The 57,671-nt window shown below is 69.9% G+C and carries 52 protein-coding genes and 2 pseudogenes (1 of these 54 running past the window's edge); 33 read left to right on the top strand and 21 right to left on the bottom strand.

The genetic code is table 11. The features are described from left to right. The first annotated feature begins 128 nt into the window (after positions 1–128). Positions 129–752, top strand: coding sequence for a transposase (locus AB0I51_RS28490; RefSeq protein WP_362979880.1), 624 nt, complete (start codon positions 129–131; stop codon positions 750–752). A gap of 14 nt (positions 753–766) precedes the next feature. On the opposite strand, the gene AB0I51_RS28495 is transcribed toward AB0I51_RS28490, so the two are convergent. Both AB0I51_RS28495 and AB0I51_RS28500 read right to left on the bottom strand, forming a co-directional pair. Continuing rightward, positions 767–2,428 (bottom strand): alkaline phosphatase D family protein, encoded by a 1,662-nt coding sequence (locus AB0I51_RS28495; RefSeq protein WP_362979882.1) that lies wholly within the window; start codon positions 2,426–2,428, stop codon positions 767–769. A 156-nt stretch (positions 2,429–2,584) separates the two neighbouring features. Further along, positions 2,585–3,022: a hypothetical protein gene (locus AB0I51_RS28500; RefSeq protein ID WP_362979884.1), complete on the bottom strand. Its 438-nt coding sequence runs from the start codon at positions 3,020–3,022 to the stop codon at positions 2,585–2,587. A gap of 774 nt (positions 3,023–3,796) precedes the next feature. Between AB0I51_RS28500 and murJ the strand changes: the two genes are divergently transcribed. The 3 genes and pseudogenes from murJ (at position 3,797) to AB0I51_RS28515 (ending at position 7,555) form a co-directional block, all read left to right on the top strand. After that, the gene (murJ, locus tag AB0I51_RS28505; RefSeq protein ID WP_362979886.1) at positions 3,797–5,920 is read left to right on the top strand and encodes a murein biosynthesis integral membrane protein MurJ; all 2,124 of its coding nucleotides are present in this window, start codon (positions 3,797–3,799) and stop codon (positions 5,918–5,920) included. A gap of 960 nt (positions 5,921–6,880) precedes the next feature. After that, positions 6,881–7,081, top strand: a pseudogene (locus AB0I51_RS28510) (helix-turn-helix transcriptional regulator); the annotation flags it as partial. A gap of 96 nt (positions 7,082–7,177) precedes the next feature. After that, a complete protein-coding gene (locus AB0I51_RS28515) occupies positions 7,178–7,555 on the top strand; it encodes a hypothetical protein (protein ID WP_362980144.1) in 378 nt (125 codons plus the stop codon). A 137-nt stretch (positions 7,556–7,692) separates the two neighbouring features. On the opposite strand, the gene AB0I51_RS28520 is transcribed toward AB0I51_RS28515, so the two are convergent. Further along, positions 7,693–7,875 carry a hypothetical protein gene (locus AB0I51_RS28520; RefSeq protein ID WP_362979888.1) on the bottom strand — a complete coding sequence of 61 codons (183 nt, stop codon included), beginning with the start codon at positions 7,873–7,875 and terminating at the stop codon, positions 7,693–7,695. 266 nt (positions 7,876–8,141) lie between these two features. Here AB0I51_RS28520 and AB0I51_RS28525 point away from each other — a divergent pair, with 266 nt between their 5' ends. After that, complete coding sequence (locus tag AB0I51_RS28525) at positions 8,142–8,363, top strand: 4a-hydroxytetrahydrobiopterin dehydratase (protein ID WP_362980130.1); 222 nt, start codon at positions 8,142–8,144, stop codon at positions 8,361–8,363. A gap of 72 nt (positions 8,364–8,435) precedes the next feature. On the opposite strand, the pseudogene AB0I51_RS28530 reads toward AB0I51_RS28525, so the two are convergent. The 4 genes and pseudogenes from AB0I51_RS28530 to AB0I51_RS28545 all read right to left on the bottom strand — a co-directional run. After that, positions 8,436–9,617: pseudogene (locus AB0I51_RS28530) on the bottom strand (IS256 family transposase); the annotation flags it as partial. Between the two features lie 396 nt (positions 9,618–10,013). Continuing rightward, positions 10,014–10,130, bottom strand: coding sequence for a winged helix-turn-helix domain-containing protein (locus AB0I51_RS28535; protein ID WP_362979890.1), 117 nt, complete (start codon positions 10,128–10,130; stop codon positions 10,014–10,016). 27 nt (positions 10,131–10,157) lie between these two features. Beyond that, positions 10,158–11,006: a thioredoxin domain-containing protein gene (locus AB0I51_RS28540; protein WP_362979892.1), complete on the bottom strand. Its 849-nt coding sequence runs from the start codon at positions 11,004–11,006 to the stop codon at positions 10,158–10,160. A 115-nt stretch (positions 11,007–11,121) separates the two neighbouring features. Then, positions 11,122–11,808 carry a hypothetical protein gene (locus tag AB0I51_RS28545; RefSeq protein WP_362979894.1) on the bottom strand — a complete coding sequence of 229 codons (687 nt, stop codon included), beginning with the start codon at positions 11,806–11,808 and terminating at the stop codon, positions 11,122–11,124. A 390-nt stretch (positions 11,809–12,198) separates the two neighbouring features. On the opposite strand from AB0I51_RS28545, the gene AB0I51_RS28550 reads away from it, so the two are divergent. Beyond that, complete coding sequence (locus tag AB0I51_RS28550) at positions 12,199–13,443, top strand: RNA-guided endonuclease TnpB family protein (RefSeq protein WP_362980132.1); 1,245 nt, start codon at positions 12,199–12,201, stop codon at positions 13,441–13,443. 13 nt (positions 13,444–13,456) lie between these two features. Here AB0I51_RS28550 and AB0I51_RS28555 read toward each other — a convergent pair whose 3' ends face one another. Next, on the bottom strand, positions 13,457–14,782 hold the full coding sequence (locus tag AB0I51_RS28555) for a DUF2252 domain-containing protein (protein WP_019067733.1): 1,326 nt from the start codon (positions 14,780–14,782) through the stop codon (positions 13,457–13,459). 178 nt (positions 14,783–14,960) lie between these two features. Between AB0I51_RS28555 and dnaE the strand changes: the two genes are divergently transcribed. After that, positions 14,961–18,500 (top strand): DNA polymerase III subunit alpha, encoded by a 3,540-nt coding sequence (dnaE, locus tag AB0I51_RS28560; RefSeq protein WP_362979896.1) that lies wholly within the window; start codon positions 14,961–14,963, stop codon positions 18,498–18,500. 83 nt (positions 18,501–18,583) lie between these two features. On the opposite strand, the gene AB0I51_RS28565 is transcribed toward dnaE, so the two are convergent. Further along, a complete protein-coding gene (locus AB0I51_RS28565) occupies positions 18,584–18,751 on the bottom strand; it encodes a hypothetical protein (protein ID WP_362979898.1) in 168 nt (55 codons plus the stop codon). 224 nt (positions 18,752–18,975) lie between these two features. On the opposite strand from AB0I51_RS28565, the gene AB0I51_RS28570 reads away from it, so the two are divergent. The 4 genes from AB0I51_RS28570 (at position 18,976) to AB0I51_RS28585 (ending at position 22,910) form a co-directional block, all read left to right on the top strand. Then, positions 18,976–20,199, top strand: coding sequence for an NYN domain-containing protein (locus AB0I51_RS28570; RefSeq protein WP_362979900.1), 1,224 nt, complete (start codon positions 18,976–18,978; stop codon positions 20,197–20,199). 123 nt (positions 20,200–20,322) lie between these two features. Continuing rightward, complete coding sequence (locus AB0I51_RS28575) at positions 20,323–21,294, top strand: ABC transporter ATP-binding protein (RefSeq protein ID WP_362980134.1); 972 nt, start codon at positions 20,323–20,325, stop codon at positions 21,292–21,294. A gap of 64 nt (positions 21,295–21,358) precedes the next feature. Then, entirely contained in the window at positions 21,359–22,186 is an 828-nt protein-coding gene (locus tag AB0I51_RS28580; RefSeq protein ID WP_362979902.1) for an ABC transporter permease, read from the top strand. Positions 22,187–22,220: 34 nt separating this feature from the next. Next, positions 22,221–22,910, top strand: a complete 690-nt coding sequence (locus AB0I51_RS28585; RefSeq protein ID WP_362979904.1) for a DUF2567 domain-containing protein — start codon at positions 22,221–22,223, stop codon at positions 22,908–22,910. Positions 22,911–23,144: 234 nt separating this feature from the next. Here AB0I51_RS28585 and ybaK read toward each other — a convergent pair whose 3' ends face one another. The 4 genes from ybaK to AB0I51_RS28605 all read right to left on the bottom strand — a co-directional run bounded on the left by ybaK (position 23,145) and on the right by AB0I51_RS28605 (position 27,254). Next, positions 23,145–23,651 (bottom strand): Cys-tRNA(Pro) deacylase, encoded by a 507-nt coding sequence (ybaK, locus tag AB0I51_RS28590; RefSeq protein WP_362979906.1) that lies wholly within the window; start codon positions 23,649–23,651, stop codon positions 23,145–23,147. Between the two features lie 8 nt (positions 23,652–23,659). Next, positions 23,660–24,403, bottom strand: coding sequence for an LON peptidase substrate-binding domain-containing protein (locus AB0I51_RS28595; RefSeq protein WP_362979908.1), 744 nt, complete (start codon positions 24,401–24,403; stop codon positions 23,660–23,662). Between the two features lie 11 nt (positions 24,404–24,414). Then, a complete protein-coding gene (locus AB0I51_RS28600) occupies positions 24,415–25,536 on the bottom strand; it encodes a hypothetical protein (protein ID WP_362979910.1) in 1,122 nt (373 codons plus the stop codon). A 140-nt stretch (positions 25,537–25,676) separates the two neighbouring features. After that, positions 25,677–27,254 carry an oxidoreductase gene (locus AB0I51_RS28605; RefSeq protein WP_362979912.1) on the bottom strand — a complete coding sequence of 526 codons (1,578 nt, stop codon included), beginning with the start codon at positions 27,252–27,254 and terminating at the stop codon, positions 25,677–25,679. Between the two features lie 170 nt (positions 27,255–27,424). Here AB0I51_RS28605 and hisD point away from each other — a divergent pair, with 170 nt between their 5' ends. From hisD to AB0I51_RS28655, 10 genes are all read left to right on the top strand, one after another. Then, entirely contained in the window at positions 27,425–28,747 is a 1,323-nt protein-coding gene (gene hisD / locus AB0I51_RS28610; protein ID WP_362979914.1) for a histidinol dehydrogenase, read from the top strand. Next, entirely contained in the window at positions 28,744–29,853 is a 1,110-nt protein-coding gene (locus AB0I51_RS28615) for a histidinol-phosphate transaminase (protein WP_362979916.1), read from the top strand. Before hisD ends, AB0I51_RS28615 begins: the two co-directional genes overlap by 4 nt. After that, entirely contained in the window at positions 29,850–30,443 is a 594-nt protein-coding gene (hisB, locus tag AB0I51_RS28620) for an imidazoleglycerol-phosphate dehydratase HisB (protein ID WP_043675308.1), read from the top strand. Before AB0I51_RS28615 ends, hisB begins: the two co-directional genes overlap by 4 nt. After that, complete coding sequence (locus tag AB0I51_RS28625) at positions 30,440–30,604, top strand: hypothetical protein (RefSeq protein ID WP_200811998.1); 165 nt, start codon at positions 30,440–30,442, stop codon at positions 30,602–30,604. Before hisB ends, AB0I51_RS28625 begins: the two co-directional genes overlap by 4 nt. Continuing rightward, entirely contained in the window at positions 30,595–31,242 is a 648-nt protein-coding gene (gene hisH, locus AB0I51_RS28630; protein ID WP_362979919.1) for an imidazole glycerol phosphate synthase subunit HisH, read from the top strand. Before AB0I51_RS28625 ends, hisH begins: the two co-directional genes overlap by 10 nt. Positions 31,243–31,245: 3 nt before the next feature. Then, a complete protein-coding gene (priA, locus tag AB0I51_RS28635) occupies positions 31,246–31,971 on the top strand; it encodes a bifunctional 1-(5-phosphoribosyl)-5-((5-phosphoribosylamino)methylideneamino)imidazole-4-carboxamide isomerase/phosphoribosylanthranilate isomerase PriA (protein WP_362979921.1) in 726 nt (241 codons plus the stop codon). Beyond that, positions 31,968–32,366: a RidA family protein gene (locus AB0I51_RS28640; RefSeq protein ID WP_362979923.1), complete on the top strand. Its 399-nt coding sequence runs from the start codon at positions 31,968–31,970 to the stop codon at positions 32,364–32,366. Before priA ends, AB0I51_RS28640 begins: the two co-directional genes overlap by 4 nt. Further along, positions 32,363–33,118, top strand: coding sequence for an imidazole glycerol phosphate synthase subunit HisF (hisF, locus tag AB0I51_RS28645; RefSeq protein WP_362979925.1), 756 nt, complete (start codon positions 32,363–32,365; stop codon positions 33,116–33,118). Before AB0I51_RS28640 ends, hisF begins: the two co-directional genes overlap by 4 nt. 125 nt (positions 33,119–33,243) lie before the next feature. Then, entirely contained in the window at positions 33,244–33,834 is a 591-nt protein-coding gene (locus AB0I51_RS28650; protein WP_362979927.1) for a helix-turn-helix domain-containing protein, read from the top strand. A 56-nt stretch (positions 33,835–33,890) separates the two neighbouring features. Further along, entirely contained in the window at positions 33,891–35,141 is a 1,251-nt protein-coding gene (locus AB0I51_RS28655; RefSeq protein WP_362979929.1) for an MFS transporter, read from the top strand. Between the two features lie 4 nt (positions 35,142–35,145). Here AB0I51_RS28655 and AB0I51_RS28660 read toward each other — a convergent pair whose 3' ends face one another. Then, positions 35,146–35,781 carry a TIGR03085 family metal-binding protein gene (locus AB0I51_RS28660; protein ID WP_362979931.1) on the bottom strand — a complete coding sequence of 212 codons (636 nt, stop codon included), beginning with the start codon at positions 35,779–35,781 and terminating at the stop codon, positions 35,146–35,148. Positions 35,782–35,910: 129 nt separating this feature from the next. On the opposite strand from AB0I51_RS28660, the gene hisI reads away from it, so the two are divergent. From hisI to lgt, 10 genes are all read left to right on the top strand, one after another. Beyond that, positions 35,911–36,306, top strand: coding sequence for a phosphoribosyl-AMP cyclohydrolase (gene hisI / locus AB0I51_RS28665; RefSeq protein ID WP_362979933.1), 396 nt, complete (start codon positions 35,911–35,913; stop codon positions 36,304–36,306). 11 nt (positions 36,307–36,317) lie between these two features. Then, on the top strand, positions 36,318–37,805 hold the full coding sequence (locus AB0I51_RS28670; protein WP_362979935.1) for an anthranilate synthase component I: 1,488 nt from the start codon (positions 36,318–36,320) through the stop codon (positions 37,803–37,805). 52 nt (positions 37,806–37,857) lie between these two features. Further along, positions 37,858–38,499: a TIGR02234 family membrane protein gene (locus AB0I51_RS28675; RefSeq protein WP_362979937.1), complete on the top strand. Its 642-nt coding sequence runs from the start codon at positions 37,858–37,860 to the stop codon at positions 38,497–38,499. Between the two features lie 123 nt (positions 38,500–38,622). Next, positions 38,623–38,871, top strand: coding sequence for an HGxxPAAW family protein (locus AB0I51_RS28680; protein WP_362979939.1), 249 nt, complete (start codon positions 38,623–38,625; stop codon positions 38,869–38,871). A gap of 110 nt (positions 38,872–38,981) precedes the next feature. Next, positions 38,982–39,437: a DUF2752 domain-containing protein gene (locus AB0I51_RS28685; protein ID WP_362979941.1), complete on the top strand. Its 456-nt coding sequence runs from the start codon at positions 38,982–38,984 to the stop codon at positions 39,435–39,437. A 125-nt stretch (positions 39,438–39,562) separates the two neighbouring features. Further along, the gene (gene trpC / locus AB0I51_RS28690) at positions 39,563–40,372 is read left to right on the top strand and encodes an indole-3-glycerol phosphate synthase TrpC (RefSeq protein ID WP_356060005.1); all 810 of its coding nucleotides are present in this window, start codon (positions 39,563–39,565) and stop codon (positions 40,370–40,372) included. A gap of 294 nt (positions 40,373–40,666) precedes the next feature. Beyond that, the gene (trpB, locus tag AB0I51_RS28695) at positions 40,667–41,950 is read left to right on the top strand and encodes a tryptophan synthase subunit beta (RefSeq protein WP_362979944.1); all 1,284 of its coding nucleotides are present in this window, start codon (positions 40,667–40,669) and stop codon (positions 41,948–41,950) included. Next, positions 41,947–42,762 carry a tryptophan synthase subunit alpha gene (gene trpA / locus AB0I51_RS28700; protein WP_362979946.1) on the top strand — a complete coding sequence of 272 codons (816 nt, stop codon included), beginning with the start codon at positions 41,947–41,949 and terminating at the stop codon, positions 42,760–42,762. The genes trpB and trpA overlap by 4 nt, the downstream gene beginning before the upstream one ends. Positions 42,763–42,840: 78 nt before the next feature. After that, complete coding sequence (locus AB0I51_RS28705) at positions 42,841–43,620, top strand: thioredoxin domain-containing protein (RefSeq protein ID WP_362979948.1); 780 nt, start codon at positions 42,841–42,843, stop codon at positions 43,618–43,620. A 103-nt stretch (positions 43,621–43,723) separates the two neighbouring features. Continuing rightward, entirely contained in the window at positions 43,724–44,707 is a 984-nt protein-coding gene (gene lgt / locus AB0I51_RS28710; protein ID WP_362979950.1) for a prolipoprotein diacylglyceryl transferase, read from the top strand. Positions 44,708–44,764: 57 nt separating this feature from the next. Here the strand turns inward: lgt and AB0I51_RS28715 are convergent, their stop codons facing one another. The 7 genes from AB0I51_RS28715 to AB0I51_RS28745 form a co-directional block, all read right to left on the bottom strand. Further along, positions 44,765–45,583 carry a CoA ester lyase gene (locus tag AB0I51_RS28715; protein ID WP_362979952.1) on the bottom strand — a complete coding sequence of 273 codons (819 nt, stop codon included), beginning with the start codon at positions 45,581–45,583 and terminating at the stop codon, positions 44,765–44,767. Then, positions 45,580–46,779 carry a CoA transferase gene (locus AB0I51_RS28720; RefSeq protein WP_362979954.1) on the bottom strand — a complete coding sequence of 400 codons (1,200 nt, stop codon included), beginning with the start codon at positions 46,777–46,779 and terminating at the stop codon, positions 45,580–45,582. Before AB0I51_RS28720 ends, AB0I51_RS28715 begins: the two co-directional genes overlap by 4 nt. Further along, positions 46,776–47,669 (bottom strand): ribokinase, encoded by an 894-nt coding sequence (gene rbsK / locus AB0I51_RS28725; RefSeq protein WP_362979956.1) that lies wholly within the window; start codon positions 47,667–47,669, stop codon positions 46,776–46,778. The genes AB0I51_RS28720 and rbsK overlap by 4 nt, the downstream gene beginning before the upstream one ends. Next, on the bottom strand, positions 47,666–49,027 hold the full coding sequence (locus AB0I51_RS28730) for an ADP-ribosylglycohydrolase family protein (protein WP_362979958.1): 1,362 nt from the start codon (positions 49,025–49,027) through the stop codon (positions 47,666–47,668). Before AB0I51_RS28730 ends, rbsK begins: the two co-directional genes overlap by 4 nt. Continuing rightward, positions 49,015–50,181: an ADP-ribosylglycohydrolase family protein gene (locus AB0I51_RS28735; RefSeq protein WP_362979960.1), complete on the bottom strand. Its 1,167-nt coding sequence runs from the start codon at positions 50,179–50,181 to the stop codon at positions 49,015–49,017. Before AB0I51_RS28735 ends, AB0I51_RS28730 begins: the two co-directional genes overlap by 13 nt. 8 nt (positions 50,182–50,189) lie before the next feature. Beyond that, positions 50,190–51,458, bottom strand: coding sequence for an ADP-ribosylglycohydrolase family protein (locus AB0I51_RS28740; RefSeq protein ID WP_362980136.1), 1,269 nt, complete (start codon positions 51,456–51,458; stop codon positions 50,190–50,192). Positions 51,459–51,685: 227 nt separating this feature from the next. Then, positions 51,686–52,768: an ADP-ribosylglycohydrolase family protein gene (locus tag AB0I51_RS28745; protein WP_362979962.1), complete on the bottom strand. Its 1,083-nt coding sequence runs from the start codon at positions 52,766–52,768 to the stop codon at positions 51,686–51,688. A 282-nt stretch (positions 52,769–53,050) separates the two neighbouring features. Between AB0I51_RS28745 and AB0I51_RS28750 the strand changes: the two genes are divergently transcribed. After that, positions 53,051–53,782 carry a VIT1/CCC1 transporter family protein gene (locus tag AB0I51_RS28750; RefSeq protein WP_362979964.1) on the top strand — a complete coding sequence of 244 codons (732 nt, stop codon included), beginning with the start codon at positions 53,051–53,053 and terminating at the stop codon, positions 53,780–53,782. Between the two features lie 366 nt (positions 53,783–54,148). After that, a protein-coding gene (gene gltB, locus AB0I51_RS28755; RefSeq protein WP_362979966.1) for a glutamate synthase large subunit crosses the window boundary here: on the top strand, positions 54,149–57,671 show its 5' portion. Its footprint extends 1,073 nt past the window's final position; 3,523 of the gene's 4,596 nt are visible here — the first part of the coding sequence; the start codon lies at positions 54,149–54,151; its stop codon lies off the right edge, out of view.

Raw genomic sequence — 57,671 nt, forward strand, 5'->3', positions numbered from 1 at the left:
GCGTACTGGCTGTGGGAACTGCTGCGCCGTGACGGGTTCCGCTGGAAACGCACCCGCGACAGCATCCGGCATCAGGCCGATCCCGTCCTCCAGCAGGCCGCCCGGGCCGAGCTGGAGGACTTGCGGCCTTGCGGCAGGCCGCCGACGCCGGACAAGGCGACCTGATCTTCCTGGACGAGTCAGGGTTCGCTCCGACCATGCCCACCGGCTACACGTGGTCGAGGATCGGGCAACGGGTGGTGGTCCCACGCGAGGACACCAGAAACCGTCGGGTCAACGTGCTCGGCGCCCAAGTCGTCGGCAGTGCCCCCGACCTGGTCTGGCAGCACACCAGCGGCAAGATCGATGCCGGCGTGCTGCTGGAGTTCGTCTGTGTGCGGCTGGCGGGCCTGGGCGGCGGCGCGGCCGTGCTGGACCTGGCCGCCGACGGCCTTGGCGCCGATGTCATGCCGGTCTGGGAGCGCCGCAAGCCGTGCACGGTCGTGCTCGACAACGCCTCGGCGCACGTGGCCAAGGCATTCAAGGGGCGCCGCCGCCAGCTGGCGAAGATCGGGGTGGAACTGTTCTATCTGCCGCCATACAGCCCGGAGTTGAACGACATCGAGCTGGTCTGGCGCCAGGCGAAGTACCAGGACTACCCACAGCGCGCCCAGACCAGCACCGAGGCCATCGGCGCCGCCGTCGACCGGGCGATGCGGCGGCAACGCGAACGGATCCGACAAGCAACACCGAACTTCACCCAAACCGCTTAGAGAACTACAGAGCCCTACACCGGGTCGTACGTCCGCTCGACCTTCTGCGTGCCGCTGCGCGTGCGGTACGAGCGCTCCCAGGACGAGGTAGCTGTGGCCGAGGTGCGGTCGGACAGGACGTAGTAGTCCATCTGTGCCCGGTCGGCGGTGATGTCGAGGACGCCGTAGCCGTGGCGGTCCGTGTCCACCCAGTGGACGTGCCGGTTGGCGAGCTGGATGAGCGGGGCGGCGAGCGCGGAGACCGTGCCCTCGGGCACCTTCACTATGTCGTCGAGGTTGTCGGAGGTCACCGAGGTGATCACGAACTCCGTTGCCGCAGAGGGCGAGAGCGGGTACGTGCCGGCGTCCACCGGTACGTCGTTGGCCCAGGACATGTGGATGTCGCCGGTGAGGAAGACCGTGTTGCCGATCGCGTTCGAGCGCAGATGGGCGAGGAGTTCACGGCGGTCGTCGGTGTAGCCGTCCCACTGGTCGGTGTTGACGCCGATGCCGTCCTGCGGCAGGTCCAGCAGCTTGGCGAGCGGTTTGAGCAGGTCGGCGGTGAGCGAGCCGATGACGAACGGCGCGATCATCACCGAGTTGCCCACCAGCCGCCACTTGGTGTCCGAGGCCTTCAACCCGGCCTTCAGCCAGTCGAGTTGGGCGCGTCCGGTGATCGTACGGTCCGGGTCGTCGACCGAGCCGCTGCCCGAACTCGCCTGCTGCGAACGGAAGGAGCGCAGGTCGAGGAGTGATAGGTCGGCGAGCCTGCCGAAGCGCAGGCGGCGGTAGGTGGTTCCCTCGATCGCCGGGCGGACCGGCATCCACTCGAAGTACGCCTGTTTCGCGGCTGCTCGGCGTGCCGCCCAGGTGCCCTCGGCGCCCTCGGTGTGGTTGACCGCGCCGCCCGACCAGGCGTTGTCCGCGAACTCGTGGTCGTCCCAGATCGCGATGACCGGCGCCTTCAGATGCAGCGCCTGGAGGTCGGGGTCCGTCTTGTACCTGCCGTGCCGGGTGCGGTAGTCGGCGAGCGTGATGATCTCGTTCAGCGGCGCGTGCGGCCGTACGACCGTGCCGCGCGCCGCGTACTCGCCGGACTTGTACTCGTAGATGTAGTCGCCCAGGTGCAGCCAGGCGTCGAGGTCGCCGCGCGCCGCGAGATGGCGGTACGACGAGAAGTAGCCCGCCTCCCAGTTGGCGCAGGTGACGACACCGAAGCGGAGGCTGGTCACGGTGGCGTCCGCCGCCGGCGCGGTGCGGGTGCGCGCCGCCGGGGAGTCGGTGCCGCCGGCCGAGAAGCGGAAGAAGTAGTCGGTGGCCGGTGCCAGGCCGCGGATGTCGGCCTTGACGGTGTGGTCGGAGGCGGCGGTCGCGGTGAGCGAGCCCCTGGAGACGATGTTCGTGAACGCCTTGTCGGTGGCGACGGTCCAGCTCACCTCGGTGTCCGGGCCGAGCCCCGAACCCGGGACCGCCTCGGCGGTGGGCGTCACCCGGGTCCACAGCAGGACGCCGTCCGGGAGCGGGTCCCCGGAGGCGACCCCGTGCAGGAAGGCGGGGGTCTCGGTCGCGGCCCCGGCGGGCAGCGCGGCGACGAGCGGGCCGGCCAGCACGGCGGTGGCGGCAGCGGCCTTGACGACCGTACGGCGGCGCGGGAAGGGCGAGTTGGCGCCCTCGGTTGCTCTGTATCGACTGGTCACGAGCGACCAGGTTACTGACCGGTATTAACAACGGCGGGCGAACTCGTAAAAGTTCGCCCGCTCTTTGTCGGCCCGTTGCCCGCGACGCGGACTTCGGGTTTGCGATACCAGCCCGGCGGCGGCGTTGTCATGCGCCGGACTCAGTGGAACGGAATGTCACGCGGTACCCGTGTACGTCTTCCGGTCCTTCGGGGATCCGTCGGCCCCGTTCTGATGCCAGACCTGGAGAGTGACCTTCTTGCCTTCGGGTATGTTGACGCCGGCGCCGCCCGTCGCGCAGGTGCCTGCTCCGCCTGTGGCCGCCAGGTAATGGATGTGGTTCCCGCCGGAGTCCTCCCAGTAGATGGAGATCTCGGCGCGATCGCCGTCTGCCTCGCGGTCGCACACCTTCCAGTCGTCCCCGTCTGCGATGAACCACCCCTCGGCCACTTGGACTCGGGTGCAGCCAGTACCGAGAGGCGAGCAGTCGTCAAAATACGAGTAGCCGTGTGCGTTGGTTCCAGCAAAAGCCGGAGTGGCGCTGAGGCCGAGGACTGAAGCGGTAACGGCTGTCCCCATCAGTGCGCGCTTGAAATTCCTGGTGAGCTTCTTCATTTTCCCCCCTGAGTAGTCGAGAGTTCTAATTTTCCTGCGTGTCGATGGCATGTGAATGCGCCTCGACTGGTCGCGGATGACTCTAACCTTGGGTCCTTCGAACGGCAAGAGCGAATAAATCCGGTGAGCAATTACAGCTTAATTGCTAAAAAGGGATGATGTTGCTAAAATAATCATAAGAGTCTCTTTTGAGGGTAGGTTCTAATTTTTGCCCTAGATGTCTGGTTAGTTACTCGAGGGCGAGGGCGAGGGCGAGGTGGCATTCGGTATAGGCTCGGCGTCCGGTGGCGGTGTTGATGCATGCAGGGAGTGGGTCACATGCATCAGGTGCGCTTCTCGGGCAGATGCCCGTGCACCCCCACGCTCGGGACGTTACTCAGACGAAGGCCCGTTCTTGTCGGAGGCTTCACTCGCATCTGGCACGGGGAGGCTTGGTGCGAGCATGCCCGCGCAGCGTCATGCTATAGGGGGGCTCGCGTGTTCCCGGCTCCTATGTGGTATAATTCTGATCTTTGCGCGGAGAATGGTTAGACCGGAGCTGAGCTGCTTCCTCTCTGGCTTTGCGGGATCTCGAAGATGGAGTGTCAATCGCTTTCTAGATTTTACCTAGATTCGAGCTGCCTCCTGGGGATTGTTGGTGATGGCTAGAGAAGTGGGTGATCGGGTTAATGGAACGGGCGGGGCGAGCGGAGTGCGTTGCCGGCGAAGCCGGATGTGCCAATGAATGAATTCGACGAGGAAGCTGTCGTTCAATCTTCCGATGGCTCTGACGCCATGCAACAGCGCTGGCTATCGGGGTCCCCTGTAGACACATACTTTCAGGACGTACACGACCAGGACCCCCGCTGGGCGCGGGACCTTTCCACTCAGGCGCCGGTGACCGAGGCGCCCTACGACCGTGCCGCGCACCCCTCACCATCCCCGGGTACCTACCACCCCCAACAGCCGTTCTACGCGCAGCCGCCCACCCCGCAGTACGCCCCCGACCCGCGCGTATGGGCCCAGATGCCTCCGCCGGAGTCTGTCGGCCCGACGCGGCACCTGTCGCACGGCGAAGACACCCCCACGATCCAGTTCGTGGGCGTTGACGACCTCGTTGCCCAGGCAGCCGGGCAGCAGCCCGAGTCTGACGCCTTCGCCCACCTCTTCCATGACCAGGGCCAGGGCAGCGGCCGCCCGCCTGGTGTGCTGTCACCGTCCCTGGAACAGGTTCCGGCCGCCCCGCGGCCTACGGTGCCCGCATCCGAGCCCGCGGCGAACAATTCCGGTGGTCGTGCGTCAGGACTGCTGAAGTCGAGCGCGGTCATGGCGGCGGGGACGCTGGTGTCCCGGCTCACTGGTTTCGTACGCACCATGGTCATCACGGCCGCTCTCGGCGCCGCGACGCTCGGTGACACTTGGACCGTCGCGTACACCCTGCCGACGATGATCTATATCCTCACCGTCGGCGGAGGACTCAACTCGGTCTTCGTACCTCAACTGGTGCGGTCGATGAAGGAAGACGAGGATGGCGGCGAGGCCTACGCCAACCGTCTGCTGACACTTGTCATGGTGACCCTCGGCGTGATCGTCACCGCCGCCGTCTTCGCCGCACCGCTACTGATCCAGTTGATGTCGGACTCCATCGCGAGCGACCCGGCGTCGAACAACGTCGCGGTCTCGTTCGCCCGCTACTGCCTCCCCACGATCTTCTTCATGGGTGTCCACGTGGTCATGGGCCAAATCCTCAACGCCCGCGAGAAGTTCGGCGCGATGATGTGGACTCCGGTCCTGAACAACATTGTCATGATCTTCACGTTCGGGATGTTCCTCTGGGTGTACGGCACCGCCGGGAACTCCGGCATGTCCGAGAACAACATCCCGCCCGAGGGCATCCGGCTGCTGGGCATCGGTACTCTGCTCGGCTTGGTCGTCCAGGCCCTGGCGATGATGCCGTATCTGCGTGAGACCGGGTTCCGGTTCCGTCCGCGCTTCGACTGGAAGGGCCACGGTCTCGGCAAGGCGATCAAGCTCGCCAAGTGGACAGTGGCCTTCGTGCTCGCCAACCAGGCGGGCGTCCTCGTCGTCACTCAGTTGGCCACCGCGGCGGGCAAGGCCTCCGGCAGGAGCGGCGCGGGCATCCTGGCCTACTCCAACGCTCAGTTGATTTGGGGCATGCCACAGGCGATCATCACGGTCTCCGTCATGGCGGCCATGCTCCCGCGGATTTCACGAGCCGCCCACGACGGCGACACGGGTGCCGTCCGCGACGACATCTCCCAGGGGCTGCGCACCTCCGCGGTGGCGGTCGTCCCGGTCGCCTTCATGTTCGTCGCGCTGGGCATCCCCATGTGCACCCTGCTCTTCGGTTCCAGCAGTGTCGCGGCCGCCCAGTCCATGGGCTACGTCCTCATGGCTTTCGGCCTCGGCCTGATCCCGTTCTCAGTGCAGTACGTGGTCCTGCGCGGCTTCTACGCCTACGAGGACACCCGCACCCCGTTCTACAACACCGTCATCGTGGCCGCCGTCAACGCTGCCGCCTCCGCTGGCTGCTATTGGGCGCTGCCAGCTCAGTGGGCGGTCGTCGGCATGGCAGGCGCGTATGGCCTCGCGTACGCTGTGGGCGTCGGGGTGGCCTGGCAACGACTGCGAAGGCGGATTGGAGGCGACCTGGATGGCGCCCGCGTACTGCGCACCTATGCCCGCCTCTGCCTGGCTTCCATTCCGGGCGCCCTGGTAGGTGGCGCCGTAGGCTTCGCGATCACCCGAGTCCTCGGACACGGGGCCCTCGGATCCGTCGTGGCGCTTCTCGCGGGGTCGACCGCCCTACTCGGCGTCTTCTGCGTCGTCGCGCGGAGGATGCGTATCGAAGAACTGAACTCAATGGTCGGCATGGTCCGCGGGCGTCTGGGGCGCTGAGGCGCACTGTGTGTAGAAGGGCACCAGAGGATCTCTTTGTCTTCCTAGATCTGCTGATCTTTTCTCGTTGAGTTGAGGTTTTACCAGGCCGGGACGGCCTCTGTGAAGAAGGGCTGTAAAGCTTCCTGATACATGGATATGAACGGGCGAATCGTCATCTTGTGAGACCTGTTCCGGCTGGGGCTGGAAGCCCCAGCCGGAACAGGTGACACGCATGGCGGCCCCGGCCCGAGACGACCGCAAATGGGGTCCGCTCAGCGTCATGGACGAAGTGCGTCGTTCAGGTGTCGGACCGTGCGGCGCACAGCGCGTGGGAAAGGGCCCGCACACCGCAGCCTCCTACGCGATGGGCACCGCGTCCTCGGGGATCAGTGGTCAGCCCGTAGCCATGGCGGCATAAATGCGGTGTTACGACACGCTCTCGGTCTGCGTATGGCAGATACAACCGCAGCGAGGCACCAGCAATACACCCATGGCCCTGGGCAGGGGAACATCCTCGGTCTGGCGGCAAGCCGTGTGCAGATCCTCATACCCGGGCCGCTTTGCGACCGTGCACTCAGCCGAGAACGGCAGGGTATCTGTGGCGGCGGCGAGGATACTCATCGTTCGACCGTCTATCCCTTGTGGCGGAAACATTTGCACGGCCGGAAAGCGGCCGTCGCTGGCAACGGCTCATGGCCGTCCATGATGCTCAAGGTGCCGCGATCCTCGATGACTTGCCCACGACGGTTCACCGAATACACGCGGATCGTCATCTTGACCCTGCCAGCGCGGTCCCGCTCCGGGCCTGTAGCGTGCGCCATGTCGACCTGCTTCCTTCAGGTTGGCCACGCCCCGGGATCGGTCGCACGGTCGCCGGGGTCTGGTGGGCAGTCGCCCATCTATCAAGAGAATCGCGGTACTTGATTCCGCGGAACAGCCAGTCCACGGGCCAATCAGGGGGCCAGAACGGAGGCGTCTATGGCAGCGGAGACCACAGGCCATCTGCTCAGGCGGCTACGTGACGAGCGCGGTTGGACCCAGCAGCAGGTGGCCGACGAATACTGCCGAGTGTCCGGCGCGATTGCGAAAGACGCGCGGGAAGTTGGACGCTGGGAGCGTGGTACGCGCATTCCGACCCCAGAGACACGAACGCACCTCGCGATTGTGTTCGGCGTGCCAGCAGGCGTACTGGACCGAGCAGCCGGCGCAGCCCGGCAGGCACGGCAGGAAGAGCCAGCGGGGGGAAGCGCACCAGCCCCCGGGGAGGTCATCGACGTGGACCGTCGGACGTTCATCGGTGCCGTGGCCGCCGCACCGATCTCCACGGCAATGGCTGAACCCCGGCACGTCGACTCGGCGCTGATCCCGTACTTCCAGCAGCAGTTGGAAGGGCACTACCGAGCCGACATGCTGCTTGGGCCGCGCGCACTCCTGGGGATGGTCACTGCGCAGTGCGACCTCATCGGCCAACTCGTGGACGCGGCGGACGGCCCCACGCGACAGCGGATGGCCCAGGTCGGAGTGTCGTATGCGGCGTTCGCCGCTTGGCTTCACCTCGATGCAGGTGACCCGGCAAGGGCGTTGCGTGGCATGACGTGGCTCAGGAGTTGGCGCACCGCTCTCGTGACCGGGAAGCGGTCGCCTGCGCGCTGATGGACCGCGCCTTGGCGCGTACTGATCAGGCTATGGGGAGCACCGTGGTCGACCTCTGCGAGGGGGCGTAGATCGATACTCGGCATCTCTCCCCAGAAGTCCAGGTCTTCGCCCTTCAACAGTAGGCACACGGCGTCTCACTTCTTGGCGGCCGCCGCCAGGTTGACGAGCTGCTGGATAAGGCGGGACGCGTCCTTGATGCCGTCGACGTCGAGGTGTGGGGCACGGCTTGCCTGCGGACGCCGCACTACGTAGAGGTACAGCGGGCCACCTGTTACGGCCGCCTTGGCCTGGCCCGTGAGGCTGATCGGGTGTGGCAACAGATCATTCCCTCGGCTCCCGCAACGGCACGGCGAGATGTCGGTGTGTGGGTGGGCCGACAAGCAGTTGCAGTCGCGTCGCTGGGAGAACCAGAACGCGCTGTAGAGCTCACGCGGCGGGCGGCCGGGGTCGTGGCGGAGACGGGTTCGGAACGTGCTCGGTGGGAGCTGGCGGCCGTAGAAGCGGCTATGGCGCCGTGGCAAGCTGAACCGGTTGGCCAGGACCTGACGAAGGCGCTGGCACCCATCGGCAAGGGGGTTTGACCGTGGCTGAGGCTCTGTCGACGGAACAGATCGAGGAACGCATCAGAGAGCTGCCTGGCTGGACGACAGACGGCCGTAAGATCGAGCGCTCGTACTCGGTCCAACACATCCAAGGGGCCGCGTTCGTCGTCCATCTCGCGGCCATTCAGGACGACTTCGGGCACCATTCGGACGCGACGCTCGGTCACGTCCGCGGGAGTGGTGTATCGACGGCCACTCGGTGATCTCTTCTTTGAGGCTATGCGGTGAGTCCGGTTGGGATGATGGTCTCGTCGGTTTTGTGACTCGATCGGGTGGAGGCGAGCCTTGGCCAGGAGGTCGAGTCCCATGTAGCGGCGCGCTTCGGTCCATTCGTCATTCTGCTCGGCCAGCACCGCGCCGACCAGGCGGATCAGGGCGGTGCGGTCGGGGAAGATGCCGACCACGTCGGTGCGGCGACGGATCTCCTTGTTGAGTCGTTCCTGCGGGTTGTTCGACCAGATCTGCCGCCAGATCTCACGCGGGAACGCGGTGAAGGCCAGAACGTCGCCCTGTGCGGCGTCCAAGTAGGCTGCGGCCTTGGGAAACCTGGCTTCCAGGGCGTCGAGGACGTGGCGCGTCTGGGCCTCCACGGCGTCGGTGTCGGGCTGTTCGAAGACGGTCCGCAGCAGGGTGGCCACCCACGGCTGGGCCGACTTGGGCACCTGGCTCAGCAGTGCGCGGGCGTAGTGGGTGCGGCAGCGCTGCCAGCTCGCGCCGGGCAGGGTGGCGCCGATTGCGTTGACCAGTCCCATGTGCGCGTCGGAGACGACGAGTTGGACGCCGGACAGGCCGCGGGCGACCAGGGAGCGTAGGAAGGCGAGCCAGCCGGCGCCGTCCTCGCTGGTGGCCACGTCGATGCCGAGGATCTCGCGGTGGCCGTCTGCGTTGACGCCGACCGCGATCAGGGCGTGGACGTTGATGATGCGGACGCCCTCACGGACCTTCTGGGTGAGCGCGTCGACCCAGACGAACGCGTAGGGTCCCTGGTCCAGGGGCCGGTTGCGGAACGCGGCGACCTCCTCGTCCAGGTGCTTGGCCATCGCACTGACCTGGGACTTCGGCAGTTGGGTGACGCCGAGGGATTCGGCGAGCTTCTCGACCCGGCGGATGGAGACGCCGAGCAGGTAGGCGGTGGTGACCACCGAGATCAGGGCCTGCTCGGCCCGGCGGCGGCGTTCCAGCAGCCAGTGCGGGAAGTAACTGCCCTGGCGCAGCTTGGGGATGGCTAGTTCGACGGTGCCGGCCCGGGTGTCCCACTCGCGCGGGCGGTAGCCGTTGCGGTGGTTGACGCGTTCGTCGCTGACCTGCCCGTAATCGGCATTGCAGAGGGCATCGGCCTCCGCGGACATGAGTGCGTCGGCGAACGTTTTCACCATCACACGCAGCAGATCGGGACTCGCCGCGGCGAGGTTGTCTTCCGCGAGGGCGTGCAGGGGCAGACTGTCGGGTGCGGTCATCGTGCTGATCTCCTTCGAGGCTTCGACACTTCGAAGATCAGCCGGTGGCCGTTCATCTATGCGGGCACCATCCCGATGCCGGAGCAAACCCCCGGATCAGGTCGAACCCGTACACCACTTCACTGGACGCAACCCGACGCTCGGCTACAAGGCCGTGCACATCTCGATCAGTTCAAGCGACCTCGGCGGGTATGTCGCGGAGCACGACGTCGAGTTGGCGCGGCGCATCGAAGCAGCCGCGCTAGCTAGCACACGGCGCGACCTGATCCACATAGCGTCCAAGCAGCCCCGGCGCGGCCACTCGGCCGGGGCTGACCTACGTCCCTTCTGGTGGCCCTCGGGCCCTGGCTCTGCCTTGTCTTCGAGCAGATCCAGGGCCCAGGTTCGCCGCCGTCCCTATATGACGGGTCGCCGCTCGTCCCTCCAAGCAGTGATCTTCGGCTCGTCGAGATCAGTCGCCCGATGGGCTGGGAGTTGCACACTCCAACCGATCCGGTGCCTCAAGGTCCACATGTCTGGCTTTGGCCGGTCAAAACAGGCTCAGGCCTTAAGTGCCTTCTCGATTGCGGTGTTGAACTCGGCGACGGTCATCGGAGCGTTCTGACCGTCGGAGCCGGTGAGCTTCTTGCCGTCCATCACCAGGCTCGGCGTGCCGTTGACGCCGTCCCTGTTCGTGTTGAAGGTCTCGGACATCGCCAGCGCCCAGGCGTCGTACGTGCCGTTCTTGACGGCGTTCTGGAACTTCGAGTTGTTCTTCAGGGCGTCGACCGTGTTCGCGACCTTGATCAGGTAGTCGTCGCTCTTGAACTTGTCGTTCGTCTCGTCGGGGTGGTATTTCGCCGAGTAGAGCGCGGTCTTGTACTCCAGAAAGGCTTCCGGGCTCACGTTCAGCGCGGCGCCCAGGGCGCTCATCGCGTTCTTAGAACCTTCGCCGCGGGAGCCGATCTGAATCTTTCCGCTCTTGTCGGAGTCGCCGTCGAGGAACGTGCCGCCGATGTACTGGATCTTGAACTTGCCGTCGTCGAGGTCTTTCTTGACGGTCGAGCCGACGGTTTGCTCGAACTGGGCGCAGATCGGGCAACGAGGGTCTTCGTACAACTTCAGAGTCTTCTTCGCGCTGCTCTTGCCGAGTACCACGGTCGTGCCGTTCGTGCCCGTGGTGTTGGCCGGCGCGACGAGCTTGTCGTCCTTCGCCGACTCCCAGTAGCTCGGCTTGCTGTTCTGCACGACGGCATAGCCGATGCCGCCGGCTATCGCGAGGACGCCGACGACCGAACAGGCGACGATGATCTGCCTCTTGGCCTTGTCACGCTTGGCCTGGCGCTCACGCTCGGCGCGCAGCCGCTCTCGGGCCGCCGTCTTCGCCGCGGCGCTGTTCCGTTTGCTCATGTTGGTGATCTCCATATGGGACGCGCACACGTCGTACGCGGAATACGTGCGGGGGGACTTGTACGTGCTCAGGTGCCTGGGGTGCGTCGGTACGTCAGCCCGTCCGACGGGCTCGTCAGACAGCAGCGACTGGGCAGGGCGGTCCACGCCGTCCCAGGGCGTGCACGAGCAGCAGCTCGCGGGCGGCGGCCGTACGGCGTGCGGGGCGCGGCGGCCGGCGAACCGCCGAGGTGCGCCGCACCGTCACGGCGGCGACGGCGAGCAGCAGCGGCCGGAAGGTGACGGCGGAGGCCGCGCGCAACAGCTCGGCCAGCGCGCGCTCGCCGCGGCGCAGATACGCGGCGGCCAGCAGCCCGACGCCGATGTGCGCGCCGAGCAGCAGCCAGGCGGCGGTGGCGTCGGTGTGTGCGAGCAGCGCCGCCGCCTGCTGGGGGTTGTCGGTCATCCGGGCCAGCGGGGTGCCCACGCTGCCGCCGCTGCACAGCACGTCCAGGCCGACCGCGCGCAGCGGTCCGGCGACCGGGCCGCCCGCCCTGCCGTAGCAGGCGTGCTGGCCGGTGGTGAACACCGTGTCGGCGGCCAGTTCCAGCGGGATCAGCAAGGCGGCGATCCGGCCGAAGCCGCGCTCGCGGCCCGCCAGCGCGTAGGCGAGGACGAACACGGTGGCCGCGATGGCGGCCACCGTGCCGAACGGAAGGGGGACCCGGGACAGCAGCACGTGCGACGCGGTGCTGAGCGTCACGACCAGTGCCGTGAACAGCGCCGCGCGTACGGCCCTGAGCTGGATCCCGGATATGTCCATGGTGTGGAGAGTCTGTCACGCGCTCCTGTAAGGGACCACTAAGGGCTTCCTGTGAGCGTTGCCAACGGTGCCACCACGCGATGCGGAGAAGTACGAGGGCAACCAAGGTGCTCGTTAGATAGTGGCGCGGTTGATCCGGCCGGTGAACTCCTCCTGTATCTGGTGGGCGGAGACGCCCTTGAGGCTGTTGACCGGCTTGGAGGCGGCGACCTGTTCTCGCACGCCTTGAGCCTGGTCTCTTCGCAGTGCGTGAGCATTTCGTCGTCGAACGCTTCGTGCCGGTACTTCGTCACGAAGATCAAGTGGACATGCGTTGCTGAAACGATGCGTCTGATCCGGCTTTGATCGTTCTGCTGCCTCATGGTGTTGATCGTGCGTAGCGTCCTGGTCATGCAGTTGCGCTACAACTTCCGGGTCTACCCGGACGCCTCCCAGCGTCGTGCGCTGGCGAACGCGTTCGGGTGTGCCCGTGTGGTGTGGAACGACTGTCTGCGCGACCGGAGGGAAGCGCACGCGGCCGGGCTGCCGTACGTGAAGTCGGCCGAACTGTCCCGGCTGCGCATCACCCAGGCCAAGCGCACCGAGGAACGGGCCTGGCTCGCCGACGTGTCGGCGGTCGTTCTGCAACAGTCCCTGCGGGACCTGGACACGGCCTACAAGAACTTCTTCGACTCGGTCAAGGGCAAGCGGCAGGGCCGCAGAATGGGGCCTCCCCGCTACAAGTCGAAGAAGGACTCCCGGCAGTCCATCCGCCTCAACACCAACGCCTTCTGCCTCCAGGACAACGGCACGGTGTATGTGGCCAAGGTCGGCAACCTCAGGGTCAAGTGGTCGCGCAGGCTTCCGGCCGCACCCACGTCCCTGACCGTCACCAAGGACAGCTCCGGCCGGTACTTCGTCAGCTTCGTTGTCGACACCGAGCCGGACATCCTTCCCGGCCTGGAGACCGACGTCGGTATCGATCTCGGTCTGTCCGCCTTCGCGGTCCTGTCCGACGGGACGAAGATCAGCGCTCCGCGTTTCCTGCGCCGGGCCGAGAAGAAGCTCAAGCGCCTTCAGCGGGAGCTGTCCCGCAAGGTGAAGGGATCGAAGAACCGGGCCAAGGCCCGTATCAAGGTCGCACGCCAGCACGCCAAGGTCGCCGACCGGCGTCGGGACTTCCACCACAGGGCATCCACACAGATCATCCGCGACAGCCAAGCGGTGTACGTGGAAGACCTCGCGGTGTCCGGCCTCGGACGCACTCGGCTCGCCAAGTCCGTGCACGACGCGGGGTGGTCGCAGTTCGTCGGCATGCTGGAGTACAAGGCGGCAAAGCACGGCCGGACCTTCGCCAAGGTGGACCGGGCTTTCCCGTCCTCGCGAGTCTGCTGGGCCTGCGGATTCCGGGACGGCCCCAAGCCCCTACACGTCCGCGAGTGGACGTGCGGCGAGTGCGGCACCGTGCATGACCGCGATCACAACGCGGCCCGCAATGTCCTTTTTGAAGGACGTCGTATCGTCGCCGCCGGACGGGCGGAGACGCAAAACGCCTGTGGAGCGCTGGTAAGACGTGCACACGTGCCCGCACAGCGCGGTGAAGCAGGAAGCCCCCGGAAGGGTCACTCGACCCAGGCCGGAATCCCTGGCCCTTAGACCAGCGAGCATGTCAAAGACCCGGAATCCGGCCGTTGCGGAACAGGTCGACGAAGATCTGGTGGTCGGCACGCGCGCGTGTGCCGTAGTCGTGGGCGAAGTCGACCAGGACGCCCGCGAAGCCGTCCTCGTCGGCCGCGATCGCCGCGTCGATGGCGCGCTCGGTGGAGAACGGCACCAGGGACTCGCCGGACTGGTCGTCGGCCGCCGCGTGCATGGTGGCCGTGGCCCGCCCGAGGTCGGCGACCACGGCGGCGATCTCCTCCGGGTCGTCGATGTCGCTCCAGTCCAGGTCCACCGCGTACGGCGACACCTCGGCGACCAGCTGCCCCGAGCCGTCCAGCTCGGTCCAGCCCAGCCACGGGTCCGCGTGCGCCTGGAGGGCGCGCTGGGAGATCACCGTGCGGTGGCCCTCGTGCTGGAAGTAGTCCCGGATCGCTGCGTCCGTGATGTGCCGGGAGACGGCCGGTGTCTGGGCCTGCTTGATGTAGATCACGACGTCGTTCTCCAGGGCGTCGCTGTTGCCCTCCAGAAGGATGTTGTACGAGGGCAGCCCGGCCGAGCCGATGCCGATCCCGCGGCGGCCGACGACGTCCTTCACGCGGTAGGAGTCGGGGCGGTCCAGGGAGGACTCGGGGAGGGTCTCCAGGTAGCCGTCGAAGGCCGCGAGGACCTTGTAGCGAGTGGCCGCGTCCAGCTCGATGGAGCCGCCGCCCGAGGCGAACCGGCGCTCGTAGTCGCGGATCTCCGTCATCGAGTCCAGCAGCTCGAAGCGGGTCAGCGAGCGGGCGGTGCGCAGCGCGCCCAGGAGCGGCCCGTCGGCGGTGTCCAGGGTGAACGGCGGCACCTCGTCGCTCTTGGCGCCGGTCGCCAGGGCGTGCACGCGCTCGCGGTACGCGCCCGCGTAGATCTTCACCAGCTCGGTGATCTGCTCGTCACTGAGCGCCTTCGCGTACCCGAGGAGCGCGATGGAGCCCGCGAAGCGCTTCAGGTCCCACGTGAACGGGCCGACGTACGCCTCGTCGAAGTCGTTGACGTTGAAGACCAGGCGGCCGTTCGAGTCCATGTACGTGCCGAAGTTCTCGGCGTGCAGGTCGCCGTGGATCCACACGCGCGAGGTGCGGTCGTCCAGGTACGGGCCGCCCCGCTTCTCCGCGTCGAGGTCGTGGTAGAAGAGGGCCGCCGTGCCCCGGTAGAAGGCGAAGGCGGAGGCCGCCATCTTCCGGAACTTCACGCGGAACGCGGCCGGGTCGGCGGCCAGGAGCTCGCCGAAGGCGGTGTCGAAGACAGCGAGGATCTCCTCGCCGCGGTGCTCGTCGTTGAGCTGCGGAACCGACATCGCTCTGTGCCTCCTGGTACGGGTGGTGCATGACATGTGACGGGTCTGTCGTCACCTTCCAACGCTCGAAGGTACGTGGGAGTGCCCGCCGAGTGTCAGTCCTGAGGCATAGGATTCGGTCTCGTCCCCCCAGACCGCCCGCTGTCTGTTGTCGACTGTTTTCCCTGGAGGCCAAGCCGTGTCAAAGCCGCCGTTCACGCACCTGCACGTCCACACCCAGTACTCGCTGCTGGACGGTGCCGCGCGGCTGAAGGACATGTTCAACGCGTGCAACGAGATGGGCATGACCCACATCGCGATGTCCGACCACGGCAACCTCCACGGGGCCTACGACTTCTTCCACACGGCGAAGAAGGCGGGCGTCACCCCGATCATCGGCATCGAGGCGTACGTCGCCCCCGAGTCCCGGCGCAACAAGCGCAAGATCCAGTGGGGCCAGCCGCACCAGAAGCGCGACGACGTGTCCGGTTCGGGTGGTTACACCCACAAGACGATCTGGGCGGCTAACAAGACGGGCCTGCACAACCTCTTCAAGCTCTCCTCGGACGCGTACGCCGAGGGCTGGCTCCAGAAGTGGCCGCGCATGGACAAGGAGACCATCTCCCAGTGGTCCGAGGGGCTCATCGCCTCCACCGGCTGCCCCTCGGGCGAGCTGCAGACCCGGCTGCGCCTCGGCCAGGAGGAAGAGGCCCTGAAGGCGGCGGCCGAGTACCAGGACATCTTCGGCAAGGACCGCTACTTCCTGGAGCTGATGGACCACGGCATCGAGATCGAACGCCGGGTCCGCGACGGCCTCCTCGACATCGGCCGCAAGCTCGGCATCCCGCCCCTGGTGACCAACGACTCGCACTACACGTACGCGCACGAGGCGACCGCCCACGACGCCCTGCTGTGCATCCAGACCGGCAAGAACCTCTCCGACCCGGACCGCTTCCGCTTCGACGGCACCGGCTACTACCTGAAGTCGACGGACGAGATGTACGCCGTCGACTCCTCGGACGCCTGGCAGGAGGGCTGCCGCAACACCCTCCTGGTAGCCGAACAGATCGACACCACCGGCATGTTCGAGGCGAAGAACCTCATGCCGAAGTTCGACATCCCCGACGGCTACACCGAGGTCACCTGGTTCAAGGAGGAGGTGCGCCTGGGCATGGAGCGCCGCTTCCCGGGCGGCGTCCCCGAGGACCGCCAGAAGCAGGTCGAGTACGAGCTCGACGTCATCATCCAGATGGGGTTCCCCGGCTACTTCCTCGTCGTCGCCGACTTCATCATGTGGGCGAAGAACAACGGCATCGCGGTCGGCCCCGGCCGTGGCTCCGCCGCCGGTTCGATCGTCGCGTACGCCCTGGGCATCACCGACCTCGACCCGATCCCGCACGGTCTGATCTTCGAGCGGTTCCTCAACCCCGAGCGCGTCTCCATGCCCGACGTCGACATCGACTTCGACGAGCGTCGGCGCGTCGAGGTGATCAGGTACGTGACGGAGAAGTACGGCGCCGACAAGGTCGCCATGATCGGCACCTACGGCAAGATCAAGGCCAAGAACGCCATCAAGGACTCCGCGCGCGTGCTGGGCTACCCGTACGCGATGGGCGACCGCCTCACCAAGGCGATGCCCGCCGACGTCCTCGGCAAGGGCATCGACCTCGACGGCATCACCAACCCCTCGCACCCCCGCTACGGCGAGGCGGGCGAGATCCGCGGGATGTACGAGAACGAGCCGGACGTCAAGAAGGTCATCGACACCGCCAAGGGCGTCGAGGGCCTGGTCCGGCAGATGGGCGTGCACGCCGCCGGCGTCATCATGTCCAGCGAGCCCATCGTCGACCACGCCCCGATCTGGGTGCGGCACACGGACGGCGTGACCATCACACAGTGGGACTACCCGCAGTGCGAGTCGCTCGGCCTGATCAAGATGGACTTCCTGGGGCTGCGCAACCTCACCATCATGGACGACGCCGTGAAGATGGTGGAGAGCAACAAGGGCGTCAAGCTCCAGCTCCTCGACGTCGCACTGGACGACCCCAAGACCTATGAACTGCTGTGCCGCGGCGACACGTTGGGCGTGTTCCAGTTCGACGGCGGCCCGATGCGTTCGCTGCTGCGCCAGATGCAGCCCGACAACTTCGAGGACATCTCCGCCGTCTCGGCCCTGTACCGGCCCGGCCCGATGGGCATGAACTCGCACATCAACTACGCCGAGCGCAAGAACGGCCGCCAGGAGATCACCCCGATCCACAAGGAACTCGCGGAGCCCCTCGAAGAGGTCCTCGCGGTGACCTACGGCCTGATCGTGTACCAGGAGCAGGTGCAGAAGGCCGCCCAGATCGTCGCCGGGTACTCGCTCGGCGAGGCCGACATCCTGCGCCGCGTGATGGGCAAGAAGAAGCCCGACGAGCTGGCGAAGAACTTCACCATCTTCCAGGAGGGCGCCCGGAAGAACGGCTACAGCGACGAGGCGATCCAGGGCCTGTGGGACGTTCTGGTGCCCTTCGCCGGCTACGCGTTCAACAAGGCGCACTCCGCCGCGTACGGCCTGGTCTCGTACTGGACCGCCTACCTCAAGGCCAACTACCCGGCCGAGTACATGGCGGCGCTGCTCACCTCGGTCAAGGACGACAAGGACAAGTCCGCGATCTACCTGAACGAGTGCCGGCGCATGAAGATCAAGGTGCTCCCGCCGAACGTGAACGAGTCGGTGCACAACTTCGCCGCCCAGGGCGACGACGTGATCCTCTTCGGCCTGGAGGCCGTGCGCAACGTCGGCACGAACGTGGTCGACTCGATCATCAGGTCCCGCAAGGCGAAGGGGAAGTACGCCTCCTTCCCCGACTACCTGGACAAGGTCGAGGCCGCCGCCTGCAACAAGCGCACCACCGAATCCCTCATCAAGGCAGGCGCGTTCGACACCCTCGGGCACACCCGCAAGGGCCTCACCGCACACTTCGAGCCGATGATCGACAACGTGGTGGCGGTCAAGCGCAAGGAGGCCGAGGGGCAGTTCGACCTCTTCGGCGGCATGGGCGACGAGGACACCAGCGAGCCCGGTTTCGGACTCGACGTGGAGTTCACCACCGACGAGTGGGAGAAGACCTATCTCCTCGCCCAGGAGCGGGAGATGCTCGGTCTCTACGTCTCCGACCACCCGCTGTTCGGCCTGGAGCACGTGCTGACCGACAAGGCCGACGCGGGCATCGCCCAGCTCACCGGAGGCGAGCACGCGGACGGCGCGGTCGTCACCATCGGCGGCATCATCTCGGGCCTCCAGCGCAAGATGACCAAGCAGGGCAACGCCTGGGCGATCGCCACCGTCGAGGACCTCGCGGGCTCCATCGAGTGCATGTTCTTCCCGGCGACCTACCAGCTCATCTCGACCCAACTCGTCGAGGACACCATCGTGTTCGTCAAGGGCCGCCTCGACAAGCGCGAGGACGTGCCCCGTCTGGTCGCGATGGAGATGCAGGTCCCGGACCTGTCGAACGCGGGCACCAACGCGCCCGTGATCCTCACCATCCCGGCGACCAGGGTCACCCCGCCGATGGTGAGCAGGCTCGGTGAGATCCTCAGCCACCACCGGGGCGACAGCGAGGTCCGCATCAGGCTCCAGGGCCCGACCAAGACCACCGTGCTGCGCCTGGACCGGCACCGGGTGAAGCCCGACCCGGCCCTGTTCGGCGACCTGAAGGTGCTGCTCGGCCCGGCCTGCCTGGCCGGCTGAGCAACGGACCTGCAGAAGTGGCTGAGGGGCGCATCCGCCAACGGATGCGCCCCTCAGCCGTTCAACAATCCTTGATGCGGGCGTCAGTTGTGGCCGAAGCGCTTCTGTTTGCCCTTGCGGGCCATGTCGCTCGGCGTCGCCTGGGATATGCGCTGTTCGGCCTGTGCCTCCATCGAGGACGACGTGGCCTGCTCCTGGGCGCGCTCCGACTGCGACGACTGCTTACGGTCACGGTTCTTGTTCTTGGCCATGGTGATCTGCCTCCTGAGGGGGATCTAGGGGCCAGGGCCGCGACCAGATTCACATAGGCCGACGAAGAACGCATTTCGGATAATTACCGTGTGTGACATGGTTGATGCGAGAGAGAAGCCCCGAAACGCCACGCCGAAGATCGAGTTCGGGCCGTTAACCCCTGCGCGGTCGGGCAGACTCGAAGCAAGCCCGAAGTGAACCGACCGGGAAGAGGGTGAGTCGCGTGGACCGCTGCATCGTCCTGGTGGACGCCGGGTACCTGCTGGGGGCGGCGGCCAGTCTCCTCGCCGGAGAGCCCTCGCGTTCCAGGATCACCGTCGATCACGCCGCCCTCATCCAGGGCTTGCGCGAGCGCGCCGAGTCCGACACGGAACGGCCACTGCTCCGCATCTACTGGTTCGACGGCGCCCCCGACCGCGTCCCGCAGCCCGAGCACCGCAGGCTGCGCGTGATGCCCCGGGTCACCGTCCGCCTCGGCGCGCTGACCCGCAGCGACGGCCGCTGGGCGCAGAAGGGCGTCGACGCCGCCATGCACGCCGAGCTGACCGAACTGGCCCGCAACCGCGCCTGCTCCGACGTCGTCCTCGTCACCGGCGACGGCGATCTGCTGCCGGGCATGATGGCCGCCAAGGAGCACGGCGTCGCCGTACACCTGTGGGCCGTGCAGGCCGCGGACGGGGACTACAACCAGTCCGAGGACCTGGTCGCCGAGGCCGACGAGCGGCGGGTGCTCGACCGGACGTGGATCACCAAGGCCGTACGGGCGAAGGATCTCGGCGGGGTGTGTGCACCACAGCCCGTGCCCAGGCCGGAGATCGCGGCGATCCTCTCCGCGCCGCTGCCCGAGTCGGCGCCCACGGCGCGCGAGCGGGTGGTCGAGGAGGGTGAGCACACGACGGCGGAGGCCGGCTCGGAGAACGGCACGCAGGAGCGGGTGCCCGCGCCCAAGGGCGTGCCCACTCCGAAGGACCTGGCGAGCCTGAAGGCCCCGGGGGCCGCCGCGCCCGCGCAGCATCCCGCGAGCGCGACCCTGCGCTGGTCCTCCGACAAAGGGTGGGTCGACCGGCCGGGCGGCGCCGCCGAGCCGCCCGAGGTCGCCTCGATGCCGACGCTGGCGCAGCTGACCACCGCCGAGCAGCGCTGGGCCGACCGCGAGGAGGACATCACCACGGTCGGCGGCGACCCCTTCGAGGTGGGCCAGGTGTTCGCCCGCCGGTGGATGGGCCGGCTCGGCGACCAGGACGCCCACCTGCAGAAACTCTCCGGAATGTATCCCCGCGTCCCGCACCGCATCGACGGGGAGCTGCTGCGCTACGCGGCCCGCTTCGGACTCCTCGCCCACAAGGACGACCAGATCGACGAGCACGACCGGTACGCGATCCGGGCCGGGTTCTGGCGCGAGATCGACGTCCGCACGGCGGCCGAGCACGCCCCCGCGGGGGATTGACGCTCTTTACCGGGGTATTTGCGGTTCTCGACCCACCCGCGGGCGGGCGGGGGCCGCGGACCCCGTAGTCTCGTCCACGTGAGCACGCGCGCGGGACAGGCACTTCGACACGGTGGGGATGTCGTGTGCGCGGTGCGCGGACTCAGCAAGACCTACCCGGCGGTGCGCGGACGGCGCGGTGCGCCGGGAGCCCCCGAGGTACGGGCCACCGACGCGGTGACCCTCGACATCCGCCGGGGCGAGATCTTCGGACTGCTCGGCCCGAACGGCGCCGGCAAGTCCACCCTCGTACGCCAGCTCACCGGGCTCATGCGGCCCGACGCCGGCAGCGTCGAGATCCTCGGGCACGACATCGTGCGCCACCCGGAGCGGGCCGCGCGGATCCTCGCCTACCTCGGCCAGGAGTCCTCCGCGCTCGACGAACTGACCGTGTCGCTCGCCGCCGAGACCACCGGCCGGCTGCGCGGCCTGGAACTGCGCGAGGCACGGGCCGAACGGGACGCCGTACTGGACGAGTTGGGTCTTACGGCCATTGCCGGACGGCCGCTCAAGAAGCTGTCCGGCGGGCAGCGGCGGCTGGCGTGTGTGGCCGCCGCGCTGGTCGGGGAGCGCCCGCTGGTGGTGCTCGACGAGCCGACCACCGGGATGGATCCGGTGGCGCGCCGGGCCGTGTGGTCCGCCGTCGACCGGCGCCGGGCCGAGCGCGGGACCACCGTGCTGCTCGTCACCCACAACGTCATCGAGGCCGAGACCGTCCTCGACCGGGTCGCCGTCCTCGACCAGGGCCGGGTCATCGCCTGCGACAGCCCCGCCGGGCTCAAGGAACAGGTCGCCGGAGAGGTGCGGGTCGAGCTGGTGTGGCGGGAGAAGCCGCCGCTGGACGTCCCGGAGGTCGCCGCGCTGCGGGACCGGGCCGTCGAGTCCGGCCGCCGCTGGACGCTCAGGCTCGCCCCCGAGGAGGCCCGGGTGGCCGTCGCCACGGTGACCGGCGGGGCCGCCTTCGCCGCCCTGGACGACTTCACCCTGGCCACGCCCAGCCTGGAGGACGTGTATCTGACGCTGGGCGGAAACGGACAGGGGCTGGTGAAGGCATGAGTACACGGGCCGTCGTATCCGTATGGGACAGGGCGACTGCCGGCGTCGAGAGGAGCAGCGCGACGTGAGTGTCGTATCCGCCGATGTTCTGCCGAGCGGCCCGCTGGCCGTGCCGGAGGACGCAGGGTCAGGCGCTGCCGAGCTGGGGCCGAGGGCGCGGCTGTGGCCCTCCCTGGCCGCCGTGTACCGGGCGCAGCTGTCCCGGGCGCGGGTCGCGCGCATCCCGTTGCTCTTTGTGGCGACCTTCCAGTCGGTCGGCATCCTGGTCATGATGCGCGGGGTCGTCGACGGCGGCAGCCACGACGCCCGGTTCGTGGTCGCCGGGGCGTCCGTACTGGTCGTCGCCTACGTCGGGCTCAACCTGCTCGCGCAGTACTTCGGCCAGCTGCGCGGCAGCGGCGGGCTCGACCACTACGCCACCCTGCCGGTACCGCCCGCGGCCGTGGTGCTGGGCGCGGCGGGAGCGTACGCCTCCTTCACCGTGCCGGGGACCGCGCTCACCGCCGTCTTCGGGTGTGTGCTGTTCGGGCTGCCGATGGGGAACATCTGGATCCTGGCGGCGGTGATCCCGCTCGCCGGGGCCGCGCTCGCCGGGCTCGGGGCGGCTCTGGGGCTGCTCGCGCCGCGCCCCGAACTCGCCACACTGCTCGGGCAGTTGGGTATGTCTGCGGCTTTGCTGCTGGGTGTGCTGCCGGCTGATCGGATGCCGGAAGCGGTGCGGTTCCTGCGGGATCTGGTGCCGTCGACGTACGGCGTGGAGGCCTTCGCGCAGACCTTCGCGGCGCACCCCGACTGGGCGCTCGTCCTCGGTGACCTCGCGGTATGCGCCGCGGTCGGCGTCGTTTCGCTGACCGTCGCGGCCTGGGCCTACCGTCGGGCTGCCGTCCGGTGACGCGCCGCACAGCCGGGCCTGGCACGATGTCAACGTGACCGCACCGCTGACTCCGCCTCCGCCGCCGCGTGACCAGTCCCCGCACGACCCGTGGCAGCCGCCGGGCGACCCGGGGACCCCGGGCGCCGGGTATCCCGTGCACGGCCCGCAGGAAGCGTCCTACGGGCAGGACGGCCCCGGACTGAAGACCGAGGTGATCGAGGCCGTGGTCGCCACGGTCGTCGTGGCGCTCGCCGGGGTGCTGCTCGGGCTGCTGTGGTGGTGGCTGGCACCGCATGTGCCGCTGGTCGGGGACGTGGTCGACAAGAGCTGGGTCGTCTACCTCAAGGATTCCGAGGGTGAGCAGGCGGTGGGGGTGGACGGAACGTTCACTCTGCTCGCGGTCGGTTTCGGGGTGCTCAGCGCCCTCGCCGCGTTCCTGTTGCGGCGGCGCGGGGGAGTGCCGCTGGTGGTGGCGCTGACCGTGGGCGGGCTGCTGGCCTCGCTGCTCGCGTGGCGGCTCGGGATGTGGCTGGGCCCGACGAAGGACGTCCTCGCGCACGCCAAGTCCGTGGGCAAGGGGGTCACGTTCTCCGCGCCGCTGAAGCTGGGGGCGAAGGGGGCGCTGCTGGCCTGGTCCGTCGCCGCGCTGGTCGTTCATCTCGGGCTGACCGCGCTGTTCGGGCCGCGGGATCCGGAGCCGCAAGGTGTTCCGACCGACGTTTACGGGGCGCCGCTGTCGTAGGGGCGGGGGGCTCTTCGCCCCGCCGCCCCTGCCCGTCCCGTCCATGGGGGCTGCCGCCCCCAGGCCCCTGCGTCGGCCTGAACGGCCTCGTCCTCAAACGCCGGACGGGCTGAGAGACCTACGCCGGCCGGTGTCCATGGTTCGAGCGGCGTTTTTTGATGCGCCACTTCCGTTTCCTGGTTTTCTTCGACATGCCCCTTGTGCTTAACCGAGGACGGGGCCGACGTCGAGGGGTCACGCACGCCCGATGGGCGCCAGTACCGCTGACGTGAGGGTTGCCAGGTGTTCGGGGGAGAGTTCGACCTCCAGGCCGCGGCGGCCCGCCGAGACGCAGATGGTGGGGTGGGCGGCGGCCGAGTCGTCGAGGACCGTGCGGAGCTTCCTGCGCTGGCCGAGGGGGGAGATGCCGCCGCGGACGTAGCCCGTGGTGCGTTCGGCGAGGGTCGGGTCGGCCATCGCCGCGCGTTTGCCGCCCACCGCCGCCGCGAGTGCCTTCAGGTCGAGCTGGCCCGCCACCGGGACCACGGCCACGGTCAGCGCGCCGTCCACGTCCGCGACCAGTGTCTTGAAGACGCGGTCGGGGGAGACACCCATCGCCTCGGCCGCCTCTTCGCCGTAGGACGGGTGGGCGGGGTCGTGGTCGTAGGCGTGCACCTCGTACGGCACTCCGGCGGCCGTCAGGGCCACGGTCGCCGGAGTGCCGCCGGACTGGGGCTGCTGTTTCCTGGGCTTCTTCGCCATCGCGGGTCTCAGTTCAGGCTCGTCGGGTTGCGCGTCAGGTCCGACGCGGGCAGGGACGGCAGGTTGCGGATGATGGCCGTCTCGGAGCGCAGGAGCTTCAGCTCGTCGCGCAGGCGGGAGGCGGTGTCGGGGGCCTGGAGAAGGCGCTGCTTGGTTGCTGTGTCGAGCATCATCGCGGCGGCTACCAGGTACGACACCACCGCCGGTTCGTCGGGGAGTTCCGCGTCGCCGGTCGACAGGGAGCGCTCGCGGGCGCCGGCGAGGCGCTTCTGGTACTGGCGGAACGCGCGTAGCACTCCCTCGGCCAGCGCGCCCGCCTCGTCGCCCTTCTCCTCGGGCAGCTCCTCCAGCTCGGCCGTCAGGAACGGGCCCGAGGCGTCGACGGTGAGCAGCCGCATCCGGGTGGTGCCCGTCGCCAGCACCTCGAAGGTGCCGTCGGCGCGCTCGCGGATGGTGGCCGCGTCGGCGACGCAGCCCACCGAGTGGAAGGCCTTGAGCGGGTCGGGGCCGAAGCCGGCCGTGGGCCCGCGCTCGGGCACGGCGGTCTGGTCCGGCATGCCCTGGGCGGTCGGGGCCACCTCGTGGCCGTCACGGATGGCGACGACGGCGAATCGGCGCGGTTCCTCCTCGGGGGTCTTGAGCAGTTCGCGCATCATGGCGCGATAGCGCTCCTCGAAAATGTTCAGAGGAAGCACGAGCCCCGGGAACAGAACCGAGTTCAGGGGGAAGAGCGGCAGCCGGACGGTGGTCACGGCGCAAAAGCCTAGTGGTCGCCGGAGCGGGCGCGACCGTCGTGCTCACTCCGTGGATACGGCGGCGCGTCCTCGAAGCCCCACGGCGGCCCCGGAACCGCCGTGAGACGGGGCGGAACCGGCCCGCCCAGCGGCAGTTGCGAGGCCACCGCTATCCGCACCCCGTCGCGCACCTCCAGGAACTGGCCGAGCGGGTCGTCCGAGATCCGGTCCCAGGGGAAGGACGTGGCGTACGGGCCGATCAGGCGCAGTTGGTCGAGGGCGTCCGGCCAGCGTTCGAGGCGGATGAGGACGTAGGCCAGCAGGTTGCGGACCTCCGCGGGCCAGGGGTCGGCCGTGGGGTAGCCCGCCGAGAGGGCGATCGCGAGGTCGGCCGCCGCGTCCAGCCGGGCGCGCGGCACCGTGGCGCCGCAGCCGTCGGTCAGACAGGCGAAGGCGGCCCGTACCGGCAGCGCCTGGACGAGCGAGCCGGGCAGGGCGTCCTGTGCGGCCCGTTCGGCGAAGTCGAAGCACTCGCGGTGGGAGGGCCGCGCGGTGTGGGGCGTGCCGTCCCACTGGGCGCAACAGGCGGCCGAGAGGTACTGGAGGGCGGCCACGTGGCAGCCGTAGTGGTGCGGGGAGCGGCGGACCGCCTCGCCCCACAGCCGTTCGAAGGCGGCGTGCCCGGCGCGGGTGCCCCGCGCGTGGTCCAGGGCGATCCGCCAGGGCACCGGGTCGCGCGGTTCGGCCTCGGCCGCAGCCGTGATCGACGGGCCGAGTTCGCCGAGCAGTTCGGCGCGGGCCGGCGACTCCCAGCAGCGGTCCACCGCCAGCTGGGCGCCGACCAGCAGCGCGTCGGGGTCGTGCGGGGCGGCGGCGCGCCAGTCGGCCAGCCACTCGGGACGGGAGCGGGCGAAGGCCGCGAGCCTGCGGGTGCAGCGGTCGCGGTCCTCCCACTCGGCGGCGGCGCGGGTGGTGGCCAGCAGCTCGGCGGCCGGCCCGTACTCGCCGCGGCCGGCCGCGACCAGCGCGGGGCCGAGCCGGTCGTCGGGCGCGTCGAGAAGGACCTCGTCGTCGGCCGGGAGTCCGGCGGCGAGCCGCGAGGTGTTCCTTGCCATCCGGGCGGTACGGACGAAAGCGCGCAGCAGAGCCATGGTGCCGACCATTGAAGGACCGGGATCCGGAGTGCGCCAGACCGTTTGAGCACCCCGTGGAAAGTTGTACGCGTCTCGGTCAAGCCCAGGTAAAAGGTGACTTTTACTCACCTGTTCGAATGCTGTGTGCCAGGCGCCCGCTAACCGCGCCTGAGCAGCCGGGTCGCCCCCGCCGCCACCGTCGTCGCCAGGATCCAGCCCAGCAGGATCAGCGCCACGGACAGCCACTGCCAGCCCCCGTGCAACTGCCACTGGCCCACCTGCCCCAGGTCGATCACCGGCAGCAGCAGGTCCAGCGCGAACAGGGCGGGGCTCCACGGCGGATGCCCGCCGCTGTTCACCGGCACGTGGTTCGCGTGCGCGAAGGCCAGCGAACCGGCCGCCCACAGCACCGCCATCCATACGGCGGCCCGGCCCGGCCGGTACCCGTAGGCGACCGTCCAGTCCTGCGCGAACCCCCACAGTTTGGCCGCGACGGGCAGGCTCTCCCGGCGCCGCCGCTGCTTGGCGAGCAGCACCTCGCGCGCGTCCTCGTCCTCACCGGCGTTGCGCAGCACGGTCGCGAGCCGCTCGTACGGCTCCGGGTTGTACTCGGCGGTCGCGGCGGTCACCCAGTCGAGGCGGGCCTCCAGCGGGAACGGGCCCTGCGGCACGAGGTTCTCGTACACGAAGCCGCCCATGTGGAGGTTGCCCGGGCCCGGCCAACTGTCCTTGCCGTCGATGAGGTTGGCGACCCGCGCCCCCGACAGCACGACCTTGCCGCGCTGCGGTCTCTCCCCGAGGAAGCGCAGCTCGGGCGCCTGGATCCGCAGCAGTGACAGCTCCTGGTCGTCGGTGAAGGTGAACCGGGCCCGCTCCAGGTCCACCGCGTCCCCGAACCGCCCGTCGTCCAGGCGCACCCCGCCCTGGCACGTGAAGCGCTGGATGCGGGTCCCGCGCGCGGGCGTGGTGCCGCTCAGCCAGGGGCCGCCGACGCCCGCCGGGGTGAGGTACAGGGTGCGGCCGACGGTCAGCTGCGGCGCGTTCAGGGCGAGCCGCGAGTACGGGTTGGCCAGCCGGGCGCCGCGCAGGCTCAGCGAGACCCCGACCTTCGCGCTGCGCAGGCTCAACTCGCCGTGCGATTCGAGGAGTTCGGCCTGCAGATCCTGTCCTACGGTCATGCCGTCGGCGGCGATCGAGCGGCCTGTGCGGTCCCGGTAGACGATCGCCTGGTTGAGCAGCAGATCGGTGCCGATGTGCGCGTCGGTCAGCCGTACCCCGTTGTGGAAGCGGCAGCGCGGCAGATGCAGGTCACCCTCCGTGTGCACCCGCGCCGCCTCCAGCCGCGGCACCGAGCAGTTCACCAGCCGTACGGTCTGGAAGCGGGCCTCCGGCAGCAGGATCTCGTGCTCGAAGCGGCAGCCCTTCAGCTCGACGAAGGGTGTGATCGTGCCGCCCGCCAGGTCCAGGGTGCCGCTGATCTGCACTCCGGTGAGTTTCAGCGAGGCCACCCGGCCCGACAGTGCGGGCGGGCCGTCCAGGAGGAGCCAGCACACGAACCGTGCCCGTACGGTCCGCTCCGGGCCCCACGGATGTCCGCCGTGCGGATCGTCGACGACGTTGTCGCCGCTGCTCAGGTCGTACACACTGCCGTTGCGGAAGGCCTGCCACATCCCGGCCTCGGCGGCGGTCACGTCGTCCGGCACATCCCCCGCGCGGAGGCCGGCACCCTCGGTCACTGCTCTGTCATCCCTCTCGACTGCTCACGGGTTTCGCACAGCTGTTCATGCCCGCTGAGTAACGCCCGGAACACTAGACGTGAAGGGGATCTTCCGGGTTCCGGCCACGTTCTGTATCAGCCATTGATACGCGCGGACGACGCCCGATCGCCGTCTGAGAGAATTGGTTCGTGATCTCCCGAATCGATCTGCGCGGCGACGCCCTCCCCGACGGGCCCGCCCTGCGCGACCTGCTGCCCCGAGCCGACTTCGACGTCTCGGCCGCCCTGGAGAAGGTGCGGCCGATCTGCGAGGCCGTGCATCATCGGGGCGACGCGGCGCTGATCGACTTCGCCGAGAAGTTCGACGGCGTGCGGCTGGAATCGGTACGGGTCCCGGCCGAAGCGCTCAGTGACGCACTGGAGCAGCTCGACCCGGCCGTGCGCGCGGCCCTTGAGGAGTCCGTCCGGCGCGCCCGTCTCGTCCACCGCGAACAGCGCCGCACGACCCGCACGACCCAGGTCGTGCCCGGCGGCTCGGTCACCGAGAAGTGGGTGCCGGTCGACCGGGTGGGGCTGTACGCGCCCGGTGGACGGTCCGTCTACCCGTCGTCCGTGATCATGAATGTGGTGCCCGCCCAGGAGGCCGGCGTCGGATCCGTCGCGCTCGCCTCCCCGCCGCAGGCGGACTTCGGCGGTCTGCCGCACCCGACGATCCTCGCCGCCTGCGCACTGCTCGGCGTCGACGAGGTCTACGCCGTCGGCGGTGCCCAGGCCGTCGCGATGTTCGCCCACGGCACCGAGTCCTGCGCGCCCGCCAACATGGTCACCGGGCCCGGCAACATCTGGGTCGCCGCGGCCAAGCGCTACTTCACGGGCAGGATCGGCATCGACACCGAGGCCGGTCCCACCGAGATCGCGGTCCTCGCGGACGAGACCGCCGACCCGGTGCACGTCGCCGCCGACCTGATCAGCCAGGCCGAGCACGACCCGCTCGCCGCGGCCGTCCTGGTCACGGACTCCGTGACGCTCGCCGACGCGGTCGAGAAGGAACTCGAACCGCAGGTCGCGGCCACCAAACACATCGAGGACCGGATCGCCCCGGCGCTCGCGGGCAGGCAGTCCGCGATCGTCCTCGTCGACGGCGTCGACGAGGGCCTGCGGGTCGTCGACGCGTACGGCGCCGAGCACCTGGAGATCCAGACCGCGGACGCGGCCGCCGTCGCCGACCGGGTGCGCAACGCGGGTGCGATCTTCGTCGGACCCTGGGCGCCCGTCTCGCTCGGCGACTACGCGGCCGGCTCCAACCACGTGCTGCCGACCGGCGGTTGCGCCTGCCACTCCTCCGGCCTCTCCGTGCAGTCCTTCCTCCGGGGCATCCACATCGTCGACTACACGAAGGACGCGCTGGCCGACGTGGCGCATCACGTGGTGACGCTGGCGGAGGCGGAGGACCTGCCCGCGCACGGCGCGGCGGTCAAGGCAAGGTTCGGTTGGAAGGTGCCCGGCAAGTGAGCTTCGGAATCGACGATCTTCCCGTACGGGACGAACTGCGCGGCAAGTCCCCTTATGGCGCGCCCCAGTTGGACGTCCCCGTACGGCTGAACACCAACGAGAACCCCTACCCGCTGCCCGAGGCGCTGGTCGAGCGGATCACCGAGCGGGTCCGCGAGGCCGCCCGCGGCCTCAACCGCTATCCGGACCGGGACGCGGTCGAGCTGCGCGCCGGGCTGGCCAACTACCTGACGAAGACCGGCGGTCACCGCGTCGGCGTCGAGAACGTGTGGGCGGCCAACGGATCGAACGAGGTCATCCAGCAGCTGCTGCAGACCTTCGGCGGCCCCGGCCGCAGCGCCATCGGCTTCGAGCCGTCGTACTCGATGCACGCGCTCATCGCGCGCGGCACGGGCACGGGCTGGATCTCCGGGCCGCGCAACGAGGACTTCACGATCGACCTCCCGGCCGCCGAGCGCTGGATCGCCGAGAACAAGCCCGACGTCGTGTTCGTCACGACCCCCAACAACCCCACGGGCAACGCCGTTCCGCCCGGGACGGTGCTCGCGCTGTACGAGGCGGCCCAGGCCGCCAAGCCGTCCATGGTGATCGTCGACGAGGCGTACATCGAGTTCAGCCACGGCGACTCGCTGCTGCCGCTGCTCGAAGGTCGGCCGAATCTCGTCGTCTCCCGCACCATGTCGAAGGCGTTCGGCGCGGCGGGGCTGCGCCTCGGCTATCTCGCCGCGCACCCGGCGGTCGTCGACGCCGTCCAACTCGTACGGCTGCCCTACCACTTGTCGGCCGTCACCCAGGCGACCGCGCTGGCCGCCCTGGAGCACACCGACACACTGCTGGGGTACGTCGAGCAGCTGAAGTCCGAACGGGACCGGCTGGTGGGCGAGTTGCGGGCGCTCGGCTGTGAAGTCGTCGAGTCCGACGCCAACTTCGTGCAGTTCGGCCGGTTCGCCGACTCCCACACCGCCTGGCAGGCGATCCTCGACCGGGGCGTCCTGGTCCGGGACAACGGCATCCCGGGGTGGCTGCGGGTCTCCGCCGGAACCCCCGAAGAGAACGACGCGTTCCTCGACGCGGTCCGTGAGTTGATGAAGGAGCAGAGCACATGAACCGCGTAGGACGTGTGGAGCGGACGACCAAGGAGACGTCGGTCCTCGTCGAGATCGATCTCGACGGCCACGGCAAGGTCGACGTGTCGACAGGGGTCGGCTTCTACGATCACATGCTCGACCAGCTCGGCCGGCACGGTCTGTTCGACCTGACCGTGAAGACCGAGGGCGATCTGCACATCGACTCCCACCACACCATCGAGGACACCGCCCTCGCCCTGGGCGCCGCGTTCAAGCAGGCGCTCGGCGACAAGGTCGGGATCTACCGGTTCGGCAACTGCACGGTCCCGCTGGACGAGTCCCTCGCCCAGGTGACGGTTGATCTCTCCGGCCGTCCCTACCTCGTGCACACCGAGCCCGAGAACATGGCGCCGATGATCGGCGAGTACGACACCACGATGACCCGGCACATCCTGGAGTCCTTCGTGGCCCAGGCCCAGATCGCGCTGCACGTGCACGTGCCGTACGGGCGCAACGCGCACCACATCGTGGAGTGCCAGTTCAAGGCGCTGGCCCGCGCCCTGCGGTACGCCTCCGAGCGCGACCCGCGTGCGGCCGGCATCCTCCCCTCCACGAAGGGCGCGCTGTGACCAGCCTGTCGAGCCTCCTCATCGTCGTCGGGCTCTTCCTGCTCGGCGGGGTCTACTCCTTCGTCAAGCAGAAGATGCCGCGCCAGCTCATCGTGCTGATCTCCATCGCCGCCGCGATGTGCCTGGTCGCCGGTGTCATGAGGCTGGAGGTGTGGAATTGAGCGCAGCGAAGAAGGTAGTCGTTTTTGACTACGGCTTCGGGAACGTCCGTTCCGCCGAGCGCGCCCTCGCGCGCGCGGGTGCCGAGGTCGAGATAACGCGTGACTACGACAAGGCCATGAACGCGGACGGGCTCCTGGTGCCGGGCGTCGGCGCCTTCGCCGCCTGCATGGAGGGCCTGCGTGCCGCGCGCGGCGACTGGATCGTCGGCCGCCGCCTGGCCGGCGGGCGCCCGGTGATGGGCATCTGCGTGGGCATGCAGATCCTGTTCGCGCGGGGCATCGAGCACGGCGTGGAGACCGAGGGCCTGGACGAGTGGCCCGGCTCGGTCGAGCCGCTGCAGGCCGAGATCGTGCCCCACATGGGCTGGAACACCGTGGACACCCCGGCGGGCTCCCGGCTCTTCGCGGGCCTGGACGCCGACGCGCGCTTCTACTTCGTGCACTCCTACGCCGTCCACGACTGGTCCCTCGAAGTCTCCAACCCGGCGATGCGCGCCCCCCTGGTGACCTGGTCGACGCACGGCAAGCCCTTCGTGGCCGCCGTGGAGAACGGCGCCCTGTGGGCCACCCAGTTCCACCCCGAGAAGTCCGGCGACGCCGGAGCGCAGCTGCTCACCAACTGGATCGGAACCCTGTAGACCATGGCCAAGCTCGAACTCCTCCCCGCCGTCGACGTCCGCGACGGCCAGGCCGTCCGCCTCGTCCACGGCGAGTCCGGGACCGAGACCTCCTACGGCTCCCCCCTGGAGGCCGCCCTCGCCTGGCAGCGCTCCGGCGCCGAGTGGCTGCACCTCGTCGACCTGGACGCCGCGTTCGGCACCGGAGACAACCGCAAGCTCATCGCCGAGGTCACCGGCGCCATGGACATCAAGGTCGAGCTGTCCGGCGGGATCCGCGACGACGACACCCTCGCCGCCGCCCTCGCCACCGGCTGCACCCGGGTGAACCTCGGCACCGCCGCCCTGGAGACCCCGGAGTGGGTCGCCAAGGTCATCTCCGAGCACGGCGACAAGATCGCGGTCGGCCTCGACGTACGCGGCACGACCCTCCGGGGCCGCGGCTGGACCCGCGACGGCGGCGACCTCTACGAGACGCTGGACCGCCTCAACTCCGAGGGCTGTGCCCGGTACGTGGTCACCGACATCGCCAAGGACGGCACCCTCCAGGGCCCCAACCTGGAGCTGCTGCGCAACGTCTGCGCGGCGACCGACCGCCCGGTCGTGGCCTCCGGGGGCGTGTCCTCCCTGGACGACCTGCGGGCCATCGCCGAGCTGGTACCCCTCGGTGTCGAGGGCTCCATCGTCGGGAAGGCCCTCTACGCGAAGGCGTTCACCCTGGAAGAGGCCTTGGAGGCGGTGGCCCGGTGACCGAGCTACGACGCGTGTCGACCGGCGCGCCCTGGGAGGACGCCTTCGGCTACTCCCGCGCGGTGGAGCTGCCGAACGGCCTGGTGCTGGTCTCCGGGTGCACGTCGATAGTGGACGGCGAGATCGCCGGGGGCGGTCCCTACGAGCAGACGGTCAACGCGTTCAACGTCGCGTTCGCGGCGCTGGAGCAGCTGGGCCTCGGCCCCACCGATGTGGTGCGCACTCGTATGTACATCACCCACGCCCGCGACGTCGAGGACGTGGGCCGCGCACACAAGGAGCTGTTCGACGCGATCAGGCCTGCCGCGTCCATGATCATCGTGTCCGGCTTCGTCGACCCGAGCCTGGTCGTCGAGGTCGAGGTGGAGGCGTACCGAGGGGAGGGTTCCTCGTGACCCTCGCCGTACGAGTCATCCCCTGCCTGGACGTCGACAACGGCCGGGTGGTCAAGGGCGTCAACTTCCAGAACCTGCGCGACGCGGGCGACCCCGTCGAGATGGCCAAGGTCTACGACGCCGAGGGCGCCGACGAGTTGACCTTCCTGGACATCACCGCGTCCTCCGGCAACCGTGAGACGACGTACGACGTGGTCCGCCGCACCGCCGAGCAGGTCTTCATCCCGCTCACGGTCGGCGGCGGCGTCCGCACGGCCGAGGACGTGGACAAGCTGCTGCGCGCGGGCGCGGACAAGGTCGGCGTCAACACGGCGGCCATCGAGCGCCCCGATCTGATCCGGGAGATCGCGGAGCGGTTCGGGCGGCAGGTGCTGGTGCTGTCGGTCGACGCACGGAGGACTGACAGCGGATCCTTCGAGGTCACCACCCACGGCGGCCGCAAGGGCACCGGCATCGACGCCGTCGAATGGGCGCATCGGGCCGCCGAGTTGGGCGCCGGGGAGATCCTGCTCAACTCGATGGACGCGGACGGCACCAAGGACGGCTACGACCTGGAGATGATCGCGGCGGTCCGCAAGCACGTGACCGTGCCGATCATCGCCTCCGGCGGTGCGGGCAAGCTGGCCGACTTCCCGCCGGCGGTGGCGGCGGGCGCCGACGCGGTACTGGCCGCCTCGGTCTTCCACTTCGGGGACCTGCGGATCGGCGAGGTCAAGCAGGCGTTGCGGGAGGCCGGGCACCCGGTGAGGTGACCCCTCCTGTGGAGGCGTTGTAAGCCCCGATCGCCTGGCGGTCGGGGCTTACTTGCGAGCAGATATGCAAGGAATATTGCGCAAGAAAAGTTGTGCAATATTCCTTTCGTATCTACTCTGGGGGAGTGACCGACAGAGACAGAGACCGCCGGATCAAGGACGTGGGCACCCTCAAGGCCATCGCGCACCCGCTGCGGGCGCAGTTGTACCGGCTGCTGATCCTCAACCGGGTGGCGACCGCCTCCCAGCTCGCCGACCAGGTCGACGAGGCTCCCTCACTGGTCAGCTACCACCTGCGCAAGCTGGCCGAGCACGGGCTGATCGAGGAGGCCGAACCGCGCAGCGGGGACGGACGGGAGCGGTGGTGGCAGCCCGCCTCGGAGGGCCTGAGCATCCACGACGAGGACTTCCGGGACGCCCCGGAGAAGGCCGCCGCACACAGCGCGGCCAGCCGCCTGTTCTTCGATCAGCACGTCGACATGTACCGGCGCTACCTCGAGGAGCGTGCCCACTGGAGCGACGAGTGGACATCGGCGTCCGACAACTCCGAGTGGCTGCTGCGGCTCACCCCGGCCGAACTGGCCGAGCTGTCCAAGGAGATGTACGCGGTCGTCCGCAAGTACGAGGAGAGCGGCCGGGCCGCCGTCGCCGCGGGCGACACCGAGGGCCGCGAGAACGTCGCGGTGCACACGTACGGCTTCCCGTTCCGCGTCTGAGATCCCGCGTCTGAGATCCCGCGTCTGAGATTCCGCGCCCGAGAGGACGGTCCTCCGTGACCACCACGCCCGTGCTCCAGGTCGGCCAGGACGACCGGCCGGCGCACCGCGACCCGAACGTGCTGCGCTGGCTCGGTGCCTACGCGGCGTCGATGGCAGGCGACGGCGTCTACTACATCGCCCTGTCCTGGGCCGCCGTACAGGCAGGGTCCCCGGCCCGGGCCGGCCTGGTGATGTCGGTCAGCGCGCTGCCGCGCGCGGTGCTGATGCTGGGCGGGGGAGTGATCGCCGACCGCTTCGGGCCGCGCCGGGTCGTCATCGGCAGCGACGCGGTGCGCTGTGCGGCCGTACTCGCCGTGGCAGCCCTGCTGTTCCTCACCGGCCCGCGGCTCTGGCCGCTCGCGGTACTCGCCTTTGTCTTCGGCATCGTGGACGCCGTCTTCGTACCCGCCGTCGGTGCGCTGCCCGCACGCATCACGGGCAAGGCGCAGCTCGCCAGGGTGCAGGGCATGCGGGGCCTCGCGTACCGGTTCGCCGTGATCTTCGGCGCCCCGGCCGGTGGCCTCGCGGTGGCGTTCGGGGGCGCGGTGGCCGCGTTCGCGACGGCCGGGCTGCTGATCGCGACATCGGTACCGCTGCTGATCTCCGTGCGGGTCCCGGAACTGCCGCCGGACGACACGGCCGCCGACGGCACGACGACCGCTTGGCGCGACCTGGTGACCGGTCTCCGCTACATCCGCCGTCACGAGGTCCTCGCGCCCTTGATGCTCGCCATCGCCCTCGGGGACCTGGGGTTCGGCGGCCCGCTCAACGTGGGGCTGACCCTGCTCGCCGACGAGCGGGGCTGGGGGGCGTCCGGGATGGGGTGGGTGCTCGCCGGGTTCGGGGTCGGCGCGGGGATCGCCTCGATGACGCTTACCGTGCGCGGCACACTGCCCCGCGCGGGACGGATCACCGGCTGGTCGACCATTGCCGGTTCCGTCGCCATCGCCGCTCTCGCCCATGTCCCGAGCGTCCTCGCCGCCGTCGGCGTGGCCCTGCTCATCGGGCTGCTCGCCGGACTCGGCGGCGCCCTGTGCGTCGCCCTGCTGCAGACCCACTCCGACCCCGCCCACCTCGGTCGCGTCACCGCCGTCTCCAGCCTGGTCAGCCTGGGTCTCGCCCCGCTCACCATGCCGCTGTCGGCGGCGGCGATCGGCGCGTGGGGCACCGGCCCGGTGTTCGTGGTCAGCGCGGTCGTCTGCGGGCTCGGCGGGGTCGTCGCCCTGTCCGTACGGGACCTGCGGCGGGCCGAACTGCCCGGCTGAACCGTCAGATCCCGAGCTGCTTGGCCTCCTGCAGCTTGGCGATGGCGTTCTCGTCGCCGTCCAGCTCCACCTTGGCCACGTTCTGCCGCCCGTGCGCGAACAGCAGCAGCTCCGAGGGCTCACCGGTCACCGTCACGACCGGTGCGCCCTTGTGGGCGACCGCCGTCTGCCCGTCGGGACGGCGCAGCACGAGCCCGGTCGGCGCGCTGCGGCCCACCAGCCGGGCCATGCGCTCCAGCCGCGACCACAGGGCGTCCTGGAACACCGGGTCCAGCGCGCGCGGCGTCCAGTCCTCCTGCGCCCGCCGCACGTCCTCGGTGTGGACGTAGAACTCGACCGTGTTGGACGCCTCGTCGAGCTGCTTGAGCTGGAAGGGCGAGAAGCGCGGCGGCCCCGTACGGATGAGCTGGATCAGCTCCTCGTACGGCTTCGCCGCGAACTCCGCCATCACCCGGTCCAGACGTGGCGCGAGCTGCTTGATCATGATGCCGCCGGCGGCATCCGCGCGGCGCTCCCGCACCACCACGTGCGCGGCCAGGTCACGGGTCCGCCAGCCCTCGCAGAGGGTCGGGGCGTCCGGGCCCGTCGTCTCCAGGAGGTCGGCGAGAAGAAGTCGTTCACGCTTGGCGAAGGTCGACATACCGTCAGCCTACGACCGCCCGTCCGCTGCGCACAGTGGACGCCCGTCCGCTGCGCACAGTGGACGCCCGGCCGGTCCGCACAGTGGACGTAGGCCGGGGCTGTCGGTGCCGCGCGGCACAATGGCCCCATGACCAGCGCGCCCCAGTCCAGCAGCCTCGACCCCGAGATCGCCGCCCGCCTCAAGCGGAGCGCCGACGGGCTCGTCCCCGCCATCGCCCAGCAGCACGACACCGGTGAGGTGCTCATGCTCGGCTGGATGGACGACGAGGCGCTGCACCGCACCCTGACGACCGGCCGCTGCACCTACTGGTCCCGCAGCCGCCAGGAGTACTGGGTCAAGGGCGACACCTCCGGCCACTTCCAGCACGTCAAGTCCGTCGCCCTGGACTGCGACGCCGACACGGTCCTGGTGACGGTCGACCAGATCGGCGCCGCCTGCCACACCGGCGCCCGCACCTGCTTCGACGCGGACGTGCTCCTCAAGGACGGCGCTGATTCCAGCACCGCCGCCTCGGATCAGTAGGGTCAGCCGCCATGGACCTTGACACGTTCCGCAAGCTGGCCAGCGACCGTCGCGTCATCCCGGTCACCCGCAAGCTCCTCGCCGACGGCGACACCCCGGTCGCGCTCTACCGCAAGCTCGCCGCGGAGCGCCCCGGCACCTTCCTCCTGGAGTCCGCGGAGAACGGCCGCACAGCTTTTCAATGGTCTCGCTATTCGTTCGTGGGCGTCCGCAGTGCCGCCACCCTCACCGCACGCGACGGTCAGGCCCACTGGCTGGGCACCCCGCCCGTCGGCGTCCCGGTCGACGGCGACCCCCTCGCCGCCCTGCGCGCCACCATCGAGACCCTGCACACCCCGCACCAGGAGGGCCTGCCGCCCTTCACCGGCGGCATGGTCGGCTATCTCGGCTACGACATCGTCCGCCGCCTGGAGAAGATCGGCCCCGGCGAGCGGGACGACCTCAGGCTCCCCGAGCTGACCATGCTCCTCACCAGCGACCTCGCCGTGATGGACCACTGGGAGGGCTCGGTCCTGCTGATCGCCAACGCGATCAACCACAACGACCTCGACACCGGCGTCGACGAGGCCTACGCGGACGCGGTGGCCCGCCTGGACGCCATGGAGGCCGACCTCTCCCGCGCGGTCGCCCAGCCGCCCGCCCAGCTCCCGCCCTCCGAACTCCCCGAGTACACCGCGCTGTGGGGCGGCCCCGACTTCAAGGAGGCCGTCGAGGACATCAAGGAGCGCATCCGCGCGGGCGAGGCCTTCCAGGTCGTCCCCTCCCAGCGCTTCGAAACCCCGTGCACGGCAAGCGCGTTGGACGTGTACCGGGTGCTGCGCGCGACCAACCCCTCGCCGTACATGTACCTGTTCCGTTTCGACGGCTTCGACGTGGTCGGCTCGTCCCCCGAGGCCCTCGTCAAGGTCGAGGACGGCCGTGCGATGGTCCACCCCATCGCCGGCACCCGGCACCGCGGCGCCACCCCGCAGGAGGACCAGGCCCTCGCCGACGAACTCCTCGCCGACCCCAAGGAGCGCGCCGAACACCTCATGCTGGTCGACCTCGGACGTAACGATCTGGGACGCGTCTGCGAGCCCGGCTCGGTCGAGGTCGTCGACTTCATGTCGGTGGAGCGCTACTCCCACGTGATGCACATCGTCTCGACGGTCACCGGCCGCGTCGCGCCCGGCCGCACCGCCTTCGACGTCCTCACCGCCTGCTTCCCGGCCGGCACCCTCTCCGGCGCGCCCAAGCCCCGCGCGATGCAGATCATCGACGAACTGGAGCCCTCCAGAAGGGGGTTGTACGGCGGCTGTGTCGGCTACCTCGACTTCGCGGGCGACTCCGACACCGCCATCGCCATCCGTACGGCCCTGCTCCGCGACGGCACGGCCTACGTCCAGGCGGGCGCCGGCATCGTCGCCGACTCGGACCCGGAACTGGAGGACCAGGAGTGCCGCAACAAGGCGGCGGCGGTCCTCCGCGCGGTGCACACGGCGAACCGGCTCGGGCAATAGGACGAGGGTCATATGAGCCCCGGGTGACGGTTCGCCCGGGGTTCGAGCGATAGTGGACTACGTGACTGCAGCTGTTCCTCACCCCCGTTCCGAAGGCGAAGGCCCCGCACGCGCCGGCCGCCGCAGCCTCGCCGTAGCGCTGATGAGCGGTGCGCTCGGCGCGGCCGTGGCGCTGCTGGCCACCCGTCAACGCTGGTCGGAGGGGGTCGCGACGGTGGCAGGCGACCCGTTCCCGCTGTCCGCCAAGGGCAGCGACGTCACGGGTGTGCCCGCGGCCCTCGCCATAGTGGGCCTCGCCGCGCTCGTCGCCGTCTTCGCCGTCCGCAGGACGGGCCGCTTCGCGGTCTCCGCCCTCCTCGCGCTCTCCGGCGCGGGCATCGTCGTCGCCGCCCTCCTGGGCGCCACCGACAGCTCGGCACTCGACGACAAGGCCACCCAGGCCTCCGGCGGCACCTCGTCCGCGGTGCACGCCTTCGACCACACCGCCTGGCCCTACGTCGCCGCGGTCGGCGGCGCCCTGATCCTGCTGGCCGGCCTGCTCGCCCTGCTCTACGGCCGCCGCTGGCCCGCCATGTCCGGCCGCTACGAGCGCAACGGCACGCCTCGCCCCCGGCGGACTCCCGTGGTGGACCCCGACCGCCCCGAGGACATCTGGAAGGCGCTGGACCGCGGCGAGGACCCCACAGGGGCATAGCCCTCTCCCAGGAGATCCGCCGACGCGCGAGCGCCCCACCCCGAAGCACCGCTTCCGCACGCGTGCGGAACAATGAGCCGTGAGCGTCTGCTCACACACGTACACAGCAACGAGGAGCAAGTCATGGCGGGCAACAGCCACGGTCACACTTTGGCCGCCTGGACCGGTACGACGATCGTCTTCATCGGCTTCCTGGTCGCCGGCGCCTTCATGGTCATGGCACAGCCGGCCGGCTTCTGGGCCGGTATGGCGATCACGGTCATCGGCGGCATCGTCGGCTGGGTCATGAGCGCAATGGGTATGGGCATGCCCAAGGACCGTCCCCAGGACCTGACCGAGCTGCTCGGCAAGACGGCGCACGCCGACAGCTGAGCAGCCGTAGCTGCTGTCGGCCACCACTTCGTCGAGGGGCGGCCCCGGTGCAACGGCACCCGGGGCCGCCCCTCACGCGCGCGTGCCGCACGAGGGGGCCAGGGGGCACAATGCGAGACGTGAACGCCGACAGCCGGAGCATGCCGAAGACCCGCACCCCCGGTTCCGCCTCCGTGCTGAACCGCATAGCCGTGCCCGCAGGCGTCCTGGCGGCCGTCGCGGGAGCGTTCGCCTACGTCGGCACGGTCGACCCGAACCAGCCCGGCCACTACCCCGTCTGCCCCCTGTACCGTTTCACCGGCCTGTACTGCCCCGGCTGCGGCGGACTGCGCAGCGCGCACGAGTTCATCCATGGCCACTTCCTGGCGGCGCTCCAGGACAACGCGATCGCGGTAGTGGGCTATCTGGCCTTCACGGTCGTATGGACCGTCTGGGTGGTCCGTGCGGCGCGCGGCCGGCCGGTGCGGATCGAACTCGGAAGCGTCCAGCTGTGGGGTCTGGGCGCGTTGGTGCTGGTCTTCACGGTTGTCCGGAACCTGCCGTTCGGTGGCTGGCTACACCCTTGATCAACCGACGGATGTCCAGGTAGTGGGACCGGCGTCAACCGGATGCGAGGCCTACGCCTTCCTCCGGATACCATCAAGGTCAGATGTGACCATTGCTTTTCACCGTCCGGAAGGGGGCCGCTCGCGTGAGTGTGCTCGACGAGATCATCGACGGAGTCCGTGCCGACCTGGCGGAACGGCAGGCGCGCGTCAGCCTCGACGAGCTCAAGGAGCGCGCGGCGAAGGCACCCGCGGCCAAGGACGGCATCGCCGCCCTGCGCGGCGACGGCGTCAAGGTCATCTGCGAGGTCAAGCGCTCCAGCCCCTCCAAGGGCGCGCTCGCGGCGATCGCCGACCCTGCGGGCCTTGCGGCGGACTACGAGGCGGGCGGCGCCGCCGTCATCTCCGTCCTCACCGAACAGCGCCGCTTCGGCGGCTCCCTTGCCGACCTGGAGGCCGTCCGCGCCCGCGTGGACATCCCGGTCCTCCGCAAGGACTTCATCGTCACGTCGTACCAGCTCTGGGAGGCCCGGGCCTACGGCGCCGACCTCGCCCTGCTGATCGTCGCGGCCCTGGACCAGCCCGCCCTGGAGTCCCTCATCGAGCGCGCCGAGTCGATCGGCCTCACGCCGATCGTCGAGGTCCACGACGAGGACGAGGTCGACCGCGCGGTCGACGCCGGCGCCAAGGTCATCGGCGTCAACGCCCGCAACCTCAAGACCCTCGAGGTCGACCGAGGCACCTTCGAGCGCGTCGCCCCCGAGATCCCGGCCCACATCGTCAAGATCGCCGAGTCCGGAGTCCGCGGCCCCCACGACCTCATCGCCTACGCCAACGCCGGCGCCGACGCGGTCCTGGTGGGCGAGTCCCTGGTCACCGGCCGCGACCCGAAGTCGGCGGTGTCGGATCTGGTGGCGGCGGGGGAGCACCCCGCACTGCGACACGGCCGCAGCTGATCACCCGCTAGGCTGACCTCCGATGACACTCACCCTGACCCCCATGGACCGGCACGCCCGCCTCGCGCGTGGCTGCCGTCCGAGGGGTTGCCGCGCCCCCGCGCGCAGGGTGCACGGCCGCAGGGTCCGTTACGTCATCGGTGACGAACCTGGGCAGGTAAACGGGCGTCGATGGCAGGTCCCCAGGGGCGCGGGGAACTGCGCGACCAGCCACGACGGTCCCGCAGCCATCTGAACAACCCCCGCCCCCACGGCGCTTAGTGTCTCTCCAAACACTCACCGTGAGGTTTCCGCATGCCCAGCGAGTTCTTCATCCCAGACCCCGACGGTCAAATCCCCAGCCCCGAAGGCTACTTCGGCGCCTTCGGCGGCAAGTTCATCCCGGAGGCCCTCGTCGCCGCCGTGGACGAGGTCGCCGTCGAGTACGACAAGGCCAAGCACGACCCTGAGTTCGCCCGCGAGTTGGACGACCTCCTGGTCAACTACACCGGCAGGCCGAGCGCGTTCACCGAGGTCCCCCGTTTCGCCGCGGAAGCGGGCGGCGCCCGGATCTTCCTCAAGCGCGAGGACCTGAACCACACCGGCTCCCACAAGATCAACAACGTCCTCGGCCAGGCCCTGCTCACCAAGCGCATGGGCAAGACCAGGGTCATCGCGGAGACCGGAGCCGGCCAGCACGGCGTGGCGACGGCCACCGCCTGCGCGCTGTTCGGCCTCGAATGCACCATCTACATGGGCGAGATCGACACCCAGCGCCAAGCGCTGAACGTGGCTCGGATGCGCATGCTCGGCGCCGAGGTCATCGCCGTGAAGTCCGGCAGCCGCACCCTCAAGGACGCGATCAACGAGGCCTTCCGTGACTGGGTCGCCAACGTCGACCGCACCCACTACCTCTTCGGTACGGTCGCGGGCCCGCACCCCTTCCCCGCCATGGTCCGCGACTTCCACCGGGTGATCGGCGTCGAGGCCCGCCGCCAGATCCTGGAGCGCGCCGGCCGCCTCCCCGACGCGGCCATCGCCTGTGTCGGCGGCGGCTCGAACGCCATCGGCCTGTTCCACGCCTTCATCCCGGACACCGACGTACGCCTCATCGGCTGCGAACCGGCCGGCCACGGCGTCGAGACGGGCGAGCACGCGGCGACCCTCACCGCGGGCGAGCCCGGCATCCTGCACGGCTCCCGCTCCTACGTCCTCCAGGACGAGGAGGGCCAGATCACCGAGCCGTACTCGATCTCGGCCGGACTGGACTACCCGGGCATCGGCCCCGAGCACTCCTACCTCAAGGACAGCGGACGCGGCGAGTACCGCGCGATCACCGACGACGCGGCGATGCAGGCCCTGCGCCTGCTGTCGCGTACGGAGGGCATCATCCCGGCCATCGAGAGCGCCCACGCGCTCGCCGGTGCGCTGGAGGTCGGCAGGGAGCTGGGCAAGGACGGGCTGATCGTCGTCAACCTGTCCGGGCGCGGCGACAAGGACATGGACACGGCCGCGCGTTACTTCGGCCTGTACGAGACGGACGCCGAGGTCGCGGCCAACGCGGCCGACACCGCCGAGATCGAGGGGGACGCCAAGTGAGCGGGAACATTCAGCTGCTGTCCGACACCCTCGCCGCCGCCAAGGCGGAGGGACGCGCCGCACTCATCGCCTATCTCCCGGCCGGGTTCCCGACCGTGGACGGCGGCATCGAGGCGGTCAAGGCGGCCTTCGACGGCGGCGCGGACATCGTCGAGGTGGGTCTGCCGCACAGCGACCCGGTCCTCGACGGCCCCGTCATCCAGACCGCCGACGACATCGCCCTGCGTGGCGGCGTCAAGATCGCGGACGTGATGCGCACGGTCCGCGAGGCGCACACGGCGACCGGCAAGCCCGTACTCGTCATGACGTACTGGAACCCGATCGACCGCTACGGCGTCGAGCGTTTCACCGCCGAACTGGCCGAGGCGGGCGGCGCCGGGTGCATCCTGCCCGACCTGCCCGTCCAGGAGGCAGGGCTGTGGAGGGAGCACGCGGAGAAGCACGGGCTCGCCACGGTCTTCGTGGTCGCGCCCAGCAGCAAGGACGCGCGCCTCGCCGAGATCACCAAGGTCGGCACCGGCTTCGTCTACGCCGCCTCGCTCATGGGCGTCACCGGCACCCGTGAGTCCGTGGGCGCGCAGGCGCAGGACCTCGTCGAGCGCACCCGGGCCACCACCGACACGCCCGTGTGCGTCGGCCTCGGTGTCTCCGACGCCCGGCAGGCCGCCGAGGTGGCCCGCTTCGCGGACGGCGTGATCGTCGGTTCGGCCTTCGTCAAGCGGATGCTGGACGCGCCGGACGACGCGGCCGGCGTCGAGGCGGTCCGCACCCTCGCGGGCGAGCTGGCGAAGGGCGTACGCGGACAGGCGTAACCGAACGACCGGTCCCTCGTATGGGTGGACCTGGGACCGGGGAGGCGCGCTGCGCCTCCCCGGTTCGTTCTGCGGGGTGTGAGCGAGAAGAACCGTGACGGAAAGCGCACCGCCCGCGAGCGGCTGGCGGCAGAGCGTGAGAAGCAGAAGTCCGCGGAGAGGCGGCGGCGCACGCTGATCGTGGCCGCGAGCGTCGTCTGCGTGCTGGGACTGGCGTCGGTGATCGGCGTCCTCGCCGCGAACCACGGCAAGGACGACAGCGGCAGCAAGAGCGCGGGCCCGGTCGTGGCACCCTCCGGGGCGACCGGCAAGGACAGCCTGGCGATCCAGGTCGGCAAGGACAGCGCCAAGCCGACGCTCACGGTGTGGGAGGACTTCCGCTGCCCGGCCTGCCAGGCCTTCGAGACGGCGTACCGCCCGACGCTCCACGAACTGACCGACTCCGGTCAGCTCAAGGTGCAGTACCACCTGGTCACGATCATCGACGGCAACCTCGGCGGCAGCGGCTCCAAGCGCGCGGCCAACGCGGCGGCCTGCGCCCAGGACGCCGGAAAGTTCCGTGACTTCCACGACGTGCTGTACGAGAACCAGCCCAAGGAGACGGACGACGCCTTCGCCGGCAACGCCAAGCTGATCGAGCTGGCGGGCAAGGTGAAGGGTCTCGACACGCCCGCCTTCCAGAAGTGCGTCAACAGCGGTACGCACGACAGCTGGGTCACCAAGTCCGCCGCCGCGTTCCAGGCCGGCGGCTTCACCGGCACCCCGACCGTCCTCTTCGACGGCAAGAACATCTACGCGGACCAGACGATGACCCCGGCGAAGCTGAAGCAGCTGGTCCAGGCGGCCAACAAGGGGTGACGAGGGGTAAGGGGGCGGGCCGGGTTTCATATCGGCCCGTTATGGAGCCGTAGCCGGGCCGCTTGCCGAGGTCGCGGTCCGGCACGGTAGCGTCGACCCTGCCATGGAACTTGCCTACATTCCCAGCCCGTCGCGCGGGGTCATCCACCTCGGCCCCATTCCGCTGCGCGGCTACGCGTTCTGCATCATCATCGGCGTCTTCGTCGCCGTCTGGCTCGGCAACAAACGCTGGGTCGCCCGCGGCGGCAAGGTCGGGACGGTGGCCGACATCGCTGTCTGGGCCGTGCCGTTCGGCCTCGTCGGCGGTCGCCTGTACCACGTGATCACGGACTACGAGCTGTACTTCAGCGAGGGCCGCGACTGGGTGGACGCCTTCAAGGTGTGGCAGGGCGGCCTCGGTATCTGGGGCGCGATCGCACTCGGTGCGGTGGGCGCCTGGATCGGCTGCCGCCGCCGTGGCATCCCGCTGCCGGCCTGGGCCGACACCCTCGCCCCCGGCATCGCCTTCGCCCAGGCCATCGGCCGCTGGGGCAACTGGTTCAACCAGGAGCTCTACGGCCGCGAGACGCACCTCCCCTGGGCGCTGCACATCACGTCCTCGACGGACGGCCGCGTCCCGGGCTACTACCACCCGACCTTCCTGTACGAGTCCCTGTGGTGCGTCGGCGTCGGTTTCCTGGTCATCTGGGCCGACCGCCGCTTCAAGCTGGGCCACGGCCGGGCGTTCGCGCTGTACGTCGCCTCGTACTGCGTGGGCCGTGGCTGGATCGAGTACATGCGCGTCGACGACGCCCACCACTTCCTGGGCCTGCGGTTGAACGACTGGACCGCGATGATCGTCTTCCTGCTCGCGGTGACGTACTTCGTGATCTCGGCGAAGAAGCGCCCGGGCCGCGAAGAGATCGTCGAGCCGGATGCCTCCGACGACGGGACCGACGGCGACAGCGAGCCGACGCCGGAGAAGGACCCGAAGTCCGAGGCCGACGCCGAGACTTCGGAGCCGACGGAAGCCGGGACCGAGGCCAAGGCGGAGGCCGAGGACGAGGACGTGAAGGAAGACGAGCCCGAGTCGGCGAAGAAGAGCTGACGGCTGGTTCCACGACGAAGAGGGCGCCCTGTGATCGACAGGGCGCCCTCGTCGTTTTCAGGTTCGGCGGGCCAGGGACAGGATGCGCTGGGCTGCCGTCACCACTGCCGCGTCGATGAACCGGCCGTTCTGGAGGGCTTGCGCACCTTCCTTCTCCGCAGCCGCTTTGATGATCGTTTCGGCCTGTTCGATCTCCTGGACGGTGGGGAGGTAGGCCTGCTCGATGACGGGGAGTTGGCGGGGGTGGATGGCCGTGCGACCCAGAAAGCCGAGGGCGCGGCCGTGTGCGCACGATGCGGCCAGACCTTCCAGGTCGCGGATGTCCGGGTGGACGGACTGCGGCGGCGGAGCCAGATCGGCCGCCCGCGCGGCGACGATCACCCGCGAGCGCGACCAGTCGAGCCCCGAGTCGTCGCGCACACCGAGGTCGGCCCGTAGATCCGCCTCGCCGAGCGCGATGCCGTGCAGGGCGGGGTGGGCAGTGGCGACCGAGAAGGCCCGCTCGATGCCGAGGGCCGTCTCCAGAAGGGCGAACAGTGGGACGCCATCCGTCTTTTCCGCTACGGCTACGACCTCCTCGGCGGACGTCACCTTCGGGAGCCGTAGGCCGGACACGCCCGGAAGGGGTGCGAGTACCCGGAGGTCGTCCGTCGCCCACGGGCTGTCCAGGGCGTTCACCCGGACGTGGACCGGGACGCCGGGCCGAGGCTCCGCGAGGAGTTCCGCCGTGGCCGCACGGGCGTACTCCTTGCGGTCCGGGGCGACCGCGTCCTCCAGGTCGATCACGACCACGTCGGCGTCGGCGGCGAGGGCCTTCGTGACGATCGCGGGGCGGTCGCCGGGGACGTAGAGCCAGGTCAGGGGGTACGGGTTCACAGGGCACCCTCCTGGCGGAGAGTGCCCAACTCGGCTTCGGTCAGGCCCAGTTCGGTCAGAACGGTGCCCGTGTCGGCGCCGTGGGGCCGACCGGGCCAGCGGATGGCGCCGGGGGTGGCGGAAAGACGGAAGAGGACGTTCTGCATGCGCAGGGGGCCGAGTTCGGGGTCGTCGACCGTGGTGATCGTGTCGAGAGCCTGGTACTGCGGGTCCGTCATCACGTCCCGTACGTCCTGGATGGGGGCCACCGCCGCCTCCGCCTTCTCGAAGGCGGCCAGGACCTCCGTGCGGGTGCGTTGCGCGATCCAGTCGCCGACCGCCGCATCGAGGACGTCGGAGTGCCGGGCCCGGTCCGCGCCCGTCGCGAACCACGGTTCGTCGATCAGTTCCGGGTGGCCGACCAGGCGCATCACGCGCTCGGCGATCGACTGCGCGGAGGTCGAGACGGCGACCCAACTGCCGTCCACCGTACGGTAGGTGTTGCGCGGGGCGTTGTTCTGGGAGCGGTTGCCGGTGCGCGGCTGGACGTGGCCGAGCTGGTCGTACCAGAGGGGCTGGGGGCCGAGGGCGGTCAGGATGGGTTCGATGATCGCCATGTCCACCACCTGGCCCTCGCCGGTGCGGTCGCGGGCCGCGAGGGCCGTCATCACCGCGTACGCCGTCGCCAGCCCGGCGATCGAGTCGGCGAGGCCGAACGGCGGGAGGGTCGGGGGCGCGTCCGGTTCGCCGGTGATCGCGGCGAAGCCGCTCATCGCCTCGGCGAGGGTGCCGAAGCCGGGGCGGTGCGCGTAGGGCCCGAACTGGCCGAAGGCGGTGACCCGGGCGAGGACCAACTTCGGGTTGGCGGCGGAGAGTTCGGCCCAGCCCAGGTCCCATTTCTCCAGGGTGCCGGGGCGGAAGTTCTCGATGACGACGTCGGCGGTGGCGGCGAGACGGAGCAGAGTGGCGCGCCCGCCCGGTGTCGACAGGTCGAGGGTGATGGTGCGCTTGTTGCGGCCGAGGAGCTTCCACCACAGGCCGACGCCGTCCTTGGAGGGGCCGTGCCCCCGGGACGGATCGGGCTTCGTCGGATGCTCGACCTTGATGACCTCGGCGCCGAAGTCGCCGAGCATGGTGGCGGCGAGGGGGCCGGCGAAGAGCGTCGCGAGGTCGAGAACTCGCAGACCGGACAGGGGAGTTGTGGTCGGCTCGGTCATGAGGCGTACTGCTTGTCGATCTCCGCGCGGTACGGCATCGACGCCGTAGCGCCCGGCCGCTGCACGGACAGCGCCGCAGCAGCTGCCGCCCATCCCAGCGCGTCCCGCATCGGACGGCCCTCTGCGAGGGCCACCGCCAGCGTGCCGACGAAGGTGTCGCCCGCGCCCGTCGAGTCCACGGCGGTCACCTGGGGCGCGGGGACGGTGAACGGCTCGGCGCCCCGGGCCGCGTACAGGCTGCCCCCTGCGCCCAGGGTGACGATCACCTCGGGCACCTGGTCGAGCAGGGCCGCGGCTGCCTTGCGCGGGTCGGTGTGTCCGGTGAGGGCGGTGGCCTCGTGCTCGTTGGGGACCAACAGGTCGGTGGCGGCGAGGAGTTCGGGCGGGAGGGGTTGCGCGGGGGCGGGGGTGAGGATCGTCCGGACGTCGTGGCGGCGGGCCGCCTCCGCGCCCGCGACGACCGCGGCGAGGGGGATCTCCAGCTGCAGGAGCAGGGCGTCGGCGGAGGCGATGAGGGCCTCGTCGCCGGGGGCGAGGTGGTCGACGGTGCCGTTGGCGGCGGGGATCACCACGATCGCGTTGCCGCCCTCGTCGTCCACGACGATGTGCGCGGTGCCGGACGGGCCCGGGACGGTGCGCAGATGGTCTGTGTCGACGCCGGAGTGCTCGAACGTGGAACGGAGTTGGGCGCCGTAGGCGTCGTCGCCGACCGCTCCGACGATGGTGACGTCGGCGCCCGCGTGGGCCGCGGCGATTGCCTGGTTGGCGCCCTTGCCGCCGGGGATCGTACGGAACTCCCGTCCCGTCACGGTCTCTCCGCGCCGCGGAGCCTTCGTGACGTAGGCGACGAGGTCCATGTTCGTGCTGCCGAGCACGGCGATGAGGGTCATGGGCGGGCGGTCTCCTGGTGGGTGAGCCGGGCGAGGGTGTCGAAGCCGATGCCGTTGAAGTCGCCTACGGAGGTGGCGAGTCGGTTCTTGAGGGGGGCCGTCCAGAGGTCGGGGAGCGCGGTGGGGCTGCCGGCGAGGAGGGCGGAGACGGAACCGACCGTGGCGCCGTTGGAGTCGGTGTCCCAGCCTCCCGACACCGCACGGCAGATGGAGCCGGTGAAGTCGCCGTCCGCGTGGGTGAGGGCGGCGGTGATCAGGGCGGTGTTGGGGATCGCGTGGACCCAGTGGTGGGTGCGCGCGTGGGTGGCGTGGAGTTCGTCCACCACGGCGTCGAAGTCCCGGTGTTTCCGGGCCAGTTGGAGAGCGTGGTGGATGGCCTTGGCGAGGCGGGAGGCGGGCGGTACGACCGTCAGCCCCGTGCGCAGGCAGGTGTGGACGTCCTGGGTGCCGGTGGCCGCGGTGGCGATGACGGCCGCCGTGAACATCGCCGCGTAGACGCCGTTCGCGGTGTGGGTGAGGGTGGCGTCGCGGTGGGCCTGTTCGGCTGCCGCCCCCGGGTCTCCGGGGTTGGTCCAGCCGTGCACGTCGGCGCGGATCAGGGCGCCGATCCATTCGCGGAACGGGTTGCGGTGGCGGGCCGTTCGCGGGGGTTCCAGACCGGAGAGCAGATTGCGGTAGGCGATGCGCTCGGCGGTGAAGGTGCGGCCCGCGGGGAGTTCGTCGAGCCAGAGCTTCGCCACGTCGGCGGTGGTGAAGGCCTTGCCGTGGCGCTGCAGCAACAGAAGGTTCAGCAAAGGGTAGTTGAGGTCGTCGTCCTCGGGCATGCCGTCGATGTTCTCGGCGAGGGAGGTGGGGGCGGAGCGGCGGTTCCAGGGGTGGGCGGCGAGGAGTTCGGCGGGGACGCCGCGGGCGGTGAAGTAGAAGCCGAGGGGCCAGTTGCCGGTGGCTCGGGCGAGTTGGCGGATGCCGTCGAGTGTGATCTTCTCGACGGGTTTGCCGAGAAGACAGCCGACGGCCCGGCCCAGCCAGGCGGCCTGGAGGGTGGCCGGTCGGGGTGGGGAAGTGGCTTGTGGGGCGGGCCAGTCGGGGCACAGGGCCTTGATCCTCGCCAGGTCCGTCGGCTCCTGGTCCGCCAACCTGCTGGGCAGGTCGGCCAGTTCGTCCAGCAGGTCCTCGGCGAGCAACCGGAGGTAGCGGGAGGCCGGTTCGGCCGAGGCGCCCGCCCGGGGCGGTGCCTCCGCTCCGCCCGCCGCCCGCCAGCGCGCCGCGATCGCCGACGGCTCGCGTCCGTCCTGGACGGCCTGGCGCAGTTCGTGGCCGAGCAGGTCCTCCGGCTGGACCCAGGTCAGTCGGAGCACCGCTCCCCTCCGATCCCGGTGAACGCGGCCTCGTGGGCCCGGCGTCGGCGGACGTCCTGGGCGAAGACCTCCCGTGTCACCCGGGCGAGCGTGGCCGCCGGTTCCCAGAGGTCCAGGCGGCTGGCCTCGGCGACCGTCTTCGACCAGTCCTGCGGGACCGGCGAACCGAGCGCACCGGCCACCGCGCCCGCCATCGTCGCGATCGAGTCGCAGTCCCGGCCGTAGTTCACCGAACCCAGCACCGCATGACGGTAGTCGCCGCCGGAGACCACCAACATGCCCAGCGCGATGGGGAGTTCCTCGATCGCCTTGGTGCGGGAGGGGCGGCGGGCGTCCAGGGAGGGCGAGCGGTAGACGGGGCCCACCGTGTCGTACGGCGCGATCGCCTCCCGCAGCGGAGCGAGCGCCGACTCGAAGTCCGAGTAACGGGCGGCCACTTCGCAGACCTTCTCGATGGCGGTGCGCGTGCCGTCCTTCGCCAGGGCGAGGCAGGCGGTCACCACCGAGTCGGGGGTCGCGCCCGGTACGCAGGCCGCGGCGACGGCCGCCGCGAGGACACCGGCCGCCTCACGGCCGTACGACGACTGGTGTGCGCCCGCGATGTCCAGCGCCTCGGCGTAAGCGCCCGCCGGATTGGCCGCGTTGACCAGGCCGACCGGTGCCATGTACATCGCGGCACCGCAGTTGACGATGTTGCCGACACCGGCCTCGCGGGGGTCGAGATGGCCGTAGTGGAGACGGGTCGCGAGCCACTTCTCGGCGAGGAAGATCCGCTGGAGCGGGATGGCCTCCGCCTCCAGCTCCGGGATCCAGCGCGGGTTCGTCATCAGGTCGGGGACCAGGTGGTCGGCGAGCGCGTACGCGTCGAGGTGGTCGCGGACGGTCGCGTAGACCCGTACCAGGGCGTGGGTCATCAAGGTGTCGTCGGTGACGTGGCCGTCGCCCTTGTGGTACGGCGCGATGGGGCGTGCGGTGCGCCACGCGTCGCCGTTCCAGGGGCCGACGATGCCGTGGACCCGGCCGCCGTGGCGTTCGAGGATCTGGTCGGGGGAGTAGCCCTCGACGGGACCGCCGAGTGCGTCGCCGACCGCGGCACCGACGAGGGCTCCGGTGATCTTCTCGTCAAGGCTGCTTTCTGGTTCTTTGGGCGTCATGCACCGAATCATCCTCCTGGTGGGGGCGGTTGTGTGGCTTCCAGGAGTTCGGCGAGTTCTACGAGGTCGGTGCCGGTGAGGCGGGGGAGGGCGCAGCCGGAGAGCGTGCGGCAGGCGTCCCGCCAGGTGGACGGGATCGCTCGTCCGCCGCTCAACGCGCCGGTCAGGGCGCCCGCGAGGGCGGGTGCGGAGTCGGCGACGCGGGAGAGGCAGGTCGCGGCGGGGACCGCTTCCGCGATACGGCCGCGGGACGCGGTGGCGAGGGCCAGGGCGACCGGGACGGTTTCGGCGGCGGCGATGCCGTAGCTGTAGACGTGGTCGACGATCTGGTGTTCCAGGAGGGGGATCAGGGCGAACGCGTTGTCGCTGTCCCGGGCCAACTTCAGGGCGTGGCGGGCGTTGCGGCCGATCTCGGTGGCTTCGGGGAGTTCGGCGAGGGCGGCTCCCACGCACTCGTCCACGTCTGCCCCGACCAGGGCGAGTGCGAGGGCCGCCGCCATGGCTCTGGCGCCGTGGACTCCGTCGCCGTCCTGGGTGTAGCGGGCGTCGAACTCGGCGAGGGCGGCGGCGCGTTGGGGATCCCCGGGGTGGGCCACGGCCAGGACGCAGGCCCTGACGCAGGCCGCGTCGTCGAAGTAGTGGGGGTTGTCGTGGCCGCTGGCGGGTGGGCGCAGGCCGGCGGCGAGGTTGCCGAGGCCGGCTCGTACGGAGATGCGGGCACGGAGGGGGAGTACGGCGGACTCGACCTCGGGGGCGCGGTCCGCTGCGGCGGCCACTTCGCTGGCTACGGCGTTCCAGCTGAGATCGATCGAGGCGCGCATCCGGCGTTCTCGGCTGAGGTCGCCCAGGACGGTGTCGTCGCCGGCCCGTAGTACGGCTTCCGCGGCGAACGCTGCCCATTCGGCGTCGTCGGAGGGGCCCAGGCGCAGCGGCTCGGGGGGTTGGTTGAGGGCGATGGGGACGGGGAGTGTCGTGGTCGCGTTCTGTTCGGCGAAGGTGTCCAGCTCGCGGGTCAGGCGGCGGGTCCACTCCGGCATCCTGGCGGCGCGGTGCCTCGCGGCGGGCCAACCGGCGGCATCCCCCGCGGCGAGCCCGAGCAACAGCCCCTCAACCCGACACGCCTCGGCTCCGCCATCGCCTCCCGTCTTCCCACCCGCACGGCCCGTGCGACTTTCGTTGTCGGGTGCGGGTGGCCCTTGTCGGGTGGATTCGCCATTGGCGGTTGAGGGTTGGTGGGGTGGGTGAACGGTGTCGGGGGCGGGCTGTTCCTGAGGGATGGATTCGCCGTTGGCCACTGCGGGTTGGTGGGGTGCGCGGGGTCCGTTGCCGGGGGCGGGTGGTCCCGCGGTTGCGGATTGGTCGTCCGTCCCCGCGGGTTCGTGAGGCGCGGGGGCGGGTGCCGGTGGTCCCAGTGGGGCGGAATCGACGTCGGTCGCTCCCGGTTCCACCGGGTGCTGCGGAGTGTTCGTGTTCTCCGCGGCCGGCCCTTCGCCATGGGGTGTTCTCACAGCTGTACCTCGTCCTCGTCGGCCGCCAGCACGTACTCGTACTCCCCCTGATCTCGTCGCACCGCGTCGCCCCACTTGGCGCCGTCCCCCGGAACCAGCAACTCCGCGATGTCCAGCACATGGTGGCCCGCCATCGCCGGCAGGCAACTGCCCCGCGCCGGGCCGATCGCCGATGCCCAGTCGGCGGGGATCGACGAAGCGCCTCGCGTCGCTCCCGCCAACGCGCCCGCCACCGCCGCCGTCGTATCGGCGTCGCGGCCCATGTTCACCGCCGTGAGGACGGAGTCCACGAAGTCGCCGTCCGCCGCCGCGTACGCGCCGAAGGCGAGGGCCACCGCCTCGGGGGCGAGGTCGGTCCAGGGGTAGCCGCCGATGACGACCGCGGAGCGGACCGCGCGTTCGCCGCGGTGGGCCACCGCCACCGCCCGGCGCAGGGAGCGGGCCGTCCAGGAGTCGTCCGGGACGACGGCGAGGGCCGATGCGACCACCGCGATCGTCGGCGCTCCCGCCATCGCCGCCGCCACACCCGCCGCGACCGCCTGGCCGCCGTAGATGCCCTCGCCGTCGTGGCTCACCGAACCGTCGATCGCGACCAGACGGGCCGCCTCGGCGGGGCGGCCCGCCGCGAAGACGCCGAAGGGGGCCGCCCGCATGGCCAGGCCGTCGCTCCAGGCGTGGCGGTGCTGGGCGGAGATGGGGGCGGCGAGGCCCCGGCGGAGGTTCTCCAGGGTGCCGCGTTCGCTGAAGCCCGCGCCCCGGAACGGGCCCTCGTCGCGGTCCGCGATCCACTCGTGCCAGGCCGCCTCCACATGGGAGGGGGTGAGGGCCGAGCCGTGACGGGCGAGGAGGAGGCCGGAGAAGATCGCGTACTCGGTGTCGTCCGTGCCCGCCGGGTTCTCCGCCACGTATCCCTCGATGCGGCCCCAGCGGGCGCGGATCTCGGAGGGTTTCATGTTCTCCGCCGGTGCGCCGAGGGCGTCCCCGACCGCCAGGCCGAGCAGCGCGCCGCGTGCCCGTTCGCGGAGTTCGGCGGCGTTCTTGGGCGCCGGGACCGGGGGAATGCAGGCGATCGATGCCATACGGGCGACCTCTCCTACGGGGTTCCCTCAGAGCGCCTCAGGGCGCGGAACCCTTTGCGGATGTCTCCCACGGGAGGCCTTCGGCAGAGCCTGACGGAGCGCTGCGTCACCCGGTCGACATTTGATGGGTCAGTGGCTCGGATGAGCGTTCGAGGGTGAACGTGCAGGTTAGCGCAGCCTTTCCTTGCTGGTGGCCATGAAATGAAAGGCGTATGTTCGGCGTTATCAAAGAGTAGAACTTGTCTAAACTTAGCCTTACCTTAGCCCCTGGGGGATCACCGCATGGCCATCATCGAGACCGAGGCGACGCTCCACGAGGCGCACCGCGACAACCACACCCACCGCGATGTGAACGGCGGCTGGCTGCGCCCGGCGGTGTTCGGCGCGATGGACGGTCTCGTCTCCAACCTCGCCCTGATGGCCGGTGTCGTCGGCGGCGCCGTCAGCCATCAGACCGTCGTCATCACCGGGCTGGCCGGGCTCGCCGCCGGTGCCTTCTCCATGGCGGCCGGCGAGTACACCTCCGTCGCCTCCCAGCGTGAGCTGGTCGAGGCCGAACTCGACGTCGAGCGCCGGGAGTTGCGCAAGCACCCGGAGGACGAGGAGAGCGAGCTGGCCGCCCTCTACGAGAGTCGCGGGGTCGAGGCCGGGCTGGCCCGTGAAGTCGCCCGGCAGCTCTCGCGCGACCCCGAGCAGGCCCTGGAGATACACGCCCGGGAGGAGCTGGGGATCGATCCGGGCGATCTGCCCTCGCCGCTCGTCGCCGCCGTGTCGTCCTTCGGCTCGTTCGCGCTGGGCGCGCTGCTTCCCGTACTGCCGTTCCTGCTCGGGGCGGCCGCGCTGTGGCCGGCGCTGCTGCTCGCGCTGATCGGGCTGTTCGGCTGCGGTGCGGTGGTGGCCCGGGTGACCGCGCGGACCTGGTGGTTCAGCGGGCTGCGGCAGCTCGCGCTGGGTGGTGCGGCGGCCGGTGTGACCTACGCCCTGGGCACCCTGTTCGGAACGGTCGTAGGATAGCTCGACGCGCACTTATGCGGAGTTCTGCATAAGTAGCCGTTACTCGCTGGTTTCGAACGCTTAACCACTGGGCATGAGCCGTAAGCGCTGTGGGCAACGACGCCCGGAGCGCACCCGCGGGATGGGCGACAACGCTCCCTCTGCCACGGACCGGCGGACACCGATCTGTCCGCTTCGGTCCCCTTAACTTCCACCGCATGTGCGGTGCCGCGCCGCCACCCCGCGGCGTCCGCATGTTGGAACGGAGTATCCGGTTCCCGAGAACCGCTCCATCATGTAACCTGCACGAAATTTTGCACTCACTTCGCAGAGGGCCAGCGTCGTCCCTATGCACACGCATATGCCACGACGACGACGGGAGAGCCGATGCGTACGCCGCGCCAGCCGTCCCAGCAGCCCGCGAATGGCCAGAACTGGTCCTTCATGGATGCTCGCCCTGCCGCGCAGGGTATGTACGACCCCCGCAACGAGCACGACGCCTGTGGCGTCGGCTTCGTGGCCACCCTCACCGGCGAGGCGAGCCACGCGCTGGTCGATCAGGCGCTCACGGTGCTGCGCAACCTGGAGCACCGCGGTGCGACGGGTGCCGAGCCCGACTCCGGCGACGGCGCGGGCATCCTGTCCCAGGTGCCGGACGCCTTCTTCCGTGAGGTGGCCGGATTCGATCTGCCCGCCGCCGGTGGATACGCGGTCGGTATCGCCTTCCTGCCCCCGGACGGCGCGGACGCCGCCGTCTCACAGATCGAGACGGTCGCCGCCGAAGAGGGCCTCACCGTCCTCGGCTGGCGTGAGGTTCCGACCGCGCCCGAACTCCTCGGTGCCACCGCTCGCTCCACCATGCCGCTCTTCCGCCAGGTCTTCGTGACCGACGGCGAGACCCAGGGCATCGACCTCGACCGCAAGGCCTTCGCGCTGCGCAAGCGCGCCGAGCGCGAGGCCGGCGTCTACTTCCCGTCGCTGTCCGCGCGGACCATCGTCTACAAGGGCATGCTCACCACCGGTCAGCTGGAGCCCTTCTTCCCGGATCTGTCCGACCGGCGCTTCGCCTCCGCGATCTCGCTCGTGCACTCCCGGTTCTCCACCAACACCTTCCCGTCGTGGCCGCTCGCCCACCCGTACCGCTTCGTCGCGCACAACGGCGAGATCAACACGGTCAAGGGCAACCGCAACTGGATGGCGGCCCGCGAGTCCCAGCTCGTCTCCGACCTCTTCGGCGACCAGGGCAAGCTCGACCGCGTCTTCCCGATCTGCACGCCCGAGGCCTCCGACTCCGCGTCCTTCGACGAGGTGCTCGAACTCCTGCACCTGGGCGGGCGTTCGCTGCCGCACTCGGTGCTGATGATGATCCCGGAGGCGTGGGAGAACCACGACTCCATGGACCCGGCCCGCCGCGCCTTCTACCAGTTCCACGCCACGATGATGGAGCCCTGGGACGGCCCGGCCTGCGTCACCTTCACCGACGGCACCCAGGTCGGCGCGGTCCTCGACCGCAACGGCCTGCGCCCCGGCCGTTATTGGGTCACCGACGAGGGCCTGGTCGTCCTCGGCTCCGAGGTCGGCGTCCTCGACATCGACCCCGCGAAGGTCGTCCGCAAGGGCCGCCTCCAGCCCGGCAAGATGTTCCTCGTCGACACCGCCGAGCACCGCATCATCGAGGACGACGAGATCAAGGCCGGCCTCGCCGCCGAGAAGCCGTACGCGGAATGGCTCGAAGCCGGCGAGATCGAGCTGTCCGACCTGCCCGAGCGCGAGCACATCGTGCACACGCACGCCTCGGTCACCCGCCGCCAGCAGACCTTCGGCTACACCGAGGAGGAGCTGCGCGTCATCCTCGCGCCGATGGCCAAGGCCGGCGCGGAGCCGATCGGTTCGATGGGCACCGACTCGCCGATCGCCGCGCTCTCCAGCCGCCCGCGTCTGCTCTTCGACTACTTCACGCAGCTCTTCGCGCAGGTCACCAACCCGCCGCTGGACGCGATCAGGGAAGAGCTCGTGACCTCCCTGCGCTCGTCCCTCGGTCCGGCGAGCAACCTGCTGGAGCCGACGGCGGCTTCCTGTCGTAGCGTCACCCTGCCCTTCCCGGTGATCGACAACGACGAGCTGGCCAAGCTCATCCACATCAACGCCGACGGCGACATGCCCGGCATGAAGGCCGCGACCCTCTCCGGCCTGTACCGGGTCTCCGGCGGCGGCGACGCGCTCGCGGCCCGCCTCGCCGAGATCTGCACCGAGGCCGACGCGGCCATCGAGAACGGCGCCCGCCTGATCGTCCTCTCGGACCGGCACTCCGACGCCGAGCACGCGCCGATCCCCTCGCTGCTGCTCACCGCCGCCGTCCACCACCACCTCATCCGCACCAAGCAGCGCACCCAGGTGGGCCTGCTGGTCGAGGCCGGTGACGTCCGCGAGGTGCACCACGTAGCCCTGCTCATCGGCTTCGGCGCCGCGGCAGTCAACCCGTACCTGGCGATGGAGTCCGTCGAGGACCTCGTCCGCGCGGGCACCTTCCTTACCGACATCGAGGCCGAGCAGGCCATCCGGAACCTGATCTACGCGCTCGGCAAGGGCGTCCTCAAGGTCATGTCCAAGATGGGCATCTCGACGGTCGCCTCCTACCGGGGCGCCCAGGTCTTCGAAGCGGTCGGCCTGGACGAGCAGTTCGTCAACAGCTACTTCAGCGGTACGGCCACCAAGATCGGCGGCGTCGGCATCGACGTCATCGCCAAGGAGGTCGCCGCCCGGCACGCCAAGGCGTACCCCGCCTCCGGCATCGCGCCCGCGCACCGCGCCCTCGACATAGGCGGCGAGTACCAGTGGCGCCGCGAGGGCGAGCCGCACCTGTTCGACCCGGAGACGGTCTTCCGCCTCCAGCACTCGACGCGCACCAACCGCTACGACATCTTCAAGAAGTACACGGACCGCGTGAACGAGCAGTCCGAGCGGCTGATGACGCTGCGCGGCCTGTTCGGCTTCAAGTCGGACCGCCCCTCGATCCCCATCGACGAGGTCGAGCCCGTCTCCGAGATCGTCAAGCGCTTCTCCACCGGCGCCATGTCGTACGGCTCCATCTCCCTGGAGGCGCACGAGACCCTCGCCATCGCCATGAACCAGCTGGGCGGCAAGTCCAACACCGGTGAGGGCGGCGAGGACGCGGACCGGCTCTACGACCCGGCCCGGCGCAGCGCCATCAAGCAGGTCGCCTCCGGCCGCTTCGGCGTCACCTCCGAGTACCTGGTGAACGCGGACGACATCCAGATCAAGATGGCCCAGGGTGCCAAGCCCGGCGAGGGCGGCCAGCTGCCCGGCCACAAGGTCTACCCGTGGGTCGCCAAGACGCGGCACTCGACGCCCGGTGTCGGCCTCATCTCGCCGCCGCCGCACCACGACATCTACTCCATCGAGGACCTCGCCCAGCTGATCCACGACCTGAAGAACGCGAACCCGCAGGCGCGGATCCACGTGAAGCTGGTCTCGGAGGTCGGCGTCGGCACGGTCGCCGCCGGTGTGTCGAAGGCGCACGCGGACGTCGTCCTGATCTCCGGCCACGACGGCGGCACGGGCGCCTCGCCGCTCACGTCGCTCAAGCACGCCGGTGGACCTTGGGAGTTGGGCCTCGCCGAGACCCAGCAGACCCTGCTGCTCAACGGACTTCGCGACCGGATCGTGGTCCAGACGGACGGCCAGCTCAAGACTGGCCGTGACGTCGTCATCGCCGCCCTGCTCGGCGCCGAGGAGTTCGGTTTCGCGACCGCGCCGCTCGTCGTCTCCGGCTGCGTCATGATGCGCGTCTGCCACCTGGACACCTGCCCGGTCGGCATCGCCACCCAGAACCCCGTGCTGCGCGACCGGTTCGCCGGCAAGGCCGAATACGTCGTGAACTTCTTCCAGT

Origin of the sequence: Streptomyces sp. NPDC050549, from assembly GCF_040655035.1 — a bacterium.
Classification (GTDB): Bacteria; Actinomycetota; Actinomycetes; order Streptomycetales; family Streptomycetaceae; genus Streptomyces.

Coding starts and splice junctions, on each gene's coding strand:
- AB0I51_RS28500 (WP_362979884.1), bottom strand. CDS start 3,022: ATGAAGAAGCTCACCAGGAATTTCAAGCGCGCACTGATGGGGACAGCC.
- murJ (WP_362979886.1), top strand. CDS start 3,797: ATGCAACAGCGCTGGCTATCGGGGTCCCCTGTAGACACATACTTTCAG.
- AB0I51_RS28535 (WP_362979890.1), bottom strand. CDS start 10,130: ATGTGGACCTTGAGGCACCGGATCGGTTGGAGTGTGCAACTCCCAGCC.
- AB0I51_RS28540 (WP_362979892.1), bottom strand. CDS start 11,006: ATGAGCAAACGGAACAGCGCCGCGGCGAAGACGGCGGCCCGAGAGCGG.
- AB0I51_RS28545 (WP_362979894.1), bottom strand. CDS start 11,808: ATGGACATATCCGGGATCCAGCTCAGGGCCGTACGCGCGGCGCTGTTC.
- AB0I51_RS28550 (WP_362980132.1), top strand. CDS start 12,199: ATGCAGTTGCGCTACAACTTCCGGGTCTACCCGGACGCCTCCCAGCGT.
- AB0I51_RS28555 (WP_019067733.1), bottom strand. CDS start 14,782: ATGTCGGTTCCGCAGCTCAACGACGAGCACCGCGGCGAGGAGATCCTC.
- AB0I51_RS28565 (WP_362979898.1), bottom strand. CDS start 18,751: ATGGCCAAGAACAAGAACCGTGACCGTAAGCAGTCGTCGCAGTCGGAG.
- ybaK (WP_362979906.1), bottom strand. CDS start 23,651: ATGGCGAAGAAGCCCAGGAAACAGCAGCCCCAGTCCGGCGGCACTCCG.
- AB0I51_RS28600 (WP_362979910.1), bottom strand. CDS start 25,536: ATGGCTCTGCTGCGCGCTTTCGTCCGTACCGCCCGGATGGCAAGGAAC.
- hisB (WP_043675308.1), top strand. CDS start 29,850: ATGAACCGCGTAGGACGTGTGGAGCGGACGACCAAGGAGACGTCGGTC.
- priA (WP_362979921.1), top strand. CDS start 31,246: ATGGCCAAGCTCGAACTCCTCCCCGCCGTCGACGTCCGCGACGGCCAG.
- AB0I51_RS28660 (WP_362979931.1), bottom strand. CDS start 35,781: ATGTCGACCTTCGCCAAGCGTGAACGACTTCTTCTCGCCGACCTCCTG.
- hisI (WP_362979933.1), top strand. CDS start 35,911: ATGACCAGCGCGCCCCAGTCCAGCAGCCTCGACCCCGAGATCGCCGCC.
- AB0I51_RS28670 (WP_362979935.1), top strand. CDS start 36,318: ATGGACCTTGACACGTTCCGCAAGCTGGCCAGCGACCGTCGCGTCATC.
- AB0I51_RS28680 (WP_362979939.1), top strand. CDS start 38,623: ATGGCGGGCAACAGCCACGGTCACACTTTGGCCGCCTGGACCGGTACG.
- AB0I51_RS28685 (WP_362979941.1), top strand. CDS start 38,982: ATGCGAGACGTGAACGCCGACAGCCGGAGCATGCCGAAGACCCGCACC.
- trpB (WP_362979944.1), top strand. CDS start 40,667: ATGCCCAGCGAGTTCTTCATCCCAGACCCCGACGGTCAAATCCCCAGC.
- lgt (WP_362979950.1), top strand. CDS start 43,724: ATGGAACTTGCCTACATTCCCAGCCCGTCGCGCGGGGTCATCCACCTC.
- AB0I51_RS28720 (WP_362979954.1), bottom strand. CDS start 46,779: ATGACCGAGCCGACCACAACTCCCCTGTCCGGTCTGCGAGTTCTCGAC.
- rbsK (WP_362979956.1), bottom strand. CDS start 47,669: ATGACCCTCATCGCCGTGCTCGGCAGCACGAACATGGACCTCGTCGCC.
- AB0I51_RS28735 (WP_362979960.1), bottom strand. CDS start 50,181: ATGACGCCCAAAGAACCAGAAAGCAGCCTTGACGAGAAGATCACCGGA.
- AB0I51_RS28745 (WP_362979962.1), bottom strand. CDS start 52,768: ATGGCATCGATCGCCTGCATTCCCCCGGTCCCGGCGCCCAAGAACGCC.
- AB0I51_RS28750 (WP_362979964.1), top strand. CDS start 53,051: ATGGCCATCATCGAGACCGAGGCGACGCTCCACGAGGCGCACCGCGAC.